54 protein-coding genes (1 of these 54 running past the window's edge) are annotated in these 55,709 nt (G+C 66.5%); 26 read left to right on the plus strand and 28 right to left on the minus strand.

The window, feature by feature from the left end:
• Positions 1-264: 264 nt before the first annotated feature.
• From dtd to tyrS, 3 genes are read right to left on the minus strand one after another with little or no spacing between them, the layout of a single operon-like run.
• Positions 265-705, minus strand: a complete 441-nt coding sequence (dtd, locus tag F615_RS0110260) for a D-aminoacyl-tRNA deacylase (protein WP_019561095.1) — start codon at positions 703-705, stop codon at positions 265-267.
• Entirely contained in the window at positions 705-1,598 is an 894-nt protein-coding gene (locus F615_RS0110265) for a cation diffusion facilitator family transporter (protein ID WP_019561096.1), read from the minus strand. The genes dtd and F615_RS0110265 overlap by 1 nt, the downstream gene beginning before the upstream one ends.
• A 26-nt stretch (positions 1,599-1,624) precedes the next feature.
• Positions 1,625-2,803: a tyrosine--tRNA ligase gene (gene tyrS, locus F615_RS0110270; protein ID WP_051090230.1), complete on the minus strand. Its 1,179-nt coding sequence runs from the start codon at positions 2,801-2,803 to the stop codon at positions 1,625-1,627.
• Positions 2,804-3,102: 299 nt separating this feature from the next.
• Here tyrS and F615_RS0110275 point away from each other — a divergent pair, with 299 nt between their 5' ends.
• Both F615_RS0110275 and F615_RS0110280 read left to right on the plus strand, forming a co-directional pair.
• Positions 3,103-4,476 carry a M23 family metallopeptidase gene (locus tag F615_RS0110275; RefSeq protein ID WP_019561098.1) on the plus strand — a complete coding sequence of 458 codons (1,374 nt, stop codon included), beginning with the start codon at positions 3,103-3,105 and terminating at the stop codon, positions 4,474-4,476.
• Positions 4,473-5,609: an anhydro-N-acetylmuramic acid kinase gene (locus tag F615_RS0110280; RefSeq protein ID WP_019561099.1), complete on the plus strand. Its 1,137-nt coding sequence runs from the start codon at positions 4,473-4,475 to the stop codon at positions 5,607-5,609. The genes F615_RS0110275 and F615_RS0110280 overlap by 4 nt, the downstream gene beginning before the upstream one ends.
• Before the next feature lie 66 nt (positions 5,610-5,675).
• Here F615_RS0110280 and erpA read toward each other — a convergent pair whose 3' ends face one another.
• The 6 genes from erpA to rplM all read right to left on the minus strand — a co-directional run bounded on the left by erpA (position 5,676) and on the right by rplM (position 9,348).
• A complete protein-coding gene (gene erpA, locus F615_RS0110285) occupies positions 5,676-6,041 on the minus strand; it encodes an iron-sulfur cluster insertion protein ErpA (protein WP_026330221.1) in 366 nt (121 codons plus the stop codon).
• Positions 6,042-6,080: 39 nt separating this feature from the next.
• A complete protein-coding gene (locus F615_RS0110290) occupies positions 6,081-6,509 on the minus strand; it encodes a bactofilin family protein (RefSeq protein WP_019561101.1) in 429 nt (142 codons plus the stop codon).
• A 132-nt stretch (positions 6,510-6,641) separates the two neighbouring features.
• Positions 6,642-7,301, minus strand: coding sequence for a DUF6776 family protein (locus F615_RS0110295; RefSeq protein ID WP_232301002.1), 660 nt, complete (start codon positions 7,299-7,301; stop codon positions 6,642-6,644).
• Between the two features lie 70 nt (positions 7,302-7,371).
• Positions 7,372-8,424 carry an N-acetyl-gamma-glutamyl-phosphate reductase gene (gene argC, locus F615_RS0110300; protein ID WP_019561103.1) on the minus strand — a complete coding sequence of 351 codons (1,053 nt, stop codon included), beginning with the start codon at positions 8,422-8,424 and terminating at the stop codon, positions 7,372-7,374.
• A gap of 93 nt (positions 8,425-8,517) precedes the next feature.
• Entirely contained in the window at positions 8,518-8,910 is a 393-nt protein-coding gene (rpsI, locus tag F615_RS0110305) for a 30S ribosomal protein S9 (RefSeq protein WP_019561104.1), read from the minus strand.
• Positions 8,911-8,919: 9 nt separating this feature from the next.
• Positions 8,920-9,348 (minus strand): 50S ribosomal protein L13, encoded by a 429-nt coding sequence (gene rplM, locus F615_RS0110310; protein ID WP_019561105.1) that lies wholly within the window; start codon positions 9,346-9,348, stop codon positions 8,920-8,922.
• Positions 9,349-9,738: 390 nt separating this feature from the next.
• Between rplM and F615_RS0110315 the strand changes: the two genes are divergently transcribed.
• The 3 genes from F615_RS0110315 (at position 9,739) to F615_RS0110325 (ending at position 12,481) form a co-directional block, all read left to right on the plus strand.
• On the plus strand, positions 9,739-10,488 hold the full coding sequence (locus F615_RS0110315) for a GNAT family N-acetyltransferase (RefSeq protein ID WP_019561106.1): 750 nt from the start codon (positions 9,739-9,741) through the stop codon (positions 10,486-10,488).
• 180 nt (positions 10,489-10,668) lie between these two features.
• Positions 10,669-11,442 (plus strand): DUF2726 domain-containing protein, encoded by a 774-nt coding sequence (locus tag F615_RS19420; RefSeq protein ID WP_019561107.1) that lies wholly within the window; start codon positions 10,669-10,671, stop codon positions 11,440-11,442.
• A gap of 34 nt (positions 11,443-11,476) precedes the next feature.
• Positions 11,477-12,481, plus strand: a complete 1,005-nt coding sequence (locus F615_RS0110325; protein ID WP_019561108.1) for a serine/threonine protein kinase — start codon at positions 11,477-11,479, stop codon at positions 12,479-12,481.
• Between the two features lie 4 nt (positions 12,482-12,485).
• On the opposite strand, the gene htpG is transcribed toward F615_RS0110325, so the two are convergent.
• The 4 genes from htpG to F615_RS18250 all read right to left on the minus strand — a co-directional run bounded on the left by htpG (position 12,486) and on the right by F615_RS18250 (position 20,241).
• Positions 12,486-14,354, minus strand: a complete 1,869-nt coding sequence (gene htpG / locus F615_RS0110330) for a molecular chaperone HtpG (protein WP_019561109.1) — start codon at positions 14,352-14,354, stop codon at positions 12,486-12,488.
• Positions 14,355-14,528: 174 nt separating this feature from the next.
• Entirely contained in the window at positions 14,529-17,597 is a 3,069-nt protein-coding gene (gene pulA, locus F615_RS18245) for a pullulanase-type alpha-1,6-glucosidase (protein WP_019561110.1), read from the minus strand.
• A gap of 263 nt (positions 17,598-17,860) precedes the next feature.
• The gene (locus tag F615_RS0110340) at positions 17,861-18,991 is read right to left on the minus strand and encodes a YbdK family carboxylate-amine ligase (RefSeq protein WP_019561111.1); all 1,131 of its coding nucleotides are present in this window, start codon (positions 18,989-18,991) and stop codon (positions 17,861-17,863) included.
• Between the two features lie 32 nt (positions 18,992-19,023).
• On the minus strand, positions 19,024-20,241 hold the full coding sequence (locus F615_RS18250) for a cation:proton antiporter domain-containing protein (RefSeq protein ID WP_019561112.1): 1,218 nt from the start codon (positions 20,239-20,241) through the stop codon (positions 19,024-19,026).
• A 153-nt stretch (positions 20,242-20,394) separates the two neighbouring features.
• On the opposite strand from F615_RS18250, the gene F615_RS0110350 reads away from it, so the two are divergent.
• Positions 20,395-20,892, plus strand: a complete 498-nt coding sequence (locus F615_RS0110350; protein ID WP_019561113.1) for a MarR family winged helix-turn-helix transcriptional regulator — start codon at positions 20,395-20,397, stop codon at positions 20,890-20,892.
• A gap of 36 nt (positions 20,893-20,928) precedes the next feature.
• Here the strand turns inward: F615_RS0110350 and F615_RS0110355 are convergent, their stop codons facing one another.
• Positions 20,929-22,104: a YbfB/YjiJ family MFS transporter gene (locus F615_RS0110355; protein WP_019561114.1), complete on the minus strand. Its 1,176-nt coding sequence runs from the start codon at positions 22,102-22,104 to the stop codon at positions 20,929-20,931.
• A 128-nt stretch (positions 22,105-22,232) separates the two neighbouring features.
• Here F615_RS0110355 and F615_RS18255 point away from each other — a divergent pair, with 128 nt between their 5' ends.
• On the plus strand, positions 22,233-23,231 hold the full coding sequence (locus F615_RS18255; RefSeq protein WP_019561115.1) for a ProQ/FINO family protein: 999 nt from the start codon (positions 22,233-22,235) through the stop codon (positions 23,229-23,231).
• Here the strand turns inward: F615_RS18255 and F615_RS0110365 are convergent, their stop codons facing one another.
• Entirely contained in the window at positions 23,232-24,182 is a 951-nt protein-coding gene (locus F615_RS0110365; RefSeq protein WP_019561116.1) for an MBL fold metallo-hydrolase, read from the minus strand.
• A gap of 119 nt (positions 24,183-24,301) precedes the next feature.
• Between F615_RS0110365 and F615_RS0110370 the strand changes: the two genes are divergently transcribed.
• The 8 genes from F615_RS0110370 (at position 24,302) to groL (ending at position 30,925) form a co-directional block, all read left to right on the plus strand.
• Positions 24,302-24,994, plus strand: a complete 693-nt coding sequence (locus tag F615_RS0110370) for a DUF6781 family protein (protein ID WP_019561117.1) — start codon at positions 24,302-24,304, stop codon at positions 24,992-24,994.
• An 84-nt stretch (positions 24,995-25,078) separates the two neighbouring features.
• On the plus strand, positions 25,079-26,230 hold the full coding sequence (locus F615_RS0110375; protein ID WP_019561118.1) for a methyltransferase: 1,152 nt from the start codon (positions 25,079-25,081) through the stop codon (positions 26,228-26,230).
• Between the two features lie 71 nt (positions 26,231-26,301).
• Complete coding sequence (locus tag F615_RS18260) at positions 26,302-26,664, plus strand: type II toxin-antitoxin system Phd/YefM family antitoxin (protein WP_019561119.1); 363 nt, start codon at positions 26,302-26,304, stop codon at positions 26,662-26,664.
• Positions 26,664-27,359, plus strand: a complete 696-nt coding sequence (locus tag F615_RS0110385; RefSeq protein WP_019561120.1) for an ATPase — start codon at positions 26,664-26,666, stop codon at positions 27,357-27,359. Before F615_RS18260 ends, F615_RS0110385 begins: the two co-directional genes overlap by 1 nt.
• Positions 27,360-27,531: 172 nt before the next feature.
• Positions 27,532-27,792: a hypothetical protein gene (locus tag F615_RS19910; protein ID WP_156824607.1), complete on the plus strand. Its 261-nt coding sequence runs from the start codon at positions 27,532-27,534 to the stop codon at positions 27,790-27,792.
• Positions 27,793-28,128: 336 nt separating this feature from the next.
• A complete protein-coding gene (locus F615_RS0110390; RefSeq protein ID WP_019561121.1) occupies positions 28,129-28,761 on the plus strand; it encodes an FMN-binding negative transcriptional regulator in 633 nt (210 codons plus the stop codon).
• 182 nt (positions 28,762-28,943) lie between these two features.
• Positions 28,944-29,234 carry a co-chaperone GroES gene (groES, locus tag F615_RS0110395; RefSeq protein WP_019561122.1) on the plus strand — a complete coding sequence of 97 codons (291 nt, stop codon included), beginning with the start codon at positions 28,944-28,946 and terminating at the stop codon, positions 29,232-29,234.
• A 56-nt stretch (positions 29,235-29,290) separates the two neighbouring features.
• The gene (gene groL / locus F615_RS0110400; protein WP_019561123.1) at positions 29,291-30,925 is read left to right on the plus strand and encodes a chaperonin GroEL; all 1,635 of its coding nucleotides are present in this window, start codon (positions 29,291-29,293) and stop codon (positions 30,923-30,925) included.
• A gap of 160 nt (positions 30,926-31,085) precedes the next feature.
• Here groL and F615_RS0110405 read toward each other — a convergent pair whose 3' ends face one another.
• A complete protein-coding gene (locus F615_RS0110405; protein ID WP_019561124.1) occupies positions 31,086-31,457 on the minus strand; it encodes a 6-pyruvoyl trahydropterin synthase family protein in 372 nt (123 codons plus the stop codon).
• A 58-nt stretch (positions 31,458-31,515) separates the two neighbouring features.
• Positions 31,516-32,178: a 7-carboxy-7-deazaguanine synthase gene (queE, locus tag F615_RS0110410; RefSeq protein WP_019561125.1), complete on the minus strand. Its 663-nt coding sequence runs from the start codon at positions 32,176-32,178 to the stop codon at positions 31,516-31,518.
• 274 nt (positions 32,179-32,452) lie between these two features.
• Here queE and F615_RS0110415 point away from each other — a divergent pair, with 274 nt between their 5' ends.
• Positions 32,453-34,420, plus strand: a complete 1,968-nt coding sequence (locus tag F615_RS0110415) for a DUF1631 family protein (protein ID WP_019561126.1) — start codon at positions 32,453-32,455, stop codon at positions 34,418-34,420.
• Positions 34,421-34,425: 5 nt separating this feature from the next.
• On the opposite strand, the gene F615_RS0110420 is transcribed toward F615_RS0110415, so the two are convergent.
• Both F615_RS0110420 and yihA read right to left on the minus strand, forming a co-directional pair.
• The gene (locus F615_RS0110420; protein WP_019561127.1) at positions 34,426-35,319 is read right to left on the minus strand and encodes an alpha/beta fold hydrolase; all 894 of its coding nucleotides are present in this window, start codon (positions 35,317-35,319) and stop codon (positions 34,426-34,428) included.
• A gap of 87 nt (positions 35,320-35,406) precedes the next feature.
• Positions 35,407-36,117 carry a ribosome biogenesis GTP-binding protein YihA/YsxC gene (yihA, locus tag F615_RS18265; RefSeq protein ID WP_019561128.1) on the minus strand — a complete coding sequence of 237 codons (711 nt, stop codon included), beginning with the start codon at positions 36,115-36,117 and terminating at the stop codon, positions 35,407-35,409.
• 58 nt (positions 36,118-36,175) lie between these two features.
• Here yihA and F615_RS0110430 point away from each other — a divergent pair, with 58 nt between their 5' ends.
• The 7 genes from F615_RS0110430 (at position 36,176) to F615_RS0110460 (ending at position 43,256) form a co-directional block, all read left to right on the plus strand.
• Entirely contained in the window at positions 36,176-36,793 is a 618-nt protein-coding gene (locus F615_RS0110430) for a c-type cytochrome (protein WP_026330223.1), read from the plus strand.
• Positions 36,794-36,891: 98 nt separating this feature from the next.
• Positions 36,892-39,027 (plus strand): cytochrome c biogenesis protein ResB, encoded by a 2,136-nt coding sequence (locus tag F615_RS0110435; RefSeq protein ID WP_026330224.1) that lies wholly within the window; start codon positions 36,892-36,894, stop codon positions 39,025-39,027.
• A complete protein-coding gene (gene ccsB, locus F615_RS0110440; protein WP_019561131.1) occupies positions 39,024-40,376 on the plus strand; it encodes a c-type cytochrome biogenesis protein CcsB in 1,353 nt (450 codons plus the stop codon). Before F615_RS0110435 ends, ccsB begins: the two co-directional genes overlap by 4 nt.
• A 60-nt stretch (positions 40,377-40,436) precedes the next feature.
• Positions 40,437-40,868 (plus strand): hypothetical protein, encoded by a 432-nt coding sequence (locus tag F615_RS18270; protein WP_019561132.1) that lies wholly within the window; start codon positions 40,437-40,439, stop codon positions 40,866-40,868.
• 78 nt (positions 40,869-40,946) lie between these two features.
• Positions 40,947-41,942 carry a protein-methionine-sulfoxide reductase catalytic subunit MsrP gene (gene msrP / locus F615_RS0110450; protein ID WP_019561133.1) on the plus strand — a complete coding sequence of 332 codons (996 nt, stop codon included), beginning with the start codon at positions 40,947-40,949 and terminating at the stop codon, positions 41,940-41,942.
• Positions 41,911-42,579 (plus strand): protein-methionine-sulfoxide reductase heme-binding subunit MsrQ, encoded by a 669-nt coding sequence (gene msrQ, locus F615_RS0110455; protein WP_051090231.1) that lies wholly within the window; start codon positions 41,911-41,913, stop codon positions 42,577-42,579. The genes msrP and msrQ overlap by 32 nt, the downstream gene beginning before the upstream one ends.
• Positions 42,580-42,644: 65 nt before the next feature.
• Complete coding sequence (locus F615_RS0110460) at positions 42,645-43,256, plus strand: YitT family protein (protein ID WP_026330225.1); 612 nt, start codon at positions 42,645-42,647, stop codon at positions 43,254-43,256.
• Between the two features lie 16 nt (positions 43,257-43,272).
• Here F615_RS0110460 and F615_RS0110465 read toward each other — a convergent pair whose 3' ends face one another.
• A complete protein-coding gene (locus F615_RS0110465) occupies positions 43,273-43,815 on the minus strand; it encodes a YaeQ family protein (protein WP_019561136.1) in 543 nt (180 codons plus the stop codon).
• A 90-nt stretch (positions 43,816-43,905) separates the two neighbouring features.
• Here F615_RS0110465 and F615_RS20165 point away from each other — a divergent pair, with 90 nt between their 5' ends.
• Positions 43,906-44,079: a hypothetical protein gene (locus tag F615_RS20165; RefSeq protein WP_019561137.1), complete on the plus strand. Its 174-nt coding sequence runs from the start codon at positions 43,906-43,908 to the stop codon at positions 44,077-44,079.
• A 7-nt stretch (positions 44,080-44,086) separates the two neighbouring features.
• Here the strand turns inward: F615_RS20165 and F615_RS0110475 are convergent, their stop codons facing one another.
• The gene (locus F615_RS0110475; protein ID WP_019561138.1) at positions 44,087-45,904 is read right to left on the minus strand and encodes an ABCB family ABC transporter ATP-binding protein/permease; all 1,818 of its coding nucleotides are present in this window, start codon (positions 45,902-45,904) and stop codon (positions 44,087-44,089) included.
• A 46-nt stretch (positions 45,905-45,950) separates the two neighbouring features.
• On the opposite strand from F615_RS0110475, the gene F615_RS0110480 reads away from it, so the two are divergent.
• Positions 45,951-46,367: an acyl-CoA thioesterase gene (locus tag F615_RS0110480; RefSeq protein WP_026330226.1), complete on the plus strand. Its 417-nt coding sequence runs from the start codon at positions 45,951-45,953 to the stop codon at positions 46,365-46,367.
• A gap of 47 nt (positions 46,368-46,414) precedes the next feature.
• Here F615_RS0110480 and F615_RS0110485 read toward each other — a convergent pair whose 3' ends face one another.
• The 7 genes from F615_RS0110485 to F615_RS0110515 form a co-directional block, all read right to left on the minus strand.
• Entirely contained in the window at positions 46,415-47,179 is a 765-nt protein-coding gene (locus tag F615_RS0110485; RefSeq protein ID WP_019561140.1) for an enoyl-CoA hydratase, read from the minus strand.
• Positions 47,176-48,063: an alpha/beta hydrolase family protein gene (locus tag F615_RS0110490; protein WP_019561141.1), complete on the minus strand. Its 888-nt coding sequence runs from the start codon at positions 48,061-48,063 to the stop codon at positions 47,176-47,178. Before F615_RS0110490 ends, F615_RS0110485 begins: the two co-directional genes overlap by 4 nt.
• A 74-nt stretch (positions 48,064-48,137) precedes the next feature.
• Positions 48,138-49,334, minus strand: a complete 1,197-nt coding sequence (locus tag F615_RS0110495; protein ID WP_019561142.1) for an acetyl-CoA C-acyltransferase — start codon at positions 49,332-49,334, stop codon at positions 48,138-48,140.
• 13 nt (positions 49,335-49,347) lie between these two features.
• Positions 49,348-51,732 carry a 3-hydroxyacyl-CoA dehydrogenase/enoyl-CoA hydratase family protein gene (locus F615_RS0110500; RefSeq protein WP_019561143.1) on the minus strand — a complete coding sequence of 795 codons (2,385 nt, stop codon included), beginning with the start codon at positions 51,730-51,732 and terminating at the stop codon, positions 49,348-49,350.
• A 59-nt stretch (positions 51,733-51,791) separates the two neighbouring features.
• On the minus strand, positions 51,792-52,232 hold the full coding sequence (locus F615_RS0110505; RefSeq protein WP_019561144.1) for a DUF2147 domain-containing protein: 441 nt from the start codon (positions 52,230-52,232) through the stop codon (positions 51,792-51,794).
• A 47-nt stretch (positions 52,233-52,279) separates the two neighbouring features.
• Positions 52,280-54,070, minus strand: a complete 1,791-nt coding sequence (locus tag F615_RS0110510) for an acyl-CoA dehydrogenase C-terminal domain-containing protein (RefSeq protein WP_019561145.1) — start codon at positions 54,068-54,070, stop codon at positions 52,280-52,282.
• A 15-nt stretch (positions 54,071-54,085) separates the two neighbouring features.
• On the minus strand, positions 54,086-54,802 hold the full coding sequence (locus tag F615_RS0110515) for a TetR/AcrR family transcriptional regulator (RefSeq protein WP_019561146.1): 717 nt from the start codon (positions 54,800-54,802) through the stop codon (positions 54,086-54,088).
• 432 nt (positions 54,803-55,234) lie between these two features.
• Between F615_RS0110515 and F615_RS0110520 the strand changes: the two genes are divergently transcribed.
• A protein-coding gene (locus tag F615_RS0110520) for an HNH endonuclease (RefSeq protein WP_019561147.1) crosses the window boundary here: on the plus strand, positions 55,235-55,709 show its 5' portion. The gene runs 83 nt beyond the window's last position; only the first 475 of its 558 coding nucleotides appear in the window; its start codon is at positions 55,235-55,237; its stop codon lies off the right edge, out of view.

Below are 55,709 nucleotides of genomic sequence, written 5' to 3' on the forward strand. Positions count from 1 at the left end.
GATGGTCAACCTGTACATGGCCGCACGGCGCGTGCCGGCATTGGTGCGCCCGTAATGGGCCCATCATGGCCCGGGCGGGCGCCGAAGGGCCCGCCAGTAAGGCCCTCGAGGCCGTAGAACGCGCCAAAAACGCTCCGTTTCGCCCCGCGCAGGACAATCTCGCCGCGGCGCGGGGCTTGATCAGCGTTTCCTGAGGGCCCCTCATCCCCCTTTTGGGGGAAATGCGCACCGGGCCAGCGCCCACCATGGCGCCCCGTGCACGGCTCACGCCAGGGTGATCGGGATGGTCACCGGCCCGTCATTGACCGAATGCACCTGCATGTCCGCCCCGAAGACTCCAGCGGCCACGGGACTGTGACGGGCGCGGGCGCAGGCCAGGACTTGCTCGTACAAGGCCCGCGCCTGCGCCGGCGGAGCCGCCCCGCTGAAGCTGGGACGGTTGCCACCGGACACATCGGCCGCCAGGGTAAATTGCGAGACGATCAACAACCCGCCGCCCACGTCCACCACGTTGCGGTTCATCTTGCCGGCCTCATCCGAAAAGATGCGCAGCTTGAGCAGCTTGTCCACCAAGCGCGTGGCCTGCGCCTCGGTGTCCTGAGGCTGTGCACACACCAACACCAACAAGCCCTGACCGATGGCGCCGACCACTTCGCCGGCGACTTCCACATGGGCTTGCCGCACCCTTTGCACCACAGCCAACATCAGGCCTGCTCCTGCGTCTCCTGCAAGCCTGCCGGCTCGACCGACTGGGGCAGCAGTTCGATGGTCACCTTCAGGCCGGGCACGGCTTGGCTGAGCGCACGCTCGACCGCGGCGCGGCGCGACGCGGCCAGCCACAGGCTCCAGCGCCCAGGCACATGCATATGGAACTGGCAAAACTTGTCGCGCGCCGCCCGTCGCGTGCGCAGGTGATCGAAGCGAATCCCCTCGCGGACGTGTTCGGCCAGCACGCGTCGAATCGCTGCTTGCTCGGCTTCGCTCAGCGCCCGATCCATCAACCCATCGATCGATCGGCGCAGCAGCCCCCAGGCTTCGCGCGTGATGTTCAGCGCCACCGCGATGGCCAGCAGCGGGTCCAGCCACCACCAGCCCGTCAGCGACACCAACAGCACGCCTGCGGCCACTCCGATGGAGGTCCACACATCGGTCATGAGGTGTCGGCCATCGGCCTCCAAGGCAATGGAGTCGTGCTCGCGCGCCGCGCGCAACAGCATCCAGGCCACGCCCCCGTTGATGGCCGAACTCACCATCGACAAGGCCACCCCCAGGCCCAGGCGGTCCAGGGGCTCGGGCAGCAGCAGACGTTGCACGGCCGCCCAGATGATGGCCAGCGCCGCCCCCAGAATGAGCAGCCCTTCAAACCCGCTGGAGAAGTATTCGGCCTTGCCATGACCGAAGGGGTGGTCTTCGTCGGCTGGGGCATGGGCGATCGTCACCATGGCCAGCGCAAACACGGCCGCAGCGAGGTTGACGAATGACTCCATGGCGTCGGACAACAGCCCCACGGAGCCGGTGAGCCACCAGGCCGCGGTCTTCAGCACGATGGTGGCCACCGCCGCGGCGATGGACGCTCGCAGATAGTGGGCGACCTTCATCGCAGCGGCCGATGATCCGCCCGGGTTCAGGCCAGCGTCACCCGCGCGAACTTGCGCTTGCCCACTTGCACCACGAAGCGGCCGGCCTGCACTTTGAGCGCCTTGTCGGACACCACGGCCCCGTCGATGCGCACACCGCCTTGCTCGATCAGGCGCAGCGCCTCGCTGGTGGACGGCGCCAGCCCCGCTTGTTTGAGCAAGGCCCCAATGCCCATCGGCGCGCCCGCCAGCTGCACCTCGGGAAGGTGATCGGGAATGCCGCCTTTGGCGCGGTGGATGAAATCTTGCTCGGCGGCCTCGGCCGCAGCCGCACCATGGAAGCGGGCCGTGATTTCCTTGGCCAGCATCACCTTGGCATCGCGCGGATTGCGCCCGGCCTCGACTTCGGCTTTCAGGGCGGCGATGTCGGCCTCGCTGCGGAAGCTCAGCAAGGTGTAGTACTTCCACATCAGCGTGTCGCTGATGGACATGAGCTTGCCGAACATGTCATTGGCCGGCTCGGTGATGCCGATGTAATTGCCCTTGGATTTGGACATCTTCTCCACGCCGTCCAACCCCTCCAGCAGCGGCATGGTCAGGATGCACTGGGGCTCTTGCCCATACTCCTGCTGCAGGTGCCGCCCCATCAGCAGATTGAACTTCTGATCGGTGCCGCCCAGTTCCAGATCGGCGCGCAAGGCCACCGAGTCATAGCCTTGCATCAAGGGATAGAGAAACTCGTGCACCGAAATCGGCGTGCCGGCCTTGAAGCGGTCGTGGAAGTCGTTGCGCTCCATCATGCGCGCCACGGTGTACTTGGCCGCCAGCTGGATCATGCCGCGCGCGCCAAGCGCATCGCTCCATTCGGAGTTGTAGCGGATCTCGGTTTTTTCCGGGTCCAGCACCAGGCTGGCCTGGCGATAGTAGGTCTCGGCATTGGCGCGGATCTGCTCGGCCGTCAGCGGCGGGCGCGTGGTGTTGCGCCCCGACGGGTCGCCGATCATCGACGTGAAGTCGCCGATCAAGAAAATCACCGTGTGCCCCAAGTCCTGGAGCTGGCGCATTTTGTTCAGCACGACCGTGTGCCCCAGGTGGATGTCCGGCGCGGTCGGGTCCAGGCCCAGCTTGATGCGCAGTGGCACGCCAGTTGCTTCAGATCGAGCGAGTTTGTGCAGCCAGTCTTCTTGCGGCAACAATTCCTCGCAACCGCGTAACGAAATGTTCATCGCCTCGCGCACTTTGTCAGTCACGGGGTAAGGCGACGACGGGTGTGACAAGGAAGGGCTGCCGGACACGGAAGACTGAGCCGAGGAGGAGGACATACGGGTTATTTCAGAGGGTTGGCGCATGAGGCGGTTGTTATACTGCTGCGCTTTGTAAACAGCCTCTGGCAGGCGCCTCGGAATCTGATTCTAGTGGAGTGGCACGGTCCCTCCGCAGTATCACCAGGGAGTTCAACTCGCGGGCGGGGCCCCGGGCCGGTTCAACCGGTGCGGCGTGTCGCCCCACAGCAATCGGTCGATCCGTGAAGTTGCTACAGTCTTGGGAGCGCGAAGCGCGTCGCGCCGTCTTGTGGGCGCATCGTCATCACCGCAGTCTGGCCGGCGTCGTGCTGGCCGCCCTGTTCGGCACGGCCGTCACAGCCTTTGGTGTGGCGCCGCTGGCCCCCGATGCGGCCGATTTGCCGCAGCGGCTGATCGCCGAGCAGGTCGAGCCCCCCCACTGGCACAGCCAGCTCGAAGCCCTGGGCGAGTTCGAGCTGCTGCTCACCCGCAATGAGCTCACCCGCAGCACCGACACGGTAGACACCCTGCTGGCACGGCTGAACGTCACCGATGCCCAGGCTGCCGCCTTCTTGCGCAACGACCCCACGGCACGCCGCCTGATGCAAGGCCGTGCAGGCAAGATGGTGCAAGCCCAGGTCGGCCCGTCCGGTCAACTGCATCGGCTCATTGCTCGCTACCCGGCTGAAAAGCCCGAGCAATTTGCCACCCATTTCACCCGCCTGACGATCGAGCGTGCGGGCGAAGGCTTTGCCGCGCGGCTGGAGCAAGCCGAATTGAATTCTCGCGTGGCCTTGCGCAGCGGCACGATCGAAAGTTCGCTGTGGGCTGCCACGGCGGCCTCGCAAATCCCCGACACCGTCACGATCCAGATGGCGGAGATCTTCGCCAACGAGATCGACTTTCGGCGCGACCTGCGCCGAGGCGATGCCTTCGCGGTGATCTTCGAATCCTTGGAAGCCGACGGCGAGCCCATCACCTGGAACCAAGCCGCCGGGCGTGTGCTGGCCGCTCAGTTCATCAATGCCGGGCGGGTTCATGAGGCCTATTGGTTCCGCGACCCGGTGTTGGGCAAGGCCGCTTACTTCGATGCCAAGGGCGAAAGCCTGCGGCGCGCCTTCCTGGCCTCGCCCATGGAGTTTTCGCGGGTGTCCTCCGGATTTGCGCTGCGTTTTCACCCGATTCTGAAAACCTGGCGCCGTCACCTGGGGGTCGATTACGCCGCCCCCACGGGCACGCCGGTGCGCACCGTGGCCGATGGGGTGGTCGAGTTCGCCGGGTGGCAAAACGGCTATGGCAATGTGATCTTCATCCGCCATGCCGGCGGTCGGGTCACGGTATACGCCCACCTCAGTCGCCTGAACGTGCGTCAAGGCCAGCGCGTCGAGCAAGGTCAGCACATCGGGGCCGTCGGGGCCACGGGCTGGGCCACGGGCCCGCACCTGCACTTCGAGATCCGTGAAAACGGCCAGCATGTGGACCCGCTGCGCGTGGCCCGCAGCTCCGAGGCCTTCTCCATCGCTGCGGCATCGCGGGCGCAGTTCCAGGCCCAGGCCCTGGCCTACCGGCAACAGCTGGCCCTGGCTTCGCAGCAACAGTTCGCCCAGGCTGAATGAGCGCCTCTTCCGATGGCGAGGTGTTCCTCGGCTTGATGTCGGGCACTTCGCTGGACGGCGTCGATGGCGTGGCCGTGCGTTTCGGCCCGGACGAGGCCTCGGGTCTGCATGTCTTGGCCCATGAGGCCGAGCCGCTGCCGCCCGATCTTCGCGCGGACTTGCTGGCGCTGAACCGGCCAGGCGACAACGAGCTGCACCGCGCGGCGCTGGCGGCCAATGCGCTGGCGCGGGTCTATGCCGCAGTGGTGCAGCGCCTGCTGCACGCCCTGCCGGCCTCGCTGCGCCGGGCCGTGCGGGCCGTTGGCGCCCATGGTCAGACGGTGCGCCACCGGCCCGGTGAATTCGACGGACAAGGCTATACCGTGCAACTGCTCAATGCCGCCTTGTTGGCCGAGTTGTGCGGCCTGGACGTGGTGGCCGACCTGCGCAGCCGTGATGTGGCCGCCGGCGGCCAAGGCGCCCCGCTGGTGCCCGCCTTTCATGCCGCCTGCTTCTGCCGCCCGGGCGTGTGGGTGGCGGTGTTGAACGTGGGCGGCATGGCCAATCTCAGCCTGCTGGGCCCCGCCGGCGAGCTCAGCGGCTTCGACTGTGGCCCGGGCAATGTGTTGCTGGACGGCTGGTGCCAACGCCATCTCGGACAGCCGTATGACGCGCAAGGCCGCTGGTCGTCCCAGGGGCGGGTGCTGCCCTGGCTGCTGCAGGCGATGCAGGCCGAACCCTGGCTGGCGGCCCCTCCCCCCAAAAGCACGGGACGCGAGCTCTTCGATACCCACTGGCTCCAGGCACGGCTCGAGGCCGGGCCGCCATGCGCGCCGGTGGACGTGCAGGCCACCCTGTGTGAGTTCACGGCCGCCTGCGCGGCCGATCATGTGCGGCGCCATGCCCCTGCCACGCGCGAACTCATCGTCTGCGGCGGCGGTGCGCTCAATGCCGACTTGATGGCTCGCCTGGCCGCCAGACTGCCCGGGGTGGTGGTGCAAGACTCCGGGCGCCACGGCCTGCCCCCGCTACAGGTGGAAGCCGCAGCTTTCGCCTGGTTGGCCCGAGCCCGTCTGCACGGCCTGGCAGGCAATCGACCGGCCGTCACCGGAGCGGCCGGACCGCGCGTACTCGGCGCCTGGTATCACGCCTGAGACACCCCAAAAAAACGAACGGCGCGCCCTGGGGCGCGCCGCATGCGATCGAAACGAGCCAACCGCTCAGACCGAGAAGCTCGACCCGCAGCCACAGGTCGTGGTGGCATTGGGGTTCTTGATCACGAACTGGGCGCCTTGGAGGTCTTCCTTGTAGTCGATCTCGGCGCCGACCAGGTACTGCAGGCTCATCGCATCGATCAGCAAGGTGACGCCGTTTTTCTGCATCTGGGTGTCGTCTTCGTTGACGACCTCGTCGAAGGTGAAGCCATATTGAAATCCCGAGCAGCCGCCGCCTTGCACGAACACGCGCAGCTTCAGGTCGGGATTGCCCTCCTCATCGACGAGTTGCTTGACTTTTTCGGCAGCGCTGTCGGTGAAGATCAGCGGGGCGGGCATCTCGGCGGTAGGGGACTCAAGGGCGGCACTCATGCAAACTCCTGATGGGCCAGTCGCGGCCCGTTGATGCAATTATCCGTGATTGGACGCCAGCTTCAACGCAGCAGAGCCGCTGCCGGCCGACTCCGAGCCGGTGGCGGCCCCATCGCCTTTGAGCGGGTGCAACTCGCCGTCGATCGTGGCCCCCTGGTGCATCTCCAGGGATTCGTAACACACCGGCCCGATGATGCGGGCACGCGGCTGCAGTTCGAGGAGATGATCGGCTTCCACGGAGCCTTCGACGATGCCATTGATGATGACATGGCCGGCCTTGACCTTGCCGCGAACCCGGGCTTTCTCGCTGATGACCAGCACGCTGGGCATGTCCTCCCCGTGGGCCACCACGTCACCCAGCACCTCGCCGTCGATGCGCAGCCCCGCCGTGAAGACGACACTTCCTTCGACGCGCGTTCCTTCGCCAATGAGGGTGCGGATGGGGGGCTGCTTTTTGCGTCCGAACATGGTGCTCTCCAACGTGGTGGCCACCCGAGGCCGCGTGGCAGCGCCGCCTGGGTCGCTCGTACAAATGTCGATGTGTCAATGTGTCGTGCCCGCCCCGGCGCATGGCGCTTCGGTGGGCACGGCCGCCGCGGCTCAGAGCTTGAGCGTTTGCTGAGCCCGCACCGTGCCGTCGGCATCGGTCAGACGGACCTCGAGCTGTTGTACCACGGCCGCCGGGGGAAAGTCGATGATCCCCTGCACACGTTTGTAATGTTTGACAAGCACCTCACGACGGCCGTCCGCCTTGGCCTGCGCCCAGGGGCGACCCTCGAGCGTGCCCACGAGCCGTAGCTCGTAGCGTCCGCGAAACTCCGGCTGGGTGCGGCCATTTTGCATGATGAGCAATTGGTAACGCATTTGTCCGGGCTGCACGATTTCGGCTTGCAAGCCTCGCAGCGCCAAGGGGCCGCTCGTGGCGGGCAACAGACGTTCGAAAAAGCCCAGGTCATCCTGCAAGGCCATGTTTTCGGCTTCGAGCTGGCGTATCCGCTCGGCCAAGCGCTCCTGGGCCGCGCGCTCCATCTTCAGCAAGCTCTCGGCCGTGTTGGCGATCGATTGGGCCTGCTCACGCTCGGCACGCAGCTGCTGCAGCTCGACCTTCAGGCGGGCCAATTCCGCGCGCTCGACACGATCGAGCCCGGCGATGTCTTTGCCGAGTTCAAAGGCCCACAGCGCAATGGCGCCGGAAAACCCCAGCATCAAGGCCACGGCGGCCCAGCGCAGCGGCCAAGGCAAATGGCTGCGCACGATCATGCGCGGGGCACTGATGGACAGCCGCCGCCTGATCAACTTCCAGCGCAATGGCAGGCTCCAATGGCAAGGTTCAAGGCAGGACGGGCACCTGCAGCAGCCCCGTGGTTTCGTCCAGGCCGCACATCAGGTTCATGCATTGCACGGCCTGGCCTGCGGCGCCCTTGGTGAGGTTGTCTTCCACCACGAGCACCATGGCCAGGTCTGGCGCGGGCTTGTGCACGGCGATGCGAACGAAGTTGGAGGCTCGCACCGAGCGGGTCTCGGGCGCGGAGCCGGCCGGCATCACGTCCACGAAGGGTTCTGCGCGGTAGTGGTCCTCGAACAAGGCCTGCAAGTCGGTCTGCTGACCCTGTGGCGTGAGGCGGGCGTAAAGCGTGGAGTGGATGCCGCGAATGGCTGGGATGAGGTGCGGCACGAACACGCAGTGCACCTCGGGAGAATTCAGGGGCACCCCGGCGATCACACGCAATTGCTGGTTGATCTCGGGGCCATGACGATGCCCCTTGACCCCATAGGCCTTGAAGTTGTCGGCGGCTTCGGCCAACAGGGTATGCACCTCGGCCTTGCGGCCTGCGCCGGACACCCCCGAAGCGCAGTTGGCGATCAGGTGCGCCGCATCGACCAGGCCCGGGGTCTTGAGCAGCGGGGCGAAACCGAGCTGGACGCTGGTGGGATAGCACCCCGGGTTGCCCACGATGCGCGCCTTGCGGATGGCCTCCCGATGCAATTCGGGCAAGCCGTACACCGCCTCGGCCAACAGGTCGGGACAGGCATGGGGCATGCCATACCAGCGCTCGAATTCGGCCGTGTCCTTCAAGCGAAAATCGGCCGCCAGATCGATGATCTTGACGCCTGCGGCCACCAGCTCGCGCGCCTGTGCCATGGCCACGCCATGCGGCGTGGCGAAGAACACCACGTCGCATTCGTTCAAGCGGGCCTCGTCGGGAGTGGTGAATGCCAGATCCACCCGACCGCGCAACGAAGGGTACATGTCCGACACCGGCATGCCCGCCTCCTTGCGCGAGGTGATGGCCGTGATGGTCACCTGGGGATGCTGCGACAACAGGCGCAGCAGCTCCACCCCGGTGTAGCCCGTGCCTCCGACGATACCGACTTTGATCATGAACCTCACTCCGGCGAAGAAGAGGCATTGTAGAAGCACCCAGGCCGCCCGAAGGCGGCCTGGGTGCGAGCAAGGCGCAACAGAAGCGCGGTCTCAGCGCTTGCTGAACTGCTTGCGACGACGGGCTTTGTGCAAACCCACCTTCTTGCGCTCGACCTCGCGGGCATCGCGGGTCACGAAGCCGGCCTGGCTGAGCGCAGGCTTGAGCGAGGCGTCATAGTCGATCAGGGCGCGGGTGATGCCATGACGCACCGCCCCGGCCTGGCCGGATTCGCCACCGCCGTGGACATTGACCTTGATGTCGAAAGCCCCTTCGTTGTTGGTGAGCACCAAGGGCTGCTTGACCACCATGATGGAGGTCTGGCGGCCGAAGTACTGATCCACCGGGCGACCGTTGACCAGGATCTGGCCCGTACCCTTCTTCAGGAAGACGCGGGCCACCGACGATTTGCGCCGACCCGTGCCATAGTTCCAATTGCCGATCATCGCCGCTCCTTAGATTTCCAGCGTCTTGGGCTGCTGGGCGGTGTGCGGGTGCTCGGCACCGGCGTACACCTTCAGCTTTTTGATCATCGCGTAGCCCAGGGGCCCCTTGGGCAGCATGCCTTTGACCGCCTTCTCCAGGGCGCGCCCCGGATGCTTGGCCTGCATGTCCTTGAACTTGGTGGCATAGATGCCACCCGGATAGCCGGAGTGACGGTAGTAGATCTTGTCTTCGGCCTTGTTGCCGGTGACGCGGATCTTGTCGGCGTTGACGACGATGATGTAGTCGCCCGTATCGACGTGCGGCGTGTAGATGGGCTTGTGCTTGCCACGCAGGCGCAGAGCGACTTCGCTGGCCACTCGTCCGAGCACCTTGTCGGTGGCGTCGATCACAAACCAATCGTGCTTCACGTCAGCGGGCTTAGCGCTGAAGGTTTTCATGGAAGTTCCGATCAGTCAGTCGCAACCCTGGAAGCTGGGTGAGGGCGGTCGGTGCTGCTTGTGATGTGCAGCCTCTTAGGCCCATGACCACGGCCATCTTCCCTACGCCACGCCGCCTCGATGCCTCAAGCAAGATCCGCAAGAAGACCCGCAAGAAGATCAGACCCGCCGCACACCGCCACCCGACGGTGGCAGCCCTGGCTTTCGTCGCGCTTTTCCCGGGGTTGCACACGGGAAAACGCGCAAGTATACAGGTTCTGAAGATCACCGGCCAGACCGGGGTGCGATTCGAGAAAGACCGCACGGTCCAGCGCGGCAAACCGAGCCCAGGGATGGTCAGGCGGACGTTTTCCAGGCATACTAGGGTTTACCCTTATTGGAGAGCATGTCATGGGCTATCCCGGCGACATCCTGAGCCGTCCGAAGTATGGCCTGGACCGGCACGACCGGCCTGCGGCCGAAGCGCAGCCCCCGGCGGCGGGCCCCGAGACGACCCGCGCTTGGCTGGCCCACTGGGTGCCGATCCGCACACTGGCAGCTCGGCACCGTCCGCGCATCCTGGCCCACCTGCTGGGGTTGGATGCCCATGATCGTTACCTGCGCTTCGGCTATCCGGCCAGCGACGAACAGATCGAGCAGTACGTGCGCAAGCTCGATTTCGAGCGCGACGAGATCTTTGGCATCTTCAACCGACGCTTGCAGCTGATTGCCGTGGCTCACCTGGCCTACCAGGCCCCGCAACAGGTCCGCGGCCGGCCGGCGATGGTCGAATTCGGGGTGTCGGTGTCGAAGTCGGCCCGCGGCCGCGGCTATGGAGCCCGGCTGTTTCAACGGGCCGTGATGCACGCCCGCAACCGGCAGGTCGATACGCTGTACATCCATGCCTTGAGCGAGAACACGGCCATGCTGAAGATCGCCCGCAAAGCGGGCGCCACCGTGGTGCGCGACGGCAGCGAATCCCAAGCCTGGCTGAAATTGCCACCGGACACGCTGGCCACCCATTTCGAGGCACTGCTGGAAACCCAGGCCGCGGAAATGGACTATCGGCTCAAGCTCCACGCCCGGCGCTTTGCCGAATGGCTGGATGCTCTGGCCGAAGTGAAGACCAACATCGGACCGCATCACCCCAGCAGCAGTTGACCCCCGCTGGCTGCGGCCTGGCGCCCCGACGCCGCGCGGGGCGGCCCCTCAACTGAACGATGGCCACCCGCCTCGCGGGCCATTAGCATATCGGCTTCATGACGGCCCCACGGGCGAGCGCGGTGGCGCACGTTGCCCCCCGTTCTCCCGGATGCGGCGGGCCTGCGCAATGCACTGGCCATGCAATCCCTGACCCTGATCCTCGTCGTGGTGAGTTCCGTGCTGCTGGGCGCGGGCCTGAGCCTTTGGATCACGCACAGGCATCGCAGCGAGGCGCTGCCGCGTGAATGGCCCCTGACCTTGCGTCCGGTGTTCACGGCCGACGAGCGGCGCATGTACCGCCAGTTGCGCGAGGCGTTCCCGGAACATGCCATTTTGGTGAAACTGCCGTTGACGCGCTTCACCCAGGCCAGCGAGCCCGAGCGGGCCGGCTATTGGCATCGATTCATCAGCCATTTGCATGTCACCTTTGCCATTTGCAATCTGAATGGGCGGGTGATCGCGGCCATCGACATCGAGGGGCCGCGCGGGGGGTCGCGCCGCGCCACGGCCATCAAGACCGCCGTGCTCAACGCCTGCCGAGTGCGTTATTTGTGCTTCATGGTCGATGACCTGCCCTCGCTGCTGGAGATCCAGCGCTTGGTGCTGCACGATGGCCCCTTGCCGATGCCGGCCACGCGTGGGGCCTCCAGTGCGCCGTCGCCGCTGGACAATGCGCGCCACACGCTGGCGCGCACGGTGCAGCAGCGCCGCCAGCAGCGCAGCGCGCTGTGGCAAGACTCGACCTTGGCCCAAGACTCGTTCTTTGCGCCCGACAGCCGGCTGGACGGTCTGGTCGAAAGCGGTTTCACGCCGCTGCCGGCGGCCACCGGAGCCCCTTCGGCCGCCTCGTTGCGCGGCGACATCGGCGGTGTGGTGGTCGACGACCCCGAGCCTGCGGGCTCGCGGCGTTGAGCCGCCGCACGTCCGTCGCGCGTAGCATGTGGGGATGCACGACGCCCATCCCCTTGCTCACGCCTATGCCCGTCTGACCCCCGATCTGGTGCTCGATGCCTTGGAGCATGCCGGACTGCGCGGCGACGGTCGCTTGTTGCAGCTCAACTCTTACGAAAACCGCGTGTTCCTGTGCCACCTGGAAGACGGTGGCAGCGTGGTGGTGAAGTTCTACCGTCCGCAGCGTTGGACCGATGCGCAAATTCTGGAAGAGCATGCCTTTGCCTGGGAGCTGGCGCAGGCCGAGATCCCGGTGGTGGCGCCTTGCGTCCTGTCCGAGGCGCTGGCCGGCCGCACCCTCGGTGAGTTCGAAGGGTTTCGTTTTTCGGTGAGCCCACGGCATGGCGGGCGCGCGCCCGAGCTGGACGACGCATGGACGCTGCAAAGGCTGGGCCGCTTCCTCGGCCGGCTGCATGCCGTGGGGCGGCGGCAGCCCTTCGTGCATCGGCCGACGCTGGACGTGCATGGCTTCGGCGAGGAGCTGCTGGCCTGGCTGCTGAATCATGGCATCGTGCCTGCCGATGTGGCACCGGCCTGGACGGCCGCGGCACAGGCCGCGCTGGACGGCGTGCGGCGCTGCTTCGAGGCCGCCGGCCCGGTGGCCATGCTGCGCCTGCACGGCGACTGCCATGTGGGCAACATCCTGTGGACCGACGCCGGGCCGCATTTCGTGGATCTGGACGATGCGCGCATGGGCCCGGCGGTGCAGGATCTGTGGATGCTGTTGTCCGGCGACCGCAGCGCCCGGACGCACCAACTGAGCCAAGTGCTGGCCGGCTACGAGGACTTCATGCCCTTCGAGCGGCGCGAGCTGCACCTGGTGGAGGCGCTACGCACGCTGCGCCAGCTGCACTTTGCCGCCTGGCTGGCACGGCGCTGGGACGACCCGGCCTTCCCTGCGGCGTTTCCGTGGTTCGGCAGCTCGGCCTGGTGGAGCGGCCAGGTGGTCCAGCTGCGCGAGCAGCTGGAGGCCATGGCCGAGCCGCCGCTGGCGGTGTGAGGGCTCAGCCCACCAGCAAGGCGTTGACGCGCTTGACGTAGGCCGCCGGGTCGTCGAGCTGCCCGCCTTCGGCCAGCAAGGCTTGGTCGTAGAGGATGTGGGCCAGGTCCTCGAAGCGATCGCTGCCGTCCAGCCGTTTGACCAGCGGGTGATCGGCGTTGATTTCCAGGATGAAGCGGGTCTGCGGCGCCTTCTGGCCGGCTTGTTTGAGCAAGCGCACCAGATGGGCACTCATCTCGCCTTCGTCGGCCACCAAGCAGGCCGGAGAGTCCACCAAGCGAGTGGTGACGCGCACGTCCTTGGCCTTGTCCTTGAGGGTTTCCTTCAGGCGCTCGACGATGGGCTTGAAAGCCTCAGCGGCCTGTTCGGCTTTTTTCTTCTCTTCTTCGTCTTGCAACGCGCCGAGGTCCACCGCGCCCTTGGCCACGCTGTGCAGCGGCTTGCCGTCGAACTCGTAGAGGTAGTTGAGCATCCACTCATCGACGCGGTCGGTCAGCAGCAAGACCTCGATGCCCTTCTTGCGGAAGATTTCCAGCTGCGGGCTGTTCTTGGCTGCGGCCAAGGTGTCGGCCGTGATGTAGTAGATCGCCTCTTGGCCTTCTTTCATGCGCGAGACGTAGTCGGCCAGCGAGACGCCCTCGTCGGCATGCGTGGAGGCAAAGCGCAAGAGCTTGGCCAGGCGATCACGGTTGGCGTTGTCCTCGCCCACGCCCTCTTTGAGCACGGCGCCGAACTCCCTCCAAAACTGGGCGTACTTGTCTTTGTGGTTCTCAGCCAGGTCTTCCAGCATGGACAGCACGCGCTTGGTGCAGCCTTCGCGGATGGCTTTGACGTCACGGCTTTCCTGCAGCAGCTCGCGTGAGACATTGAGCGGCAAATCGGCACTGTCGACCACGCCTTTGACAAAGCGCAGATAGACCGGCATCAAGGCCTCGGCGTCGTCCATGATGAAGACGCGCTTGACGTAGAGCTTGACGCCGCCACGCTTGTCGCGGTTCCACAGGTCGAACGGCGCCTTGGCCGGGATGTACAGCAGCTGCGTGTACTCGGTGCGGCCTTCGACGCGGTTGTGGGTGTAGGCCAGCGGCGGCTGGGTGTCGTAGCTGATCTGCTTGTAGAACTCGTGGTATTGCTCTTCGGTGATGTCGCTCTTGGGGCGCGTCCACAGCGCGGCAGCCTGGTTGACCGTTTCCCATTCGTCTTTCAGGACGTACTCGCCTTTGTCTTTGTCCCATTCCTCTTTGCGCATCAGGATGGGCAGGGAAATGTGGTCGGAGTATTTGCCGATGATGGACTTCAGGCGCCAGCGGCTGAGAAAGTCGAGCTCGCTTTCGCGCAGGTGCAAGATGACGTCGGTGCCGCGTTGGGCGCGGGTGATGGTTTCGACCTCGAACTCGCCGGTGCCATCGCTGCTCCAGCGCACGCCCTCCTCGGGCTTGAGGCCGGCGCGGCGGGATTCCACGGTGATGCGATCAGCCACGATGTAGCCGCTGTAGAAGCCCACGCCGAATTGGCCGATGAGCTGGGCGTCTTTTTGCTGGTCGCCCGAGAGCCGGTCCATGAATTCGCGGGTGCCGCTCTTGGCAATGGTGCCCAAGTTGGCAATGGCTTCCTCCGCGCTCATGCCGATGCCGTTGTCGCTGATGGTGATGGTGCGCGCGGCTTTGTCGAAGTGGACGCGGATTTCGAGATTGGGCTGGTCTTCGTACAGCGCGTTGTTGTGCAAGGCCTCGAAGCGCAACTTGTCGCAGGCGTCCGACGCGTTGGAGATCAGCTCGCGCAGGAAGATCTCCTTGTTCGAATACAGCGAGTGCGTGACCAGGTGCAGCAGCTGCTTGACTTCGGCTTGAAAAGAGAGGGTTTGCTTGTCCATGACGTCTTCGGATGGTGAAATGGCAGGCGTGGCGCCGATGAGGCGGCCACATGGGGGCGCTCGGCGGCACTTCAAGGGCCCTCCCCAAGAAAAAAACCCGCCCTCGGCGGGCGGGCAACACGCTGGGACCGGCCTCGGGGTCCCGCGCTCACGAGGAGGAGGGCGGCCCCCGGCTCAGGGGCCAGCCGGCTCCACGAAAACGGCCACGCTGCGGCCCGGCACGGTGAAGAGGCCGCTGCCGGAGGCAAAGCTCGCGCCCCGAACCCGGGCATCGCTGCCATTGGCCAGCACGGGGTGCAGGCTCAGGCTGCGGCCGGCCAGGGCGGCCACCGAATAGGTCTGATCGGCCGGTGCAGCATTGATGAGCACCACCAGGTTGGCATAGCGACCGTCACCGCACGGGCTGCCGTCGCTCTTGCGGCCGACGATGCGCATGACGATCAGGCCGTCGCGCTGGTCGGCCGCATCGGGGAAACTGACGCACTCGCGCACATCGACCCCGCTGCGCAGACGCAGCATGGTGGTGTCGCGGCGCACGCGCAGCAGGTCCAGCACGGCGTCGCGGGTGGCGCGGATGTCGGCGGCCGACGGCGGGATGTTGGCATTGCTGAGGATCGGGCGCATGCGGTCCCACTCGGCCTGATTTTTCTCGGCCGAGGGCAGGCCCATGGTGCCGAAGAAGTTGGTCGTGGCCGACCAGTCGATGCGGTTGAACCAGTCGCCGGCGTTGTAGCTGTCGCGGTCCAGGCTCTTGCTGCGCAGCAGCTCGTCGCCCGCATGCAGGAAGGGGATGCCCTGGCCCATCAGCACCGTGCCCAGCGCCACGACCTGGGCCCGTGCACGCTCGCTCGCCGTGGTGGTGGAGGGCAGCTTGAACTGGTTGATGTCAAAGAGCGTTTCACCATCGTGCACGCCCGCATAGTTGATCACCTCGTACGGGTCGGCGGTGTAGCCGGCGCTTTGGCCGCCGTAGTCGTACGAGGACGCCAACCTGCCATTGAGCACGAAGTCGTGCACGCTGCCGGCCAGCCCCAAGCGGATGAGGTTTTGCTGATAGTGCAGCTCGCTGCGCTGGTCGGAGGTGCAGGTGCTGCCATTGAGCGCGTTGTTGTCGTAGCAGCGTCCGTTGGCGAACCCCTGGCGGCGCAGCACGTCGTCGCCGGCGTCGAAGGGGCCGCCGCCGCGGATGGCGTCGCGGATGCGGTCACTGAAGGAGCCAATGCCCGTGCCGCGCAAGTTGGCCTGTCGGGCCTGCACGAACTGCCGGTCGTCGGCCACCTCGCCGAAGTTCCATGCCTCGCCGTAATAGAGCAAGGGGCGTCCAGCAGCCGCATCGACTTCGGTGCGGGCCGCTTGCATGGCCGCCAGCGGAATGTGGCCCATGATGTCGAAGCGGAAGCCATCGACCTTGTACTCGACCGCCCAGGTCTTGAGCGTGTCGATCATGAGCTTTTCCATCATCGCGTATTCGGGGGCGGTGTTCTCGCAGCAGGTCGAGCGCTCGATGAAGCCGTCGCCGTTGAGGCGGTAGTAATAACCCGGCACGATGCGGTCGAGGAAATTGCCACTGGTGTGGTTGTAGACCACGTCCAGCACCACGCGCAGGCCCATGCCATGCAGGGCTTGGACCATCTGACGGAACTCGCGCACGCGCACGGCCCCGTCGGCCGCGTCGCTGGCGTAGCTGCCTTCGGGCGCGCCATAGTGGCGCGGGTCATAGCCCCAGTTGAAGCAATCCTCATCCTTGGTCGCTGCCACCGTGGCCTGGGGCACTTCACTGGTCGGGCCGGCCGCGGTGATCGTCGGCGTCACGCAGCCGGTCTCGGGAATGGTGGCCAAGTCGTAGGTGGGCAGCAGGTGCACATGCGTGAGCCCCGCTGCAGCCAGGGCCTGCAGGTGGCGCACCCCATCGGTGTTGGCTTGCGCGAACGCGGTGTACTTGCCGCGATGAGCCGCCGGCACGCTGGCGTCGTTGGCCGAGAAATCGCGCACGTGCAGTTCGTAGATCACGCTGTCCGAGGGCGCCTGCAGCGGCGGGATGGCATGACCGTCCCAGCCGGTGGGCTTGAACATCGCATCGGACAGCCGCGCCACCATCGCCTTCTCGCTGTTGGCATTGAGCGTGAGCGCGTAGGGATCGGTCACGGTATTGGTGACCACGCCGCCGTCTTGCCGTGAATACACCTGCACCCGGTAGGTGTAGTAGGCGTCGTTCACCCAGGAGGTCTCGCCGGTGTAACTCCACACGCCGGAGTTGGGATCCTCGGTCATCGGGCGCAGGGGCTGACCATCCACGGCCAGCTCGACCGAGCGCGCCGTGGGCGCCCACAGGCGAAAGACCGGGCGGCCTTGCCCGTCGAAACTCACCCCCAGGGTCTGGATGCGCGCCTGGGCGGCATACACATCGTCCAGCACCCCTTGGATCTGCAACTGCGTGGCATGGGTGACTTGGCCCTGAAACAGGCGCGCCACGACGAGCTGTCCCTTGAGCAGCGAGCGCACCTCGGCCTGTGCCGCAACCGGCACGGCAAACGCCGGTGCGGACGCCAGATGGCGAAAGCGCTCGCGCAGCGCGGCCTCCAGCGTGGTGGGGCTCAGCGTGTGAAAACCGTCCGCCCCCTGAACGCCCGCGGCACCGACGGTGATGCCGCCTTGGGCCGCATGGTACAAGCGCAGCTCGCCGCCGGCCGGCAGGTTGGGCCAGACCAGGCGCGAGGCCGACAGCCACATCGCGCGGGCATGGTTGATGTTCACGCCACTGGCGGCCTGGGCGCTGTCGTAGGTGGCGCAATCGCCCTGTTTGAGCCAGATCTCTTGCCCTCGGGTGGCAATGTCCGCGGCGAAGGTGGCCACACGGTCGCAGTCTTGGTCTTTCTCGGCCTCGGAGGCGCTGAGGGGCCGGTTCAACAGGAAATCCATGCGGCCCAGCGATGGATCGACGGGAATGTCCACATAGCGGCCGAAGCCGTCGGAGGCGGTGAATACGAAACGCGGCGAGCCGGGCCAGCCACTGGAGGGGGTGGTCGGCCCGCGCCAGGCATACACCCCCCAGCCGTCATAGTCACCGGCAGCACGCTGGTAGTGCACCCGCAAGGTCCCCGGCGGCACCGCAGCGGCTTCGTCATGGCCACCGCCGTCGCCGCCCCCGCCCCCGCCCCCACAGGCAGCCAGCAGGCCGCCCACGGCGGCCATCGCCAGCGCCATCGCCCAGCGGCTCCAGCCCCATTTCGTCCCGTTCGTCATCATCGTCTCCTGAGTTCGATCCCGGCAAGGGCCGCGATGGGCAAAGCCTGGACCGCGACCCTCCAGAGTCAGTGAGCGCGATGGTCACGAAGTAAAACTACAAAATCAAGCCTGGGACAAACCCTAGAATGCGCAAACCGGAGAAGGACCCGCTAAGTGATTGATAACAAAAGGAAATTTGTGGATGTGTCGGGCGAAGCGCTGAACCGCACCCCCTCACGAGCCCAAAGCCCTACACTGGAGTCGATGTAGTCAAATTACTTTCAATCATCTCCGCGTTCCCCCGCCCAGCGCTCGCACTGTCGTCGCACGAGCTCGGGCAACAGGTGTTCACGGGCGTGGACTTGACGCGCCCAGGTGGCATCGTTGCCATGGCGCTCCAGCTCCAGGCGCAGGTAGTCCAGCGCCGCCTCGGCCTTGAGCTCGATGGCATGGGACTCCAGCCGCGCCAGGGTGGCCAGGATGTCCTCGCGCAGGCTGCGATGTTCGCCGCTCTTGGGGTCCACGAAGGTGCCCTCCGGACCGAACCGGCAGGCCTGGAAGCGGTTGAAGGTGTAGACGAGGTAGTCGTCTTCGGCCAACTCGTAGGGCTGTTCTACGGTCAGCCAGCGCGACACGCACTGGATATAAGCCGCCAAGGCCGCGGCCTTGTCGATCGTCAGCGGGGTGTCCAGCACGCGCACCTCGATGGTGCCGTATTCGGGCTTGGGTCGGATGTCCCAGTAAAAGTCCTTCATGCTCTGGACCACCCCGGTGCGCGTCATCTTCTCGAAAAAGAGGCGAAAGTCCTCCCATGTCGTGCAAAACGGAGCACGCCCCGACAGCGGAAACGCAAACACCGAGTTCAAGCGCGCCGAGTGAAACCCGGTATCGGTGCCCTGGACGTAGGGACTGGAGGCCGACAGCGCAATGAAATGGGGAATGAAACGCGACAGGCCATGCAGCAGCACCAGGGCCTCGTTCGGCCCCGGGCAGCCCACGTGCACATGCTGGCCGAAGATGGTGAATTGCTTGGACAGATAGCCATACAGCTCGGAGAGCATGTGAAAGCGCGGCGTGTTGAAGATGCGCCGTTCGCTCCAGTCCTGGAAGGGGTGGGTGCCGCCGCCGCACAAGCCCACGTTGAGCTTGCGGGCGCATTCGACCAGCGCATCGCGGATCTCGGTGAGCTGGCCCAGGGCGTCGGCATGGTGGCGGCAGATGCCGGTGGACAGCTCGATCATGCTGTCGGTCATCTCGGGCTTCACATCGCCGGGGATCTTGCGCTTGGCCATCAGGCGCAGCAGGTCGGCCGAGCTGGGCGACAGGTCGTAGTCGTGCCGATTGACGATGGCCAGTTCGAGCTCGACACCCAGGGTCAGGGGTTCGGAGGGGGCAAAGGCTTCCAGACTCATGGGCAGGGTCCTCGGGAGAATTCGGGGCGCGCTCAGAGCCCGCGCTGTGGGGTGATCTCATGGGCACCGCGCAGGGCAGCCAGCACGGCCAGGGCCCCGAGCAACTCCATCAGCGCCACGGCGCTCAGGGCCACGGGGGCGATCTGCGCCGCAAAGGCCGCATGCGACGCTTGCAGATCGACGAAGAGCACCAGGGCCGTGGCCGACAGCGGCGTCAGCGCCAGACTCAGGCCCAGGCCCTGGCGGACGGACTGCCCGCTGAACCAGCCCAGCGTGAGCACCGCCCCGGCCTTGGCCGCCAGGCGCACCCCCATGGCCAGCACGGCCAGGCCGGCCCCAGCCGCCAAGGCCGCCGGCGACCACGAGGTGCTGACGATCACGAACAACAGCAGCACCAGCACCCCACCGGCCGTGCCGAAATGCCGCGGCCACACCCACGGCCGCTCGGTGGTGTTGCGCAGCCACAGGCCGGCCATCAGCGGCACCAGCAGCGTGGACACATTGAGCACCTGCGTGACGGCCAGGGCCAGCGTGATGAGGCCCAGCAGCAGCAAGGTGGAGTTCTCATTGCGCAGATCCAGGCCACGGGCCACGCGGGCCACGGCATAGCCGAGCCCGCCGGCCACCAGCACCGAGCCGGCCACCACGTACAGGGGCTGCACGATGGCTTGCACCGGATTCTGGCCGGTGTCCAGGTCGAGCCAGGCCAGCAGCAGCTTGCTGGCGAACACGGCGTACAGCGTGTTCAAAGCCGTCATCATCGAGGCCCGCTCGGTCACCTGCCCGGCCGCACCAAACTCGGAAGCCACCCGCGCGATCACCGCCGCCGAGGACGGGATGGCCAGCACCGCCAGCGCTGCGGCCGCCGGCGCGTCCAACCCAGCCCAGCGCATCGCCAGATAGACCGCGCCGAAGGTCAGCAGCGACTCGGCCAAGCTGGTCACGAGCAAGAAGGGATTGATGCGCAACCAGCGCAGATAGACCCGCGAGCCCAGCTCGAACAGCAGCAGGCCCAGGGCAAGGTCGACGATGACACGCAAGGAAGCCGACAGCCCCCCGCCGGCCATCCCATAGCCGGCCAGGCCGACCCCCATGCCGGCCAAGGCATAGCCCACCACGCGCGGCAGCCCCAACCGACGAAACACCGCCTCACCCACCAAAGCGCCGACGATGATGACCAGCGAGCCCCACAACAGACCGCTGGAGCCTGACGGGTCGATCCCCAAGGTGGCCAGGATGGATTCGAGCATCGTGCTGTTCCCTTTCTTTCCTTTTCTGTGAGGCCGGCGGCAACCTTGCCCACACGAGACCATCGAGGCGTCAACCTGGTGCGCGCTGACGCGTTATGGGGGGACCATGCCATACATTGGCAGGGCTCGTTGCCTCATCTCCTAGCCACATTCATGGTCTCCCCTCCCAACGTCGCAAATCCCAGCCTGCCCGCCGAAGTGCTGCGCGCGCTGCGCAGCTTTCGCATGATCGTGCGGTCGATCAAGCAGCACTTCCAGCAAGTCCAGGAAGCCACCGGCGTCAGTGGGTCCCAATTGTGGTGCCTGGTGACCATCCAGGCCCAACCGGGAATCCGCGTCACCCAGCTGGCCCAGGCCCTGGGCATCCAACAGGCCACGGCCAGCAACCTGGTCGAATCGCTGGACCGCAAGGGGCTCATTGAGCGCCGGCGCGACCAGCGCGACCAGCGTGTGGTCAGCCTGTTCCTGAGCGAAGCGGGTGCGCGCATCGCGCAATCCGCCCCCCAGCCGGTGGCTGGCATTTTGCCCGATGCGCTGGGCCGCCTGGATCCGCCGGCCCTGGCGCAACTCAATCATCTGCTCGAACAGGTGATCGGCCTGATGGCGCTGCAGGCCCCCGATGGGCGTGACGTGCCGCTGGCTGACGCCTGAGCGGCTCGCTCACGCGAGCCGCCCCTGCGCTCCTCCTCATCGGGTCGGCCCGGACCGAGACGCGGCCGGCGCCGTCCTTGCGGCCAGCACTGCCGCGGCCGACAGCAAGACGGCCGCGGCCAACAGGCTGGGCCTGGTGATCGGATCGTCGGCGCGCGCCAGGACGCCGACCGTCAGCGGGCCCAGCCACTGACCGGTGGCAAAAGCGGCGGTCATCGCGGCCATCGCACGGGTGGCGGCCGCACCGGCCAGGCGCCGGGCTTCCTGCAAACCGGCCATCGTGGCCACCATGAAGGTGCCTCCCACGCACACGGCGCTCAGCACGAGGGCCGGGGGCCGGGTCGAAACCACCGGCAGCAGCACGCCCACGGCCATCACGCCCATGGCGGCGGCCCACACGCGGCGCGCACCGTGACGCGCCAGCCGCGGCGCGGCCGCCATGGTCGATGCAGCCGCCGCCACGCCAAACACCGGCCAAACCGCGCCGAAGACGCGCGCATCGTCCACCCACAGCCGCGCCAGCGCCGGCAGGAACGTGGCCGGCAGGATGTAGCCGAAGCCCAAGGCGCCATAACAGGCCACCAGCGGCCACACCGCTCGTGGCACACGCTGGGGCCGCGCAGGCACGTGGTGTGCCGTGGCTGGGACCTCATGCCCCAGAGGCTGCCAAGCCAGCAAGCCCACGGCCAGGGCTAGCAAACCCAACCCTGCCCAGGTGGGCGCGGCCGGCCAGCCCCCCACCCCGGCCAGCCAAGCGATGCCGCCGGCGGCCGCCATGCCCAGACCCACGCCGGCAAACAGGCCGCCCACGGCCCCCGAGCGCCCGGCCTGCGCCAGCCAGCCCATGGCCCAGGCCGACACGCCCACCAGCACGAAGGCACTGCACATGCCAGCGGCCCAACGCCACAACCAGGCCATTTGCAGTCCCGGCGACGCCGCCATCGCCAGCGTGCATCCGGCCACGCCCAGCAACCCGGCCCGCGCCGCCGCACCGGCACGAGGATTCACCACCATGCAGGCCAAGGCTCCGGCCAGATAGCCCAGGTAGTTGGCCGCGGCCAATTGGCCGCCAGCAAGCAAGCTCAGTCCCTCGGCCTGCATCAACGGCAGCATGGGCGTGAACGCGAAGCGTCCAATGCCCATGCCCGAAGCCAAGCCCAGCATGCCCACGACGCTGACCCAAGGTGCCGAACTCGCACGCTGCGCATCCATGGGGCCACATCCTAAGGGGTCCCGGACTGGCCCCTGCCGCAGCGAAGCAGCAAGCCGCGGCCACCATCCGCGCAAGACACCGGGCCGGCGAAGCGGCGACAATCTCCCCTTCACGCCGACGAACCGTCATGAACGCCGACACCCCCCACCCCCCCATCCCCGACGCGGCCGACGAGCCGCCGCACGCACCTGCCACGTCGCCAGCCGCGTCCGTTCAGGGCGACGGCCCTACCGACGCCAGGCCCGAATCCGGGACCGACGCCCCCGAGGGCCGCGACATCTCGCCCTCGGCGCCTGCCATGACGGTCAAAGCCTGCGCCGAGGAGTTGCGCGCGCGCTTTCCCGCCCTGTTCGGCGGCGAGCCCAAACCGCTGAAGCTGCGCATCCATGCCGACATCGAGGCGCGCGCGCCCGGCGTGTTTCCCAAGCCCGTGCTGTCGGCCTTTTTCCGCCGCTACACGCTCAGCGATGCCTATCTCAAGGCGGTGAGCACCGGCACACATCGATTCGATCTGGACGGGCAGCCCGCCGCAGCGTTGAGCGAGGAACATCGCCGCATCGCGTTGGAAACCTTGCTCAAGCGTCGCCAACAGCGCCGCGGCTCCGCCCAAGGGGTACGTGAGCCGCAAGCCGCTGTGGCCGAGGCGGCGGCCGCCGAGCCGCCAGACCCCAAGCGCCACAAGGCCCGACACGACGCGCCACGAGAGGCCCAACGAGAACAGGCCCGCGCCAAGCGCCGCGAAGCCCAACGCGCCGAGCGCCAGTTCCGCGCCAACCTGCTGCGCGCCTATGAGACGACCACGCTGACCCGCGAGAATTTTTGTGCGCTCAAAGGCATCGCGCCCGAAGCACTGGACGGCCTGCTGGAGACGGCCCGCGCCGAGCGTGCGCAGCGCCAAGCGTTTCTGGCCGAGCTGGTGCAAGCCTATCGAGCCAGCGGCCTGAGCATCAACGACTTCGCCGCCAGCAAAAACATGCACCCTGGGCAGATGCATCACCTGCTGCGCGAGGCCCAAGGCGGAAGCGACGAGCGGCGCCCAGCGCCTCGCAGGGACCGCCCGCCCCGCAGCGGCGATCGCCCAGCCCAGCGCGAAGGCGCAGACCGCCCTCGCGGCCCGCGCCACTGATCAGGCGGCCGCCGCCTGCTTGTCCAGCCACACGCCCAGCCCCTGGGCGTTGAGCTCCACATCGCCTTCGAGCAGCTCTTGCAGGCGCTCGTCGTCCAGCACGCCGCCCGCACGCCGATATTCGGCGCCGTACAGTGCCGCCAGCGCGGCACGCAGTCGGGCATGGCGGTCCGGGAGCTCGGCCACCGAACGCGCCAAGCGCACCATGGCGTCCAGCTGACGACGCAGCATCGCCGCGTGCTGGGCCACCTCGCGCGTGGCGCCAAAGTGGGTGAGGAACATCACCTGCGGGTCGCGCGCCAAAAGCCGATCGATCGAGTCCAGCAAGGCCTCGGGTTCGAACTGCACCGGCGTGGTCGTCGGGAAGGCGTAGCCCCCCGTGGAGGTGCGCAGATCCGGGTAGGCGATGCCGAAGGTGTCACCCGTGAACCAGCCGCGGCTGGCTTCATCCCAAATGCAGTGATGATGCCGTGCATGCCCCGGGGTGTCGGCCACCAGCAGCGCTCGGCCGCCCAGCGCCAACACCATCCCATCGTGGGTTTCCAGCACGCGCTGCGGTGGCACCGGCTGCAGCTCGCCATAGTCGCGCTCGGCCACCTCCGGCCCATACACCGCCCGCACACCGGCCATCAACTGCCGCGGATCGACCAAATGCCGCGCCCCCCGCGGATGCACCACCAGCTTGGCGTTGGGCAAATGCTGCAGCAACAATCCCGCACCGCCGGCATGGTCCAGGTGGACATGCGTCACGATCAGCCAATCGACCTGCTCGGGCGCCATCTGCCGGGCTTGCAAGGCCGCCAGCAGGCGCGGCACCGCGCTGTTGGGGCCCGTGTCCACGAAAGCCGCTCGCCCGTTCTCGACGATCAGATAGGCCGCATCGAAACGCGCACGCACGAATCCGGTGTCGATGACGGTGATGCCCTCATCCCAATGCTCGAGGAAGTCCATGGTGCCGATTGTCCGCCCTGGCCCTGTGCGACTGGCATCGGTGATGCCCCTGCCCTGTTCAATGCGGCCGATCGCGCCTATAAATCTGAGACGGCCACCGCCACGACCAGGACCCGCCCATGAAGACCCCCTCCGGCATCGACCACGAAGCCCTCATCGAGCTGTTCGCCCAAGCCACGCAGCGCCAAGGCGAAGCCTTGCGCCAAGCGGTCAGCGCCGCCACGCTCAAGGCCCTGCAAGGGCGCGAGCTCACCTTGCAAAACGTGCGCAGCGTGCTGCATGCCGTCACCCAGGCCGCCTCGGCCGGTGCGGCACGCAACCCCGGCAGCGCCTCCGAAGTGCAAGCGCTGCTCGAGCAAGCCTTCGAAGGCATGGATGCGGCCTTGCTCAAGGCCGTGCAAGCGCACCGCACCGCCTTGCAACAGTTCGTCTCACAAGGGGCCGATCTGCAGCAAGGGCCGCTGAAGACCGCGCTGGCCAACCTCGAGAAGATGGAAGACGTGCTCCTCACCGCCGTGGGCAAAGCAGTCCAGGATGCCGCCGCACCCGTGCAAAACGCCTGGCAGCCCGTGCTCGATGCCATGAAACTCAAGGGCACGGACACCGGCGCCCAGGCCACGGCCACCGTCGAGCAGCTCCTGGCCCAAGCGCGCCACGGCCTGCGCGACGGCCGCGCCCTGGGCCTGCGCGCCGCCCAGGCTCTGCTCGAAGGCTATTCCACCCTGGTCAGCGGCGTACTCCTGGGCATGACCGAGGGCCTGCAGCAAGCCCGCGGCGCGGCCGCACCGGCCTCCGACGCCCGCAAGCGTTGAGATCCGCTCTCGGCAAGCGCCTCGACGCGTGCCTGCGCCTCGACGCCCCGCAGCCGCAGGCGACCACAGGCGCTACAGTGGCGCATGCACCCAGATCCCCCCGTCCTGCGCTGGACCGAAGGCGGCCAGCCCCGTGAAGCCCGCTGGCATGGCGAAGCCGGCCTGCCCCCGCCCAAGCGCATCGTGGTGGCCGACGACCGGACCACGGCCCACACGGCGCTGCGCCTGTGCAGCGAAGGCATCGGCCTGCTGTGGCGCGGCGACTACCACAACGCCCGCCAGTTGCTCGCCGCCCTCGCCCGCAGGCTCGACCGCCCGCCGCGCCAGCCGCCGCCTGCGGCCCCAGGCATCGAACCGCTCGTCCAGACCTTCCACCTGCAGCGCAAAGCCCAGGCCGAAAAAGCCCGCCGGCTCAACCTCGTGCTGCTGCCCTTCGAAGCCCACTACACCTTGCCACTGCGCCGCGCACCCGAGGTGCGCACCGCCTGCGAAGCAGCCTTCGGCCCTTGCGAGACGCCCTGCGTGCTGTCGCTGCGTGAACTGCTGGGCGCCATCGGCGCACACGAATGGCGGCTCAAGGGCGTGGAAGTGCCGGCCCTGGGCGCGCGCATCCATGCCCATTACGGCGTGTTCTCACCGGTGCGAGGGGAATATGTCGATCTGGTGGCCCGCGCGCCCCTGCCCCATCCACCCCCCGAACTGGCCTTTGACCTGGGCACAGGCACCGGGGTGCTGGCCGCCGTGTTGGCTCACCGCGGCGTGCGCCGCCTCGTGGCCACCGACACCTCGGCCCGCGCCGTGGCCTGCGCACGCGACAACCTGCAGCGTCTGGGCCTGGCCGATCGCGTGACCCTGTGCTGCGACGACCTCTTCCCCGCCGGCCGGGCTCCGCTGATCGTCTGCAACCCGCCCTGGCTGCCTGGGCGCGCCCACACGCCGCTGGAACAAGCCGTCTACGACCCCGACCACCGCATGCTGCGAGGCTTTCTGGCCGGCTTGAAGCATCACCTCACGCCCGGTGGCGAAGGCTGGCTGATCCTGTCCGACCTGGCCGAACACCTGGGGCTGCGTCCGCGCGCCCAACTGCTGGGCTGGATCGCCGAGGCGGGCCTTTCGGTGGCCGGCCGCCACGACATCCGCCCACGTCACCCCAAGGCCGCCGATCCCTCCGACCCCCTGTTCCGGGCCCGGCGCGCGGAAGTGACCTCGCTGTGGCGCTTGCAGCCTCGGCCCTGATCTCAGGGCCCATTTTGGCCAAAATGCCCTTTTTGGCCTAAGATCAGCTCACGCCGTCCTGGAGTGTTGCCATGTCCGCCATCCCCAAGCCTGCGATCCCGCCCGTGCACCAGCTCCACCGCACGCCCGCGTCCGACGTGAAAAAGCTCGGCTGGCGCGGCGTGATGCGCCAGTTGCAGACCCAAGGCCCTGTGCTGATCACGCACCACCGGCAGCCCGAGGCGGTGATCCTGCCCGTGCAGGCCTATGCCGAACTGCTGGCGCGCGCCCAGCAAGCCGCCGAGCCGGCCGAGGCCGCGCTGGAGGCCCTGCGGCGCCGTTTCGACGAGCGCTTGTCCGTGCTGAATGCCGCCGAGGCCGGCGAACGCCTACGCGGCCTGATGGACGGCCCGGCCCGCCTGCATGGTGAAGTGCAGGCCGGGGCCAGCGATTGATGACCGCCCCCGACGCGCGCCCCGTCCTCGCGCGCCCCGTCCTGTTCGTGCTGGCCGGCGTCAACGGGGCCGGCAAAAGCTCCATCGGCGGTCACTTGCTCACCCGCCAAGGACTCACCTGGTTCAACCCCGACCGCTACGCGCGTGAACTCGTCGCCGCGGGCCTGGCCACCGCCGACGAGGCCAGCGGCTTGGCCTGGGCCGAGGGTCTGCGCCGGCTCGACGACGCCCTCGCCCGAGGCCGGCACCATGCCTTCGAAACCACCCTGGGCGGCACCACCATCGCCCAGCGCCTGCGTGAGGCCACCCGCACCCATGACGTGCTGATGTGGTTTTGTGGCCTGGACAGCCCCGAACGCCACCGCGCCCGCGTGGCCGCCCGTGTGCGCGCCGGTGGCCACGACATCCCCGAGGACCGCATCCGCCAGCGCTACCCCCGCGCGCTGGCCAACCTCATCGTGCTGATGCCACACCTGGCACACCTGCAGGTCTATGACAACAGCACTGAGGCGGCACCGGGCGCGCCCATTCCCGACCCACGGCTGCTGCTCGAACTGCGCCGCGGGCAACTCACCCATCCGCGACCCGACGACCTCGAAACCCTGCGCGCCACGCCGGCATGGGCCCACCCACTGCTGGAGGCTGCGCTGAGCCTGCCTGCGCCAGCCCCAGCCCCAGCCACCGCCACCCGCTGACCGTGTGGCGCCGCCAGCCGCCCGTCTGCGCAAACCGCCGCAGCCGCCCCACTGGCGCGAGCGATGCACGACCGCCCCCCCCTGGATGCCGGGGCAGCCTCCAAGCAGGGGATGGCTCGCCCCTCCAGCCGCGGCCATAGTGGCCTCATCCCCGCAAGGAGGAGATGGCCTGATGAACACCGCCGCTTTGCAGCAAGAGTACGCACGACTTCGGGCCCAACTGGCCGAGGCCTACGACGCACCGGTCTGGCAGACCGGAAGGATCGACCGCCTGGCCAACGCGCTGGCCGCCGTCGAACGCCAACTGGCCGCCCAAGCGCCGGACACCCCCTGGTGCGACACTCGCCGCCCGCGCCCCTTGGGCCGCACCCGTCAAAGCCCCTCGAGTCCGTCACCTAGAGAAGCAAGAACTACGAAACCCGCAACGAAGTGATCCTCTCAGACGGCTCGCCGGCGAGCGGGGATCCACGGTCATCGCGGCGCGGCCGGCGCAACGCTGCCAGCACCTTGGCGACATCCTCCATATGAGAGGTTCATCGTCACGGGTTGTGGCGCTGCACCTGCTCCCCGCGTTCCGCACCTTCGCCTGGATGCGAACGTCGTGCTGAGCACCTCCAGCCGGGCAAAGGCCAGTCACTGCTGAGGACATCCCTCTACAGGAGAACAACAACCCCCCGGCACGAGGCTTGGGCTTGAAGCCACCCGCGCGTGCACGAAGCCGCGCCATCCCTTACCCTTCCCGCACACGCCAGCCCCCCAGAGCCCCACCATGTACCTCCCCCCTCACTTCGCCGAAACCCGCCCCGAGCAGTTGCACCGCATCATCCACGACCACCCGCTGGGGATGATGGTCACGCACACGGCGGCGGGGTTGGAGGCGCAGCACCTTCCTTTCCTGCTGGATCCGGCGCAGGGTGCGCAGGGCGTGCTGCTGGCGCATGTGGCGCGGGCCAACCCGGTGTGGCAGGAGGTGGCCGACGGCGACCCGGTGTTGGTGGTGTTCCGCGGGGTGGAAGGCTATATCTCGCCCAACTGGTACCCCAGCAAGCACGCCACACACCGCGCAGTGCCCACCTGGAATTACGAGGTGGTGCATGCCCATGGCTCCCTCCATGTGCACGATGACGAAAGATTCGTGCGGGGTCTGGTGGCACGGCTCACGCGGGTGCACGAGGCTGCGCAGCCGGTGCCGTGGAAGATGGGCGACGCCCCACCCGACTACCTGAGCGACATGCTGGGCAAGATCGTGGGGCTGGAGGTGCGCATCACCCGGCTGGAAGGCAAGCGCAAACTGAGCCAGAACCACCCGGCCGGCAACCGCGACGGGGCGATCCAGGGTCTGCAGGCCCAAGGCCACTGGGCACTGGCCCAGGCGATGCGCGAGGCCACTCAGCCGCAGTGAACGCCTCTTGAAGAACCGGAACCCACCCCTATAATTCGTCGCTGTTAGCACTCATCTGATGCGAGTGCTAATGATCCCGGGCCCAGCGAATCCTCGCGGAGCCCGTCGATCATGCGCATCAAGTTGGTGCTTACTCGCATCACCCTTCCACCAGAAGTTGGTTCTCACTCTTAGGAGATGTCATGAAACTTCGTCCTCTGCACGATCGCGTGATCGTCAAGCGCCTGGAAAACGAAACCAAGACCGCCTCGGGCATCGTCATCCCCGACAACGCTGCCGAGAAGCCCGATCAGGGTGAGGTCCTGGCCGTCGGTCCGGGCAAGCGCAATGAAAAGGGCGACTTCGTGGCGCCCAACGTCAAGGTCGGTGACCGTGTGCTGTTCGGCAAGTACAGCGGCCAAACCGTCAAGGTCGACGGTGAAGAGCTGCTGGTGATGCGTGAAGAAGATCTCTTCGCCGTGGTGGAAAAGTAATCCCGCCGCGCGCCACAGCCTGAACAGAACTCAGTAACGAATTCGGAGAATTTCTTATGGCAGCTAAAGACGTCGTTTTCGGCGGTGAAGCCCGCGCCCGCATGGTCGAGGGCGTGAACATCCTGGCCAACGCAGTCAAAGTGACCCTGGGTCCCAAGGGCCGCAACGTGGTGCTGGAGCGCTCCTTCGGCGCCCCTACCGTGACCAAGGACGGTGTGTCCGTGGCCAAGGAAATCGAGTTGAAGGACAAGCTCCAGAACATGGGCGCCCAGATGGTCAAGGAAGTGGCGTCCAAGACCAGCGACAACGCCGGTGACGGTACCACCACCGCCACCGTGCTGGCCCAGGCCATCGTGCGTGAGGGCATGAAGTATGTGGCCGCCGGCATGAACCCGATGGACCTCAAGCGCGGCATCGACAAGGCCGTCGCTGCCCTGGTCGAGCAGCTGAAGAAGGCTTCCAAGGCCACCACCACCAGCAAGGAAATCGCGCAGGTGGGCGCCATCTCCGCCAACTCTGACGAGTCCATCGGCAAGATCATTGCCGACGCGATGGACAAAGTGGGCAAGGAAGGCGTGATCACGGTCGAAGACGGCAAGAGCCTGGACAACGAGCTCGAAGTCGTCGAGGGCATGCAGTTCGACCGTGGCTATCTGTCGCCCTACTTCATCAACAACCCCGACAAGCAAGCCGCGATCCTCGAAAACCCGTACGTGCTGCTGCACGACAAGAAGATCAGCAACATCCGCGACCTGCTGCCCACGCTGGAGCAAGTGGCCAAGGCCGGTCGTCCGCTGCTGATCATCGCCGAGGAAGTCGAAGGTGAAGCCCTGGCCACGCTGGTGGTCAACACCATCCGCGGCATCCTGAAGGTGTGCGCCGTCAAGGCCCCGGGCTTCGGCGATCGTCGCAAGGCCATGCTGGAAGACATCGCCATCCTGACCGGCGGCAAGGTGATCTCCGAGGAAGTGGGCCTGTCGCTGGAGAAGGTGACGCTGGCCGACCTGGGTCAAGCCAAGCGCGTGGAAGTGGGCAAGGAAAACACCACCATCATCGATGGCGCTGGTGCCCCGGCCGATATCGAAGCGCGCGTCAAGCAGATCCGCGTGCAAATCGAGGAGGCCACCTCCGACTATGACCGCGAGAAGCTGCAAGAGCGCGTGGCCAAGCTCGCCGGTGGCGTGGCCGTGATCAAGGTGGGTGCGGCCACCGAGGTCGAAATGAAGGAGAAGAAGGCCCGCGTCGAAGACGCCCTGCATGCCACCCGTGCGGCGGTGGAAGAGGGCATCGTCGCCGGTGGTGGCGTGGCCCTGCTGCGCGCCAAGCAAGCTGCCGGTGAGATCAAGGGCGACAACCCCGACCAAGACGCCGGCATCAAGATCGTGCTGCGTGCCGTCGAAGAGCCCCTGCGCCAGATCGTGGCCAACGCTGGCGAGGAGCCCAGCGTGGTGATCGCCAAGGTGCTCGAAGGCAAGGGCAACTTCGGCTACAACGCCGCCAACGGCACCTACGGCGACATGATCGAGATGGGCATCCTGGACCCGACCAAGGTGACCCGCACCGCGCTGCAAAACGCCGCCTCGGTCGCCGGCCTGATGCTCACCACCGAAGCCATGGTCGCCGAAGCGCCGAAGGACGAAACCCCTGCCGCCTCCGGCGCTGGCATGGGTGGCATGGGCATGGACATGTAAGTCACCAGGCCATTCGCCTTCGATGAAAGGGCCGCCACCGCGGCCCTTTTTCTTTGCCGGGTCCCTTCGCCCGTTCTCTTGGCTTGGGCCGTGCTCTCGGCCCGCGCCGATTCACGCCGCGCCCCAGCGAGCCTTGCGGCCCGGGGGCGGCATCGGCGTCTCAGGCCGACGGCCGGTAGACGCAGCGGTCGCCCGTGGCGCGCGACACCGTCACGGCCGACACCTGCGGCAAGCGACGTCGAACATGGTGATAAATGAACAGGCAGAGGTTCTCCAGCGTAGGAGCCCCCAACCCCACCACTTCGTCGAGGAAGTGATGATCGAGCTGGGCGCGCACCTCGGCGATGGCCGCGCGCAAATGAGCCAGATCCACCACCATGCCCGAATCGGCCTGCGGCTGACCGGCGACGGTCACCTCCGCGGTGTAAGTATGGCCATGGATGCGCCGGCTGCCCGCCGCTTCCTCAGGGGCCACCTGTCGCCGCAAGGTGTGCGCGGCATCGAAAGTAAAGGTTTGGCTCAGTTCGAACATCTTGGCATCTCGTGGACCGGGGCCTCGGGCCCGGGTCGGGGCATCGTCTGCCCAGGCTTCAGCGGATCCCCAGGTGCTTGTGGGTTTGCACGCTCAAATGCCAGCGCGGGTGATCCAAGCACCATTGCACGGCCCATTGCAAGGCTCGGCTGCGCTGGAGCGGATCGGGACAATCCATGGCCTGCACGCGCCAGTGCTGGAAATCCAAGCGCTCGTAAGCCCGCAGATCCTCCGGCTTGAGACCCTCTTGCGGCACCACCACCTTCAGCTCATGCCCGCTGCGCTGCACGAGCGGGGCGCCCACCTTGGGGCTGACACAAATCCAGTCCAGGCCCGGCGGAGCCGCCACACTGCCATTGGTCTCGACGGCGATTTCGAAGCCATGGGCATGCAAGGCCGCGATCAGCGGCTCGTCCACCTGCAACAGCGGCTCGCCACCGGTCAGTACCACGAAACGTCGGGCCTGGGCGGCCGCAGCACTGGTCGGCCAAAAGGCCGCCACATGGGCCGCCAAGGCTTGTGCATCGGCGAACTTGCCCCCGCCAGGGCCATCGGTGCCGACGAAATCGGTGTCGCAGAAGCGGCACATGGCCTGGGCGCGGTCGACTTCGCGGCCGCTCCATAGATTGCAGCCTGCAAACCGGCAAAACACCGCCGGCCGACCGGCATGGGTGCCTTCGCCTTGCAGGGTGTAAAAGGCTTCCTTGACGCTGTAGGTCATGCAAGCGGGGGCAAAAAGCGCAGAGGAGGCAGATGCTTGGGCGGGCACGGGGCCTCGGAGCCGCCCCCAAGCCCCGGGCCGGGCCAACCCCGGCGACGAAACCCCGGGCATGCCATGGGCGCGAGCACCTGCATCGAACCTCCAGGCGCTGCCCGGCTCTATGCTCTCTATTGTATCGCCCTGTCACAGCGCCGCCGTGCTGCGCCTGGGCCGGCAGGATTGCGCCGAACCGCGCCGCCCTCAACAATACGTCACACCAGGCCCCCATTCGATCATGAGCTCACTGCCGCCGCCGTCCACGTCGCTGGACTCCATCGTTCAAGGTGTGCCGCTATTGGCCCGCGATGTGGTCGAGCGCACGCTGGAGGCGCTGCGCCACCCCACGGCGCACATGTCCCTGGCCCCGGACCGGCGACAGTTCTTCGCGCTGATGGAGGTGCTGTTGGCCCGCAAGGCGGACTGGATGCGTTCGCTGCAAGAGCTGATCGCGCAAGGCGTGCGCGAGGCCATGGCCGATGGCGGGGGCACGGCGGCGGCTTCACGCAAGCCGCAGACCCTGAACCTGGACGAACTGAGCCTGGTCGACGAATACCAGGCGGCCGAGGACATCGAAATCTCCCGAGTGATCGCCCAGATCGACCAACAAGCAGACTGGGAGTTGCGCGAGGTGCAAGCCTTCATGGCCGCGGTGCGCGGCTGGCAGGAAATCCGCCGCGAAGCCAACCCGCTGCGTCCGGAAGTGTTTGCCCGCGCCCTCAGCCGCTCGACTCACGCGCTCGGGGTATCGGCCGAGACGCGCATGCTGCTGCTGCGCGTGGCCGGCGCCCAGCTGGCCGAAGCGCTCAAGCTCGAATACGAGCAGATTTGCCGCCGTCTGGAAGCCCTGGGGGTGCAGCCCCTGGCCTTCCGGGCCGTGCCTTCGGCCGCCCCACCCCCACCGGCCGGCGGCGCGGGCTTCGATCTCACCGACTCGGGCACCCTGGGCCGGCTGCTCGAACGGGTCAGCCGCAGCCATCCGACGCCCTTGGATGAGAGCGCCGAAGCCCAGAGCCTGGTCCACCGTCTGTTCGACCAGATCGTGGCCGACCCGAAGCTGATCGATGCGGTGCGCCACCTGCTGGGGCGGCTCAAGCCGGCCGTGCTGAACTTGGCACGACGCGACCCAGCCCTGGTGCGGCAGTCCGACCACCCGGTGTGGCTGCTGCTGAATCGGCTGTCGGCCCACTGCGCCGGCTATGAGGACCCTCAAGACGAGCGTCTGCTCGATTTCATGCGGTTCGCCGGCGGGCTGATCGACCGCCTCACCGCGCTGCCCGCCCCCCAAGGGCAGCATTTTTTGAAAGCCCAGGACGAGCTCAATCAATACATCGACGAACGCAGCCGAGAAGCCTTGGAGCGTTCACGCGCGGCGCTGGAAAAACTGCAACGCATCGAGCGCGCCGACCAGCTGCGTGGCGTGCTGCGGCAACAACTGCGCCAAATGCGCGACAGCTCACTGAGCCAGTCGCTGCGAGACTTTCTGTTCGGCCCCTGGGTGGAGGCCATGGTCGAAGCCATGGCCCGTGATGGCGAACACTCGCCCTTGGCCCAGGAGCTGATGCACACGGTCGATGAGCTGCTGTGGAGCATGCAGCCCCTGAGCGCACCGGCCGACCAAGCCCGGCTGCGCGCCTTGCGACCCAAGCTGCTGGCCAGCTTGAACCGCGGCATGGACCTGATCGCCTGCCCTGAGACCCAGCGCGAAGCCGTCTTCGCCGAGCTGGCCGCCCACCACGGCGCCGTGTTGCGAGGCAAGCCACCAGCCGTTGCGCCGCCTGCCGAGACGCTGTCGGCCGAGCAGATCGTGCAACGGATGCGCGAGGAGGACGATCCCCTGCCCCCTGGCCCCGCAGAACCCGTGGACCGCAGCATCCTGCCCACCGTGCCGGTGGGGCTGATGGATCAGACCGAGACCGAAGCCGGGCGCCTGGCCCGCCAGGCCTGGATGGAAGGACTGACGCCCGGCTCGTGGTACCACATGTTCGTGCAAGGCCAATGGGTCACGGCCCAGCTGATGTGGTGCAGCGACAACGGCCAGTTTTTCATGTTCGCCAGCCAGCACGCTGGGCAGTCACATTCACTGACACGCCGGGCCGTCGAGCGGCTGCTGTCCGAAGGCTTGATCACCCAGCTCGAGGAGCGCTCGCTGATGCAGCGGGCGGTGGACAGTCTGATCCAGAACCTGGACGATCCCATCCGTTGAACGGTTCAGGCCGCCACGAAGCCGGCGATGGCCTCGGCCACCAGGCCGGGCTGCTCATGCACGATCCAGTGCGTGGCCCCGGGCACGCGCAGCAATTCCAGGCGAGGCACCCAGCGCTCCAGACCGTCCAGCAAAGACGGCGGCAAGGCCATGTCGCCCTCGCCCCAGATCACCAAGGTGGGCCGCTGCACGCGCACCTGCGCATCGTCGAAGCGCAGGCTATGGATCGGATCGCTCGGCCCCAAGGGCGGCCGCAAAGGCGAAGCGCGATAGTAATTGAGCGGCCCGTCGAGCCCATGGCGCCAAGCGGCGCGGTACTGGTCTTTCACCGCCTCGGTGAGCCAGCCGTGTCCATCGGCCCCGGCCCCCATGCTCGTGAAAAAGGGCCACAGGCGGGCGAAGTCATTGTCGGCGAGCAAGTCCTGCGCATCGGGGCGGCACAGAAAGTTCATGTAGGCGCTGGCGCGCTGCTGCTCAGGGTTGTGCAACAGTTCGCGCAAGAAGACCGCCGGATGCGGTGAGTTGACGATCACCAAGCGCTCGATCGACTCGGGCTGCTGCGCCGCCAGATTCCAGGCCACGGCCCCACCCCAGTCATGGGCCACCACGGCCGCCACCGGAGCCCCCAGGGCATCGATCAAGGCGACGATGTCGCGCACCAAGTGCTTGGCCCGGTAGGCCTCCACCTCCGGCGGCGACGACGAGCCCGGATAGCCCCGCAAATTCGGCGCCACGCAGCGGAAGCGTCCGGCCAGCAGGGCGCCCACCTGGTCCCAGACGAAAGCCGCCTCCGGAAAGCCATGCAACAACACCAGCACCGGCGCCTCGCGCGGCCCCTGAGCCCGGCAGGCCAGGCGGATGCCGTGCGGCAAATCGATGTCGAAGGTCTCCACGCTCATGTGCCACCTCCTCCAGAGCCCTGCCCCGAAGTATCGTCGCCACCGGGCCGTCCCGGCGTCGCCTCGGCGACGCTGACCGCCTGGGGTTTACGCGGAAGCTTGGCCGTGCACCCAGCCGTGCAAGGCCGTGGCCACATCGCCCAGGCCGGTGCGGCGCAGGCCCGAAAACAGCACCAAGCCGATGTCGGCCTCCTCGGTGACGTAGCGGGCCAGGGCTTGCTGAGCGGCTTGCAGTGCCAGCGTGGCTTGCTGGCGGTTGAGCTTGTCGGCCTTGGTCAGCACGACCAGCAGCCTCACGCTGCCATTGGCCACCCGGGGGGAGACGAATTGCAGCAGTTGATGGTCGAGTTCGGTGAGTCCATGACGCGGGTCCACCAGCAGCACCACGCCGGCCAAGTTGCGGCGCTGCGCCAGGTAGTCGGCCATCACCGCCTGCCAGCGCAGCTTGGCGCTGCGCTCCACGGCCGCATAGCCATACCCGGGCAAATCGGCGAGCACGGCATCCGCGGCCTCGCGCGGTCCCAAGGCAAACAGGTTGATGTGCTGGGTACGCCCGGGCGTCTTGGAGGCGAAGGCCAACTGGCGCTGCTGCGCCAAGGTGTTGATCGCGGTGGACTTGCCGGCATTGGAGCGCCCGACGAAGGCGATTTCCGGCCGCTCGGTGACGGGCAATTGGTGCAATTCACTGGCCGTGGTCAGGAAACGGGCGGTGTGCAACCAGGCCAGCGCGGCACGGACGGCCGGGTCGGTCGCAGCAGAGGGCGCGCGGGCGCTTGGAGGAGTGGCTTGGCTGGGCATGGAATCGGCATTGTAAAATCCGCGGGTTTTGCCTTCGGCCTACAACTCGCTCCACGACATGAAATCGACCGTCACCCTGCTGTTTGCCGCAACTGTGTGGGCCGCCCCGATGGCGGCGCTGGGCCAGGCCCCTGCCAAGCCCGATCTGGCCAAGGGCCAGGCGATCGCCAACCAGGTGTGCGTGGCCTGCCATACGGCCGACGGCAGCCGGGGCTCGCCAGCCAACCCCATCCTTGCCGGCCAGCATCCGGAATACCTGGTCAAGCAACTGCAAGAATTCAAGTCCGGCAAGCGTCAGAATCCCGTGATGGCCGGCTTTGCCGCCACGCTCAGCGACGAAGACATGCGCAATGTGGCCGCGTTCTACGCCAGCAAGCAGGCTCGTCCCGGCGCGGCCACCAACAAGGACACCATCCGCCTGGGTGAGCGCATCTACCGTGGGGGCATCGCCGAGAAGTCCGTGCCGGCTTGCGCCGCCTGCCACGGCCCGGCCGGCTCGGGCATCCCGTCGCAGTATCCGCGGCTCAGCGGCCAGCATGCCGACTACACCACGGCACAAATGACCGCCTTCCGCAGTGGCGCACGGGCCAACAGCCCGCAGATGGCAGCCATTGCCGCCCGCATGAGCGACGTGGAAATCAAGGCCGTGTCAGACTACATCGCTGGGCTGCGCTGATACCGCGCCCGAGCGCCCCTAAAACCAAGACAGCAAGAAGGCGGGCCCCGGGAGGGATACCCGCCTTTCTTATTGCTGTGCTGCGACTCAAACGCTCCATGACCGCCACCTCCGGCTTGCAACTTGCCCGTGGGTCTCGCGCCTGGCGAGAGACCATCGAGGTGCTGTCCTCGATGCGGTTCGCCATCGCGCTGTTGACCCTCATCTGCATCGCCTCGGTCGTGGGCACGGTCGTGCAGCAACATCAACCCCCGGTCAACTATGTGAACCAGTTCGGGCCGTTCTGGGCCGAATTGTTCGGACGACTCGGGCTGTATGCGGTCTATAGCGCCTGGTGGTTCCTGCTCATCCTGGCCTTCCTGGTGGTGTCCACCTCGTTGTGCATCGTGCGCAATGCCCCCAAGATCGCGCATGAGCTCAGGGCCTACAAGGAACATGTGCGCGAGCAAGCGCTGCAGGCCTTTCATCACAAGGCCCGCGGCGTAGTGGCGCAGCCGCGCGAGGCCGTCTTCGAGCAGATCACGGCGCTGTTGCAGCGCAATGGCTGGAAAGCTCGCGCGCAAGTGCGCCACGACGGGCCAGCCGTGCGCGGCATCATGGTGGCCGCCAAGAAAGGCGCCGCCAACAAGCTGGGCTACCTGGCCGCGCATTCGGCCATCGTGTTGGTGTGCATCGGCGGCCTGCTCGACGGGGATTTGATGGTGCGTGCCCAGATGTGGTTCAGCGGCAAAACCCCCTATGCCGGAGCCGGCCTCATCGGTGACGTGCCTGCCCAGCACTGGCTGAGCACCCACACCCCGGCCTTCCGCGGCAATCTGATGGTGCCCGAGGGCTCGCGCTCGGGCGTGGTGCTGCTCAACCAGCCCGACGGCGTGTTGCTACAGCCCCTGCCTTTCGATGTGGAGCTCAAGCGCTTCATCGTCGAGTATTACGACACCGGCATGCCCAAGCTCTTCGCCAGCGAGGTGGTGGTGCACGACCGGTCCACCGGCCAGACCCGTGAGGCCCGCATCGAGGTCAACAAGCCGCTCTATCACGCGGGCATGGCCATTTACCAGTCGAGCTTCGACGATGGCGGCTCCCGCCTGAGGCTCACGGCGCATCCGATGCACATGTCGGGCCCGCGCTTCGAGATCACCGGCACGGTGGGCAGCAGCACCGAAGTGCGCACCCCCGACGGCCAGACCTTGACGCTGGAATTCACCGGGCTGCGGGTGATCAACGTCGAGAACCTCGGTGCTGCGGCCACCGGGGCCACCGATGTGCGCAAGGTCGATCTGGTGACCAGTGTGCAGCAGCACCTGGGCTCGGGCGCCCCAGGCCGTGACAAGGGCCTGCGCAACGTCGGCCCGTCGGTGACGTACAAGCTGCGCGATGCCTCGGGGCAAGCACGCGAGTTCCACAATTACATGCTGCCGGTGGAGCTCGACGGCCGGCGTGTGTTCTTGGCAGGCGTGCGCGACAGCCCGGCGGACCCTTTCCGCTACCTGCGCATCCCGGCCGACGAGGCCGGCAGCCTGGACGGCTGGATGCGACTGCGCGATGCCCTGCACGACCCGGTCATGCGCGAGCGTGCCGTGCAGCGCTATGTGCGAGTCGCGGTCGACCCCGCCCGCCCCGACCTGGCCGAGCAGCTGCGCGTGTCGGCCCGGCGCAGCCTGGACCTGTTTGCCGGCATCGAACCGGTACGCCCCGGCCAAGCCCCAGTGGGCGGGCTGCAGGCGATTTCGGACTTCATGGAAGCCCATGTCCCCGAAGCCGAGCGGGCGCGCACATCCGAGGTGCTGATCCGCATTCTCAACGGGGTGATCTTCGAACTGTTGCAAGAAAGCCGCGCCCAGGCCGGCCTGCCCGCGCTGCCGCAAAACGACGCCACCCGCGCCTTCATGACGCAGGCGGTGTTGTCGCTGTCCGATGAAGCCTACTACCCGGCCCCGCTGCTGCTGGAGCTGAAAGACTTCGAGCAGGTGCAAGCCAGCGTCTTCCAGGTCGCCCGCGCCCCTGGAAAATACCTGGTCTACCTGGGCTGCCTGTTGCTCATCGTCGGCGTGTTTGCCATGCTCTATGTCAGGGAACGTCGCCTGTGGATCTGGCTCGAAGACGCACCGGGACTGCCTGGACAAACCCGCGTGACCCTGGCCCTGTCGTCCACCCGCCACACCCTGGACACCGATCGGGAATTTGACCACCTCCAGTTGGCCGTGCTGCAAGGCACGGCCCCCAAGGCTCGATGAATACCACCACCCTGTCCCTCGACACCCCGGGCTACTTCGCCCGGCGAACCTGGTTCGATTGGCTGTACGCCGTGCTGGTCCTCGCCGGCGCGAGCTATGCCTTCCAGCGCTATGCCGCCTCGATGGATGTCTATGAGAAGGCCATTCTCGTGGGCGCCACGCCGGCGGCCGTATGGTTGGGCTGGTTCTGGCGCCCGCTGCGGGTGCTGGCCTTGGTGGTGGGCGCGGCCTCGCTGCTGGCCATCGCCCTGTATGCGCGTGTGCAAGACGGCTTCGGGGCCGATCTGTCGCAGGCCGACCAGGTGTTCCTGCTGAAGTATTTCTTGTCCAGCCAGAGCGCCATCCTGTGGATGAGCCTGCTCTTTTTCATGAGCACGGTGTTCTATTGGATCGGCTTTTTCACCCGCTCGGACTCCGGCACCGCCGAACGCCTGGGGTCGCGCCTGGCCTGGGCGGCCGTGGCCATGGGGCTGATCGGCACGATGGTGCGCTGGTTCGAAAGCCACCAAATCGCGCCAGACATCGGGCATATCCCGGTGAGCAACCTCTATGAAGTCTTCGTGCTGTTTTGCTGGCTGACCACCTTGTACTGGCTCTACTACGAAGACCAATATCGCCAGCGCGAGCACGTGCGCAGCCTGGGGGCCTTCGCCATGCTCATCGTCAGCGCCGCGGTGGGCTTTTTGCTGTGGTACACGGTCGAGCGTGGCGCCCACGAGATCCAACCCTTGGTGCCGGCCCTGCAGAGCTGGTGGATGAAGTTGCACGTGCCGGCCAATTTCATCGGCTATGGCACCTTCGCACTGGCCGCGATGGTGGCTTTCGCATATCTCATCAAACAACAGGCCAGCGAAACCCGCTGGTACAAGCTGGCCCCGCTGTGGCTGCTGGGGGTGGTGCTGTGCTTCGAGCCGCTGGTGTTTCGCCGCTCCTCCGACGGCGCACTGAGCAGCTACTGGGTGGTCTACTTCGGCATCTCGGCCCTGATCGTCGCAGGCATCCTGTGGCTGCGCCGGCGCATCGCCGCCAAGCTGCCCAGCCACGACGTGCTCGACGACCTCATGTACAAAGCCATTGCGGTGGGCTTTGCCTTCTTCACGATTGCCACCATCCTCGGTGCGCTGTGGGCCGCCGAGGCCTGGGGCGGCTACTGGAGCTGGGACCCGAAGGAAACCTGGGCCTTGATCGTGTGGCTGAACTATGCCGCTTGGCTGCACATGCGCCTCATGAAGGGCCTGCGTGGCACCGTGTCGGCCTGGTGGGCGCTGGTGGGCCTGGCGGTGACGACCTTCGCCTTCCTGGGCGTGAACATGTTCCTGTCGGGCCTGCACTCCTACGGCGAGCTCTGAACGGCCCTCGGCGTTGCGGCGTATAGTGAGAGGGTTCGTCCACCCGCGCTGCCTCTGACCATGCCTTTCGTCGCTCGCAATGCTCACGGTGTGGTCGTCAGCCTGCACCGACAGCCCACGCCCGAGACCCAGGAATTCCTGCCCGACGATCATCCCGAGGTGCAAGGCTTCCTCGGCCACACGGGTTCCAGCCCACAGCGCCAGGCGTCCTTCGAGACCCTGGATGCCGACTTCGTCCGGGTGCTCGAAGACCTGATCGATGTGCTGATCGCGCGCAACGTCATCCGCGTCACCGACTTGCCGCCAGAGGCCCAAGGCAAGCTGTTCTCGCGCAAGCGCTTTCGCGACAACCAAGCCCGCAACGCGCTCACGCTGTTCGACCCCGCCGCGCTGGAAGGGGTCGCCCACCCCGCCTCGACCTCGGGCGATGCCCCCACCACGGGGGGACTGGACGTGATCGATACCGGCTTCCACGACGACCTGGGGCGCTGAACGCACGCCCCCACGCCGACGGCGGAACCCGCCGAGCCGTCGTGCTTTCCAACGGTGACCCCTCTGGAGGTCCTTCTCATGCGCTACCTGAGACATGCCCGCACCTACGACCATCCGGTCGCTTCGGAGATCACCCCACGCGCGGTCTATGCCGCCCGGCGCGACTGGCTGCGCTGGATGGCCACGGGGGCGGCCGGGGCCACGCTGGCGGCCTGGGCCAACCGGCAGGCTTGGGCCCAAACCCGGGCCCCGGGGCGGCTGGCGGCATTGCCCGGGGCCGCCAGCAAGGTGGCTGGCGCGGTGACGATGGAAAAACTCACCGCCTACGACGACGTCACCAGTTACAACAACTTCTACGAGTTCGGCACCGACAAGGCGGACCCGGCCCGGCGCGCCGGCCGCCTCAAGACCCGACCTTGGACCGTGGTGGTCGAAGGCGAAGTGCGCAAGCCCGGCACCTATGACATCGAGACGCTGCTGAAGCTCGCGCCGATGGAGGAGCGCATCTACCGCCTGCGCTGCGTCGAGGGGTGGTCCATGGTCATTCCCTGGGTGGGCTATTCGCTCAACGAGCTGATTCGCCGGGTCGAGCCCACGGGCAACGCGAAGTACGTCGCGTTCCATACCCTGGCCGACAAGACCCAAATGCCGGGGCTGAATTCGCGCGTGCTGCTGTGGCCCTACGTGGAAGGTTTGCGCCTGGACGAAGCGATGCACCCGCTCACGCTGCTGGCCTTCGGCTTGTATGGCGAGGTGCTGCCCAATCAGAACGGCGCCCCACTGCGCCTGGTGGTGCCCTGGAAATACGGGTTCAAGAGCGGCAAATCCCTCGTGAAGATCCGCTTCACCGAAAAGCAGCCCCAAACCGCTTGGAACGTGGCAGCCCCGCACGAGTACGGCTTCTATGCCAATGTCAATCCGACGGTGGACCATCCGCGCTGGAGCCAGGCCACCGAGCGACGCATTGGGGAAGACGGCCTGTTCACTCGCAAGCGCCCCACGCTGATGTTCAACGGCTACGAGGCCCAGGTGGGCCAGCTCTATGCCGGCATGGACCTCAAGAAGTACTACTGACACCGACGGCGTGAAGGCGTCGCGCGCCGTGGGGCACCCGGCGGCCAAGCCGCTGGTGTTCGTGCTGTGCCTGCTGCCCTTGGCATGGCTGCTCGGCGCGGCGGCGGCCGACGCCCTGGGAGCCAACCCGGCCGAGGCCCTGATCCGTGGCACCGGCGACTGGACGCTGCGGCTGCTGTGTCTGACGCTGGCGGTCACACCGCTGCGGCGGGCCACGGGCTGGCACGGGCTGGCCCGATTCCGGCGCATGCTGGGCCTGTTCACCTTCTTCTATGGCGTACTGCATCTGTTGTGCTACGCCTGGTTCGACATGGGCTTCTACCTGGACGACATCGCACGCGACATCGCCAAGCGACCCTTCATCCTGGTGGGCTTCACCGCGCTGGTGCTGATGCTGCCGCTGGCGGCCACCTCGTTCAACCGGGCCATCAAGGCGCTCGGCGCCGCGCGCTGGCAGACCCTGCACCGTGCCGTGTACGCCGTGGCCGGCCTGGCGCTGCTGCACTTCTACTGGATGCGCTCGGGCAAGAACGACGACGCCGAAGTGGGCCTGTATGCGCTCATCGTCGCGGTGCTGCTGGGGGCTCGGCTGTGGCACGCCTGGAGCCGCCGTGGCCGCTCCATGCATCCGGCTTGATCCAACGCCAAGGGCATGCGGCCCGGTTTGCCTACACTGTCGGCCTCTTTGGACGCCATGTAACCGTGTCTGCCACCGATCCGATCGACCGCCACACGCTATTCGACGACGCCCAGGCCCTGGTCACGGGCACGCTGTTCATCTCCCTGGGTGTGGTGATGTTCAACCACACGGGGCTGCTGACGGGCGGCACGGCCGGCCTGGCCTTCTTGCTGCACTACGCCAGCGGCCTGAGCTTCGGCAAGATCTTCTTCGTCCTGAACCTGCCTTTCTATGGCATTGCCGTGCGCAAGCTCGGGCGGGCCTTCACGCTCAAGACCTTCATCGCGGTCGCGTTGTTGTCGCTGTTGACCGAGTTTCACCCGCTGGTGCTCCGTGTCGCGGACCTGCATCTGGCCTATGCCGCGGTGATGGGCGGGCTGCTGATGGGCGCGGGTTTTCTGATGTTGTTCCGTCACCGCGCCAGCCTGGGCGGCGTGGGCATTCTTGCGCTGTACCTGCAGGAATCGCGCGGCTGGCGCGCTGGCCGGGTGCAGATGGCCATCGACTGCGCCATCGTCGCAGCCGCTATCCTCACGGTCGAGCCGATGCGGGTGATCTGGTCCCTGCTGGGCGCCGTGGCGCTGAACCTCATCCTGGCCGTCAACCACAAACCCGGCCGCTACGTGGCTCAATAAGTTTCATCACCAAGGCTCAGTCCCAGGGCTTCCATTCCTGCACGACCAGTTCGACCATGTGCTGCGCCTGTCCGATCCAGATCTGCCCGTCCTGGATGGTGCATTGCAGGCGCAGGGTGCGCGCCACCAGCGCCGCCAAGGCTTGGACATCTTCGGCTTGCACATGCAGCACACGCAGCTTGGGCCAGCCTTCGAGCACGGCACGGTGTTGCGCCCACCACACGGCAGCCACACGCCCGTAGGTGAGCAGCGCGACCCGCTCGGCCCGGTGGCAGGCTTTGCGCACGAGCTTGTCGTCGGGCTGGCCCACCTCCACCCACAGCAGCACCTCGCCCGTCGGGTCGCGTCGCCACAGGGCGGGTTCGTCCGGCGTGCTCAGGCCCCTGCCGAAGCGAAGATCCGGTGCGGCAAAGAGCGCAAAGGCCAAGACACGCGCCATCATGCGCTCATCGGTCTCCGAGGGATGGCGGGCGATCGTCAGGGCATGGTCGGCGTAGTAGCCGCGGTCCATGTCGGCGATCTGCAGGTCGATCTTGAAGATGGTGGATTTGAGCGCCATGCGCGCGAGTCTGACAGATCGACGAACGGGCTCGCCCCGGCGTCCAAGCCGGGTTAGGATGGGAGCGCCCTCGCCAACGAAAGGACATCCTTGCCCACCCCGAATTACGCCTACGAAAAGCGCCAGCGCGAACTGGCCAAAAAGCGCAAGAAGGAAGAAAAGCTCAAACGCAAGGCCGAACAGCGGGCCCATCATGGGCCGGCGCCGGAGGCCGACCCGTCGCCCGCAGCGCCAGGCCAGAGGCCCGCTGCGCCGCAAGACTGAGCACGTCCTAAGCCTGGCCGCTTTGCTGCAAGGCCCACATGCGGGCATAGGCACCGCCTTGGGCCAGCAGTTGCCCGTGCGTGCCGCGCTCGACGATGCGACCGGCCTCCATCACGAGAATCTCATGCGCATCGACCACGGTGGACAGGCGGTGCGCGATCACCAAGGCGGTCTTGTTGCGCGCCACCGATTGCAGCTCGGCCTGGATGGCACGCTCGTTGGCCGAGTCCAGTGCCGAGGTGGCCTCGTCGAAGATCAGAATGGGCGGGTTCTTCAGCAGCGTGCGCGCAATCGCCACGCGCTGCTTCTCGCCCCCCGAGAGCTTGAGGCCGCGCTCGCCGACCACGGTGTCATAGCCCTGGGGCAGGGAGACGATGAAGTCATGGATGTGCGCGGCCTGGGCTGCGGCCACCACCTCCTCGTGTGTCGCCCCAGGACGGCCGTAGGCGATGTTGTAGGCGATGGTGTCGTTGAAGAGCACCGTGTCCTGCGGCACGATGCCGATGGCGCGGCGCAAACTGGCTTGCGTGACCTGCCGGATGTCTTGACCATCGATGGTGATGCGTCCGGCATCCACATCGTAGAAGCGGAACAGCAGCCGCGCCAGCGTGGATTTGCCCGCCCCTGAGGGCCCCACCACCGCCACCTTCTTGCCGGCCGGAATCTCGAAGCTCACGCCGCGCAAAATGGGCCGCGCGGCCTCGTAGCCGAAATCGACCTGCTCGAAACGCACCGTGCCTTCGCGTACCTGCAGGTCCGGCGCCCCCGGCGCATCGGGCACCTCCTGCGGGCAGTCCATCAGCCGGAACATCTTGTCCAGATCGGTCAGCGATTGTTTGATCTCCCGGTAGAGCACCCCCAGAAAACCCAGCGGAATGTAGAGCTGGATCATGAAGGCATTGACCATCACCAAGTCGCCCAGCGTCATCGTGCCGGCCACCACTTTCTCGGTGGCCCGCCACAGCATCGCGATCAAGGCCACGGCAATCACCAGCTGCTGCCCCGTGTTGAGCAAGGACAACGTGGACTGCGACTTCAGCGCGGCCCGGCGCAGCTGCTCCAGGCTCTCATCGTAACGACGGGCCTCGTAGTCTTCGTTGTTGAAGTACTTGACCGTCTCATAGTTCAACAAGGAGTCGATGGCCCGGGTGTGGGCCTTGGAGTCCATCTCATTCATGAGTCGGCGAAATTGGGTGCGCCATTCGGTCACCACCACGGTGTAGGCGACATACGTCACCAGCGCCGCCAGTGTGATCCATGCAAACACGGCGTCGAACTTCACCGCCAACAGCGTGAGCACCATCGCCACCTCGATCAGGGTGGGAAAGATGCTGTAGAGCGAATACGAAATCAGCGAATGCACCGCGCGCGTGCCACGTTCGATGTCGCGCGTCATGCCGCCGGTTTGGCGTTCGAGGTGAAAGCGCAGGCTCAGGGAGTGCAAGTGGCGAAAGACTCGCAGTGAGATGCTGCGCGCGGCCCCTTCGGTGGCCTTGGCGAAAATGAGCTCGCGCAGTTCGGTGAACAGCGATGTGCACAGCCGCAGGCCGCCGTAGGCCAGCAGCAGACCGGCCGGCACCACCAGCACCGCGCGCGGATCGGTCGGCGACATCGATAGACTGTCGACCAACTCCTTGAGCAGCAAGGGCACGCCTACATTGGCCAGCTTGGCCCCCACCAAGAACACCAGCGCCAACACCACGCGCCAACGGTAACGCCACAAATAGGGCAACAGGCGGGCCAGGGTGGCCCCATCCGAACGCTGGAACCCTGCGGACGGGGTCGCAGCGGCCGCCTCGGGCAGGCTCACGGCAGCGCGGCGCATCGTGGACAATCCGTCGTTTGAATGATTTGTGTTTCAAATGGTGCCTATGCCAGACACGTCTTGCCCGACTTCGACCCCAACCGTCAGTGTGCCCGAAGGCATGGAGCTCGTGCTGCGAGTCATGCCCATGCCCGCTGATGCCAATGCCAATGGCGACATCTTCGGCGGCTGGATCATGGCTCAGGTCGATCTGGCCGGCTCGGTGCAGTCCGCTCGCGTGGCGCGCGGGCGCATCGCCACCGTGGCCGTCAATCAGTTCATCTTCAAGCAACCGGTCTCGGTGGGCGATGTCCTGTCGTTTTACTCGCGCATCGAGCGCATCGGACGCACCTCGGTGACGGTCCATGTCGAGGTCTACGCCGAGCGCAATCCGGCCCATCCTTACGTGGTCAAGGTCACGGAGGCCAACCTCACCTACGTGGCCATCGACGAACAGGGCCGCCCACGGGAGATTCCCCGTTAAACACGACGCCCGCACGAGGCGGGCGTCGTGATCGGTCGCAGGCAGGATCAGTCGAACTTGGTGAAATCGGGTTTGCGCTTCTCGAAGAAGGCCTGAAAGGCTTCGCGGGCCTCGGGACTGCGCAAGCGCTGACCGAAGAGCTCGCCTTCGACGGCTATGGTGTCCTGCACCAGTTTGGCGTTGGCGCGGCGCAGCAGCCTCTTGCTCTCACGCACGGCCGCCGGTGCCAGTTGATTGAAACGCTCGGCCACGCGGCGGGCGTGGTTGACCACTTCGCCCGCGGGCAAAATGGCATTGATCAGGCGCATCTCTTGAGCCTCTTCGGCTCCGAAGGGGTCACCCAGCAACAACTTCTCAGCCGCCTTCACATGGCCAGCGTACAGCGGCACGAGCAGGCTGGAGGCAAATTCGGGCACCAGGCCCAGGCTGGCAAACGGCATCGCGAAGCGAGCGGTATCGGCCGCATAGACCAGGTCGCAGTGCAACAGCATCGTCGTGCCAATGCCGATGGCCGCACCGGTGACGGCCGCCACCACCGGCTTGTCGCATTCCAACAGCCCGCGCATGAACTGGAACACGGGCGAATCCATGCCCTGGGGCGGCCGCTGCATGAAATCCTCCAAGTCGTTGCCGGAGGTGAAGATGTCGGGTTGGCCGTGAATCAGCACGGCCCGCACTTGCTTGTCGTCCCGGGCAAGCACCAAGGCATCGGCCATGGCCTGGTACATCGCGGCGGTCAGCGCGTTTTTCTTCTCGGGCCTGGCGATCTCGATGCTGGCCACGCCGTTGAGGACGGCGGTCTTGATGCTCATGCAGTCTCCTTGGTTTCAGGGATGAAGCTGTGGAAGAAGTCTTTCACGCGGGGCCACAAGGTGGACTCGAACTGCTCACGGAAGAATCCGAAATGACCGATGCGCCGGGCCTGCACATCCTGCGGGGCGATGCGTTCGATACGCCGCGGGGCATTGGCGTAGCAATCCAGCAGCACCTGCGTGCCGCGCTCGGTCATCATCTCGTCGTCCACGAAGGACAGGGCCAGCACCGGAAAGCGCACCTGCTCGAAAGCCTCGCGCACGTGGGGCCCTTCGGCTCCGACATGGTAGCGCGGATGCAGGCACCAACGCCGCCACTGCAGGATCACGCCGCGCGGCAAGTCGCCCACCATGCGCAGCCGCTTGCCCGGGAAATAGCCGCACAGCCAAGTGGCCAAGGGCACGATCACATGCCAGAAATAGGGCACCACGCGCCGCAGCGATGGCGCGTTGTCGCGCCAATAGCCGCTGCCGGCGGCCACCGACACCAAGCCTGCGATGCGATGACGATTGCGCAGCAAGCCGGGCAGTTGCGCCCCCAGGCTATGCCCCAAGACATACAACGGCAGCCCGGGCTGGGCCTCGACGATGGTGTCGATCACCGCATCGAAATCGCGCACCCAATCGAAGAGGTCGGCCTGATAACCGCGCAAGGATCGCAGGCCCGGCGGGCGGGACTCGCCAATGCCGCGGTAGTCGAAACTGACCGCCTCGAATCCCTGGGCCGCCAGCCACCGGGCAAAGGGTTCGTAGAACGATTGAGGCACGCCCATGGCCGGTGCGATCAGCACCACGGCCTGCGCGGCGCAGACCTGGGCGTCGGGCCGGTAACGGCGCACCCCCAGGCGCACGCCATCGGGAGTCAGAACGCTTTGCCGCTCCATGTCGGCTTCCTGGTCGATACGGGAAGGCCAGCAGGCCGACGTCACGAGGGACCTCGGCCTGCCACGCCGCGCGCTCAAACGCGCTCGAAAATGCCCGCAGCGCCTTGGCCGGTGCCCACGCACATGGTCACCATGCCGTACTTCAGGTTGTGGCGGCGCAGCGCATGCACCACCGTGGCCGAGCGGATCGCGCCAGTGGCCCCCAGCGGGTGGCCCAAGGCAATGGCGCCGCCCATGGGGTTGACCTTGCTGCGGTCCAGCTCCAGCGTGTTGAGCACGGCCAGCGCTTGCGCCGCGAAGGCTTCGTTCAGTTCGATCCAGTCGAGCTGGTCTTGCGTGAGCCCAGCGTACTTCAGCGCCGCCGGAATCGCTTCGATCGGACCGATGCCCATGATTTCGGGCGGCACCCCCTTGATCGCGAAGCTGACGAAGCGCGCCAAGGGCTTGAGGTCGTAGCGCTTGATCGCCGCTTCGCTGGCCAGAATCAAGCAACCGGCGCCATCGGAGGTCTGCGAGCTGTTGCCTGCGGTGACCGTGCCGTTGGCCGCGAACACCGGCTTGAGGCGGGCCAAGCCCTCGGGCGAGGTGTCCGGGCGCGGGCCTTCATCCACGTCCACGGTGCGGGTTTTGACCGTGATGCCACCTTCGGCGAGGTTGGGCAAGCGCTCGACGATCTCCACCGGGGTGATCTCGTCTTTGAACTCACCGGCTTCGATCGCCTTGAGGGCTTTCAGATGCGAGTGCAGCGCGAATTCGTCCTGCGCCTCGCGCGAGACCTTCCACTGCTGGGCGACCTTCTCGGCCGTCAGACCCATGCCATAGGCGATGCCGATGTTTTCATCACGCGCGAACACCTCGGGGTTGAACGATGGCTTGTGGCCCCCCATGGGCACCATGCTCATCGACTCGACACCACCGGCGATCATCACGTCGGCCTCGCCCACGCGGATGCGGTCGGCGGCCATTTGCACGGCGGTCAAGCCCGCGGCGCAGAAGCGATTGACGGTGACCCCACCCACGGTGTGGGGCAGACCTGCCAGCAGCGCAGCCACGCGCGCCACATTCATGCCCTGCTCGGCCTCGGGCATCGCGCAGCCGACGACGGCGTCTTCGATGGCCTTGGGGTCGAGGTTGGGCACCTGCTTGAGCGCGCCACGAATGGCCGCCACCAACAGATCGTCCGGACGGGTGTTCTTGAAATAGCCGCGGCCCGATTTGCCGATCGGAGTGCGTGTGGCGGCAACGATGTAGGCGTCTTGAACTTGTTTCATGTGAGATCTCCGATCAGTTGCGAACCGGCTTGCCGGTCTGCAGCATGCCCATGATGCGTTCCTGGGTCTTGGGATGGTCCAGCAGGCTGCAGAAGTGCTGACGCTCCAAGGCCATCAGGTACTCCTCGTTGACCAGCGAGCCCGCCTCGACCTCGCCGCCGCAGACCACATCGGCGATGAGGCTGGAGATGTGGTAGTCGTGCTGGCTGATGAAGCCGCCGTCGCGCATGTTGGCCAACTGGGCCATGATCGTGGCCTTGGCCGAGCGGCCCGCCACCGGGAAGACGGCCTTGTGCGGCGGTCGGTAGCCGGCGTCGAACATGGCCTTGGCCTGCGACAGCGCCACGTACAGCAGTTCGTCCTTGTTCGGCACGATCACGTCGCTGTCGAGCAGATAGCCCAGCTTGCGCGATTCGATCGCGCTGGTGCCCACCTTGGCCATGGCCGCGCTGGTGAAGCCGTCGGTCAGGAATTTCAGGATGTCGGCATTGGCATTGCCGGCGGCAGCCATCTCGGCGGCACGGCGCGCGATATAGGTCAGCCCGCCCGCACCGGGAATCAGGCCCACGCCGACTTCCACCAATCCGATGTAGCTTTCCATGGCCGCCACACGGCGGGCGCTGTGGATGGCCAGCTCGCAGCCGCCGCCCAGCGCCATGCCCCGAATGGCCGACACCACCGGCACTTGGGCATAACGGATGCGCAGCATCGCGTCCTGCAGCTTCTTCTCCTCCGGCGCGATGCCCTTGGAACCCTTGGCCATGAACACCGGCATGAGGGCTTCCAGGTTGGCACCGGCCGAGAACACGTCATCGGGCGACCAGATCACCAGGCCTTTGTAGCCTTGCTCGGCCAAATCGACGGCCTTGAGCAAGCCTTCGGTCACGGTGGGGCTGATGAGGTGCAGCTTGGAGGTGATGCTGGCGATCAGCACCTCGCCATCGAGCGTCCAGACGCGAATCTCGTCGTTCTTGAACACCTCGGTGCCGGCCTTGAGCGGCTCGACCGCCCCCGAGCCCAACACGGCCTCGGGGAAATGCTGGCGCTGATACACCGCCAGATTGCTGCGCGGGATGTACTTTTTCTGCGCCGGGCTCCAAGAGCCTTCGGGCGTGTGCACGCCCTCGCGGCCGTCGAACACCCAGTCGGGCAGCGGCGCCGAGCACAGGGCCTTGCCGGCGTCGATGTCGGCCTTCACCCATTCGGCCACCTGCTTCCAGCCCGCGGCCTGCCACAGTTCGAACGGACCTTGGCTCATGCCGAAACCCCAGCGCATGGCCAAATCGACATCGCGGGCGCAGTCGGCGATCTCTTCCAGATGCACGGCCACGTAGTGGAAGCTGTCGCGCAAGATGGCCCACAGGAACTGCGCCTGCGGGTTGCTGGATTCGCGCAGCAGCTTCAAGCGTTCGGCCGGCGCCTTCTTGAGGATGCGCGCAACGATGTCATCGGCCTTGGCGCCGGCGGGCACGTACTCACCCTTGGCCGGATCCAGACGCAGGATGTCCTTGCCCACCTTCTTGTAAAAGCCCGCACCGCTCTTTTGGCCCAGCGCGCCTTGCTCGATCAGCTTGGCCAGCACCGGCGGGGTGGCATAGCTGGGATAGAAGGGGTCGTCGTGCAGGTTGTCCTGCAAGGTCTTGATGACATGGGCCATGGTGTCCAGACCCACCACGTCGGCCGTGCGGAACGTGCCCGAGCTGGCACGCCCCAGCTTCTTGCCGGTGAGGTCGTCCACCACGTCGTAGCTCAGCCCGAAGTTCTCGGCTTCCTTGATGGTGGCCAGCATGCCCGCGATACCCACCCGGTTGGCGATGAAGTTCGGCGTGTCCTTGGCGCGCACCACGCCCTTGCCCAGGCTGGTGGTGACGAAGGTTTCGAGCTGGTCGAGGATCTCGGGCCGCGTGCTGGGCGTCGGGATGAGCTCCACCAGGTACATGTAGCGCGGCGGGTTGAAGAAATGGATGCCGCAAAAGCAAGGCTTGATGTCTTCCGGCAAGGCCTCGCTGAGCTTGGTGATGGACAGACCCGAGGTATTGGACGCGACGATGGCCTGCGGGGCCACGTAGGGCGCGATCTTCTTGTACAGATCGAGCTTCCAATCCATGCGCTCGGCGATGGCCTCGATGATGAGGTCGCATTCGCGCAGCTTGTCCAGGTGCTCCTCGTAGTTGGCCTGCTCGATGCGAGCGGCATCTTCGGGGATGCCCAGCGGCGCCGGCTTGAGCTTTTTCAAATTCTCGACGGCCTTGCTGACGATGCCGTTCTTGGGGCCGTCCTTGGCCGGCAGGTCGAACAGCACGACCGGCACCTTCACGTTGACCAGATGGGCAGCGATTTGTGCGCCCATCACGCCGGCGCCGAGCACGGCCACCTTGCGGACTTGGAATCGACTCACGGGGGTTCTCCTTGAGGTGAAGGCCGCAGGCGCGGAACCACGCGCCTGCGGCACGGGGATCATTCGACGCGCTGCCAAATTTGGGTGCGCCCGAGCAAGGGCGCCCCGATGTAGCCGCGCACTTCCAGCGTCTTGCCGCCGTCCACCGGCTTCAGGCGCACACGGTAGACCTTGCCGTTGTTGGGGTCGAGGATGTCGCCACCATCCCAGACCGAGGCATCGTCCGCGTTTTGACGGACATTGCGAATGATGGTCAGGCCCACGATGGGCTGGCCCTTGCGCTCGTCACTGCATTTGTCGCATACCGCATCGGGCTTGGACTGCGGATCGAGCAGCTTTTCGATGCGCCCGCTGAGCACACCGCCTTGCTCGGTGATGCGCACCAAAGACTTTTCCTTCTTCGAGGCGTCGTCGATGGTCTTCCACAGCCCGACGGGGCTGGCCTGCACCAAGCCGCCCAGCAGCAGAGCTGCCGCAGCGATCAGGGCCTTGATGTTCATCGCTTGTCTCCTGTGCGTATGAAAGCGGGCCGGCGGCCCGCGTGAACTCAGAACAGCGCCTCGTCCATCTCCATCAACGGCTTGAGGCCGGCACGAGCCGAGCGGATCAGGCCAGCGGTCTCGGGCAGCAGCTTGGCAAAGTAGAACCGCGCCGTGGCCAGCTTGGCGGTGTAGAAGGGGTCGCCGCTGTCTTTCTTGGCCAGCGCGACCTTGGCCATGCGCGCCCAGAAGTACGCAAACACCAAGTGGCCGCAAATGCGCAGATAGTCGACCGCGGCGGCTCCCACTTCGTCGGCATTGCCCATGGCCTTCATGCCGATCTCCATCGTGAGCTTGGTCACTTTCTCGCCCAGGTCGGCCAGCGGATTGATGAATTCCTGCATGGCCTCGTTGACGCCTTCTTCTTCGATGAAGTCCTGCACCAGCTTGCCGAACTTCTTGAGCTTGGCGCCGTTGTCGGCCAGCACCTTGCGGCCCAGCAGGTCGAGCGCCTGGACGGTGTTGGTGCCCTCATAGATCATGTTGATGCGGGCATCGCGCACGTACTGCTCCATGCCCCACTCTTTGATGTAGCCATGGCCGCCGAAGACCTGCAGGCAGTGCGACGTGGCGATCCAGCCGTTGTCGGTGAAGAACGCCTTGATGATGGGCGTCAGCAGCGCCACCAAGTCGGCGCAGTCTTTGCGCACTTGCTCATCGTCACTGGCCAGCTCCTTGTCCAGCTGCAGCGTCGTCCACATCGCCACGGCACGCGCGCCTTCGGCATAGGCCCGCGCGGTCAGCAGCATCTTGCGCACGTCGGGATGCACGATGATGGGGTCGGCCGGCTTGTCCGGCGCTTTCGGGCCTGACAGGGCGCGCATTTGCAAGCGGTCTTTGGCATAGGCCACGGCGTTCTGATAGGCCACCTCGGTCAGACCCAGCGACTGCATGCCCACGCCCAAGCGAGCCGCATTCATCATCACGAACATCGCCTGCAGCCCCCGGTTGGGCTCGCCCACCATGGTGCCCACCGCCCCGTCGAGGATCATTTGGCAGGTGGCGTTGCCATGGATGCCCATCTTGTGCTCCAGGCCGCCGCAGTAGATGGCGTTGCGCTCACCCAGCGAGCCGTCGGCATTGACCTTGAACTTGGGCACCACGAACAGCGAGATGCCCTTGGAGCCGGCCGGCGCATCGGGCAAGCGGGCCAGCACCAGGTGGACGATGTTCTCGGCCAGGTCGTGTTCGCCGGCGGAGATGAAGATCTTCTGGCCGGTGAGCTTGTAGGTGCCATCGCCCTGGGGCTCGGCCTTGGTGCGCAGCAGGCCTAGGTCGGTGCCGCAATGCGGCTCGGTCAGGCACATGGTGCCCGTCCACTCGCCGCTGACGAGCTTGGGCAGGTACAGCTTCTTCTGCTCGGGCGTGCCATGCGCATGCAAGGCCTCGTAGGCACCATGCGACAGGCCGGGATACATGGTCCAGGCCTGGTTGGCCGAGTTGAGCATCTCGTAGAACGACTGATTGACCACGTGCGGCAGACCCTGGCCCCCGTATTCGGGGTCGCAGCTCAGCGCCGGCCAGCCGCCTTCCACGTACTGCCGGTAAGCCTCCTTGAAGCCCTTGGGGGCTTTGACTTCATGGGTGGTTTTGTCCAGCGTGCAGCCTTCTTCGTCGCCGCTGATGTTCAGCGGGAAGATGACCTGGGCGGCGAACTTGCCGCCTTCTTCGAGCACCGCGTTGATCGTCTCGGCATCGATGTCGGCATGCGCCGGCAAGGTCTTGAGCTCATCGACCACGTTCAGCACTTCGTGCATCACGAATTGGATGTCGCGCAGCGGCGGGGTGTACTGGGGCATGAAAGGCTCCTGGGTTCAGACTGACGATTGGCGGGAGGTCTTGGAAGCGGTCTTGCGTGGCGACTTCAAGGGCACGGGCTTGGGCGCTTTGTCCGTCGCGTAGTGACTCACGATGAACTCGAAACCACGGCGCGCACGGTCCAGCGCGCCGGCAGAGCGCAAGAAGCGAGCATCGTGGTGCAAGGCAAGGATCAGGCCGTGGATCTCGAACAGCATTTGCTGCGGATCGGTGTCCTCACGCAAATGCCCTTCCTCCACCGAGATGGCGATCGCGCGCCCCAGCGCCTTGTGCCAGGTGAGCACCATGTCGGCCAGGGCATCGCGCACGGGCCCGGGGCGGTCGTCGAATTCCACCGCGCCGCTGATGTAGATGCAGCCCGAGTCGATTTCCACCGACACACGCCGCACCCAGCGCTCGAACAGCGCCCGCAGGCGCGGCAAGCCGCGCGGCTCGGACAGCGAGGGGAAGAAGACTTCCTCCTCGAAGCGATGGTGGTATTCGCGGATCACCGAGATCTGCAGCTCTTCGCGCGAGCCAAAGTGGGCGAACACGCCCGACTTGCTCATGCGCATGACCTCGGCCAGCGCCCCGATGGACAGGCCCTCCAAGCCCACTTGCGAGGCCAGGGCCAGGGCCGCATCGAGAATGGCCGCCTTGGTCTGCTGCCCCTTGTGAAGGCTGCGACCGGCCCCGCGAGGGGATTTGGTCGTGGTGGTAGGCAGTGCGCTCACGAAGACCCCGGAATAAAACGAACGATCGTTCTATTTTGCAGAATTCCACCGCAAGGGGGCAAGTCGTTGCGGCCATTTCTTGGGGCTTTCCCCCTAGAAAACCGCTTTCAGAGCCGCCAAACAAGGGTTTTCCCTAGGTTTTGGCCGGGCCTCAGGGTGAGCCGTCGTATCGCTCCAGTGTGGAACAAGGCCGGTCGGAACACAAGCCCGCCAGAGCTCCCGTGGCCGGCAGCGGCGCGCCCATGGCAACGCGGGCGGGCCCAGGAGCCAGCCCCGGCCTTCGGCGGCCAAGGCGCCACACATGGGCTTTGTGGGCGGTGCTTGAGCGTCGGCAGCGTCTTGCCATATGCTGGATGCGATTGCGATGCGAAACGGGCTGGGCCCGTTTTGCTCGGTTTGCACCCATCGAATGCAGGGACTCAAGGTATTCCCATGGACGTGCTGCAGCTCGACGTGTCTGGCCGCCCGCAAGCCTGGATTTCCACCCGGGAGGCGGCCACGCTCTACGCCACCGATGGCATCGCTTGGACGCTGGGCGATCCTTTCGTCGTGTTGCGTGGTGGCATCCAGCGCGCCAGCGGCCTGCAATCGCGCATCGAACTGCACCCCATCGTCGCGGTGCGCGGTGCGATCCCCAGTCGGGCCTGGCGGCAGGTGCCCGCGCTGTCGAATGCGAAGTTGTTCGCGCGCGACCGCCACATGTGTGCCTATTGCGGGGGGCGCTTTCATCCCGACCAGCTGACCCGCGAGCACATCGTGCCCACCTCACGAGGCGGCACGGACAGCTGGATGAACTGCATCACGGCTTGCCGAGCCTGCAATGGGCGCAAGGGCAACCGCACGCCCGAGGAAGCGCGCATGAGCCTGCTGTACCTGCCTTATGTGCCCAGCCTGCACGAGGACATGA

The sequence above is a fragment of the Caldimonas manganoxidans ATCC BAA-369 genome (assembly GCF_000381125.1).
GTDB classification, from domain to species: domain Bacteria; phylum Pseudomonadota; class Gammaproteobacteria; order Burkholderiales; family Burkholderiaceae_C; genus Caldimonas; species Caldimonas manganoxidans.

Coding starts and splice junctions, on each gene's coding strand:
- F615_RS0110415 (WP_019561126.1), top strand. CDS start 32,453: ATGAGCTCACTGCCGCCGCCGTCCACGTCGCTGGACTCCATCGTTCAA.
- rplM (WP_019561105.1), bottom strand. CDS start 9,348: ATGAAAACCTTCAGCGCTAAGCCCGCTGACGTGAAGCACGATTGGTTT.
- F615_RS0110510 (WP_019561145.1), bottom strand. CDS start 54,070: ATGCCCCAGTACACCCCGCCGCTGCGCGACATCCAATTCGTGATGCAC.
- F615_RS0110485 (WP_019561140.1), bottom strand. CDS start 47,179: ATGAGCATCAAGACCGCCGTCCTCAACGGCGTGGCCAGCATCGAGATC.
- F615_RS0110280 (WP_019561099.1), top strand. CDS start 4,473: ATGAGCGCCTCTTCCGATGGCGAGGTGTTCCTCGGCTTGATGTCGGGC.
- htpG (WP_019561109.1), bottom strand. CDS start 14,354: ATGGACAAGCAAACCCTCTCTTTTCAAGCCGAAGTCAAGCAGCTGCTG.
- F615_RS18260 (WP_019561119.1), top strand. CDS start 26,302: ATGTCCGCCATCCCCAAGCCTGCGATCCCGCCCGTGCACCAGCTCCAC.
- F615_RS0110505 (WP_019561144.1), bottom strand. CDS start 52,232: ATGAACATCAAGGCCCTGATCGCTGCGGCAGCTCTGCTGCTGGGCGGC.
- F615_RS18250 (WP_019561112.1), bottom strand. CDS start 20,241: ATGCTCGAATCCATCCTGGCCACCTTGGGGATCGACCCGTCAGGCTCC.
- ccsB (WP_019561131.1), top strand. CDS start 39,024: ATGAATACCACCACCCTGTCCCTCGACACCCCGGGCTACTTCGCCCGG.
- groL (WP_019561123.1), top strand. CDS start 29,291: ATGGCAGCTAAAGACGTCGTTTTCGGCGGTGAAGCCCGCGCCCGCATG.
- F615_RS0110370 (WP_019561117.1), top strand. CDS start 24,302: ATGAAGACCCCCTCCGGCATCGACCACGAAGCCCTCATCGAGCTGTTC.
- F615_RS0110465 (WP_019561136.1), bottom strand. CDS start 43,815: ATGGCGCTCAAATCCACCATCTTCAAGATCGACCTGCAGATCGCCGAC.
- rpsI (WP_019561104.1), bottom strand. CDS start 8,910: ATGATCGGCAATTGGAACTATGGCACGGGTCGGCGCAAATCGTCGGTG.
- F615_RS0110340 (WP_019561111.1), bottom strand. CDS start 18,991: ATGAGTCTGGAAGCCTTTGCCCCCTCCGAACCCCTGACCCTGGGTGTC.
- groES (WP_019561122.1), top strand. CDS start 28,944: ATGAAACTTCGTCCTCTGCACGATCGCGTGATCGTCAAGCGCCTGGAA.
- F615_RS0110375 (WP_019561118.1), top strand. CDS start 25,079: ATGCACCCAGATCCCCCCGTCCTGCGCTGGACCGAAGGCGGCCAGCCC.
- yihA (WP_019561128.1), bottom strand. CDS start 36,117: ATGCCCAGCCAAGCCACTCCTCCAAGCGCCCGCGCGCCCTCTGCTGCG.
- F615_RS19910 (WP_156824607.1), top strand. CDS start 27,532: ATGAACACCGCCGCTTTGCAGCAAGAGTACGCACGACTTCGGGCCCAA.
- F615_RS0110490 (WP_019561141.1), bottom strand. CDS start 48,063: ATGGAGCGGCAAAGCGTTCTGACTCCCGATGGCGTGCGCCTGGGGGTG.
- argC (WP_019561103.1), bottom strand. CDS start 8,424: ATGATCAAAGTCGGTATCGTCGGAGGCACGGGCTACACCGGGGTGGAG.
- F615_RS0110325 (WP_019561108.1), top strand. CDS start 11,477: ATGCACGACGCCCATCCCCTTGCTCACGCCTATGCCCGTCTGACCCCC.
- F615_RS0110495 (WP_019561142.1), bottom strand. CDS start 49,334: ATGAAACAAGTTCAAGACGCCTACATCGTTGCCGCCACACGCACTCCG.
- F615_RS18255 (WP_019561115.1), top strand. CDS start 22,233: ATGAACGCCGACACCCCCCACCCCCCCATCCCCGACGCGGCCGACGAG.
- F615_RS0110385 (WP_019561120.1), top strand. CDS start 26,664: ATGACCGCCCCCGACGCGCGCCCCGTCCTCGCGCGCCCCGTCCTGTTC.
- F615_RS0110405 (WP_019561124.1), bottom strand. CDS start 31,457: ATGTTCGAACTGAGCCAAACCTTTACTTTCGATGCCGCGCACACCTTG.
- pulA (WP_019561110.1), bottom strand. CDS start 17,597: ATGACGAACGGGACGAAATGGGGCTGGAGCCGCTGGGCGATGGCGCTG.
- F615_RS0110435 (WP_026330224.1), top strand. CDS start 36,892: ATGACCGCCACCTCCGGCTTGCAACTTGCCCGTGGGTCTCGCGCCTGG.
- F615_RS0110480 (WP_026330226.1), top strand. CDS start 45,951: ATGCCAGACACGTCTTGCCCGACTTCGACCCCAACCGTCAGTGTGCCC.
- erpA (WP_026330221.1), bottom strand. CDS start 6,041: ATGAGTGCCGCCCTTGAGTCCCCTACCGCCGAGATGCCCGCCCCGCTG.
- tyrS (WP_051090230.1), bottom strand. CDS start 2,803: ATGAACATTTCGTTACGCGGTTGCGAGGAATTGTTGCCGCAAGAAGAC.
- F615_RS0110475 (WP_019561138.1), bottom strand. CDS start 45,904: ATGCGCCGCGCTGCCGTGAGCCTGCCCGAGGCGGCCGCTGCGACCCCG.
- F615_RS18270 (WP_019561132.1), top strand. CDS start 40,437: ATGCCTTTCGTCGCTCGCAATGCTCACGGTGTGGTCGTCAGCCTGCAC.
- F615_RS0110350 (WP_019561113.1), top strand. CDS start 20,395: ATGGTCTCCCCTCCCAACGTCGCAAATCCCAGCCTGCCCGCCGAAGTG.
- F615_RS0110390 (WP_019561121.1), top strand. CDS start 28,129: ATGTACCTCCCCCCTCACTTCGCCGAAACCCGCCCCGAGCAGTTGCAC.
- F615_RS0110355 (WP_019561114.1), bottom strand. CDS start 22,104: ATGGATGCGCAGCGTGCGAGTTCGGCACCTTGGGTCAGCGTCGTGGGC.
- msrP (WP_019561133.1), top strand. CDS start 40,947: ATGCGCTACCTGAGACATGCCCGCACCTACGACCATCCGGTCGCTTCG.
- F615_RS0110420 (WP_019561127.1), bottom strand. CDS start 35,319: ATGAGCGTGGAGACCTTCGACATCGATTTGCCGCACGGCATCCGCCTG.
- dtd (WP_019561095.1), bottom strand. CDS start 705: ATGTTGGCTGTGGTGCAAAGGGTGCGGCAAGCCCATGTGGAAGTCGCC.
- F615_RS0110365 (WP_019561116.1), bottom strand. CDS start 24,182: ATGGACTTCCTCGAGCATTGGGATGAGGGCATCACCGTCATCGACACC.
- F615_RS0110295 (WP_232301002.1), bottom strand. CDS start 7,301: ATGATCGTGCGCAGCCATTTGCCTTGGCCGCTGCGCTGGGCCGCCGTG.
- queE (WP_019561125.1), bottom strand. CDS start 32,178: ATGACCTACAGCGTCAAGGAAGCCTTTTACACCCTGCAAGGCGAAGGC.
- F615_RS0110265 (WP_019561096.1), bottom strand. CDS start 1,598: ATGAAGGTCGCCCACTATCTGCGAGCGTCCATCGCCGCGGCGGTGGCC.
- msrQ (WP_051090231.1), top strand. CDS start 41,911: ATGCCGGCATGGACCTCAAGAAGTACTACTGACACCGACGGCGTGAAG.
- F615_RS19420 (WP_019561107.1), top strand. CDS start 10,669: ATGCAATCCCTGACCCTGATCCTCGTCGTGGTGAGTTCCGTGCTGCTG.
- F615_RS0110290 (WP_019561101.1), bottom strand. CDS start 6,509: ATGTTCGGACGCAAAAAGCAGCCCCCCATCCGCACCCTCATTGGCGAA.
- F615_RS0110430 (WP_026330223.1), top strand. CDS start 36,176: ATGAAATCGACCGTCACCCTGCTGTTTGCCGCAACTGTGTGGGCCGCC.
- F615_RS0110315 (WP_019561106.1), top strand. CDS start 9,739: ATGGGCTATCCCGGCGACATCCTGAGCCGTCCGAAGTATGGCCTGGAC.